The sequence below is a fragment of the Acidisoma silvae genome, from assembly GCF_020618775.1.
Taxonomy (GTDB): domain Bacteria; phylum Pseudomonadota; class Alphaproteobacteria; order Acetobacterales; family Acetobacteraceae; genus Acidisoma; species Acidisoma silvae.
In genome coordinates, this window is sequence record NZ_JAESVB010000024.1 from 1 (window position 1) to 47,947 (window position 47,947).

Genomic DNA, 47,947 nt, shown 5'->3' on the forward strand with positions numbered 1-47,947 from the left:
GGGTCGAAACCCTCAGGGTCCGACGCGGGATGGATTTCGGTCATGGCGGCGAGGAGACCCCCTCCCCGCGGGAAAGACAAGTCAGAAAAACAAGCTAGGCGCGATAATGGTGTTTATCACGCGTAACGTGCTCCAATAAACGACGCAGTAGAAACGGTTCCGTGCACATAATTCACTGCCCTACCCGACTGCGCCCAGAGGCCAGCACCGTCGACCGCAGCACCACCGCCCTCATCATCAAATGAGCCGCATAAGATCCCGCGCGCATCAGCGCGGGTTAGTCTTAGGCTTTTATATCAACAGGCCCGATCTCGGCCGTCCCCAGCTGCCCCTGGTCTCAGCCGCACGACGCTATCCCAAGCGCCAGATCCCCCCCCTGTGCAGCGGTTGTCGGCGCTGTAAAGTCCCCTCCGCTTCATGCTGGCGGCGTTGCCTGATTGTGGCCAGAGCCGCCACATGGCCGCCTGGAGCATGCTGAGGCTACACGAGTCGGGGTCGCTGAGCATGTATTTCCGTGTTGAGACTCGGCACTGATAGCGTGGACTTTACTGGGAGCCATCCACAGCAGGGGCATGGACTTTACTGGGATAAGGTGTGGACTCTTCTGGGAGGGCTGATTCTGGAAGACCAAAGGAATCAATGTTTTAGCCACAGTCGTCCCGTGGACTCTTCTGGTGACAGTACAAGTACAAAATACAAATAAACCAAACCAGTAGCTTGCCCCACAAAAGTCCACGGTGACATTCACCGCGTTATCCCCCAGTGTTCAGCCCATGGGAAAGGTTCACGACATTCTGGAAGCGAAGGGCAAGCAGGGAGCACTGCTGGCTGACTTCGAACGTGTCGTGGTTGAAGCGGCAGCACAGTATCTTGGGGATGAAGAAAACAGCATTGGTTTTCTTTATTCGGGTTGGTGTCAGGCGGCCCTGCCTCATCGGAAACTTCCCAATGACGCTGGTTGGCAAATCGAGAGCGAGCGTATGGCGCTTGTGGTCGAGCCGGGCATGCGCCCCACCCCTGGTGGCAAGCCTGAGGCTGTAGGCGTGCCTTACGGCAGCCGCGCCCGATTAATTATGATCTACCTGCAAAGTGAGGCAATCCGTACGAAATCTCGCGAAATCCTGCTTGGCCGCTCGCTGCGGGAATGGCTCATGAAAATGGGGATTCCAGTCGGTGGTAAAAGCCTCAAGGACGTGCGCGATCAGTGCGAGCGAATCAGTCGTTGCCGCCTCAGTTTGACCATCAGGCAGGGCAATCGCGTTGGTATGACGAATCAGAACCTTGTCGATACCGCGATGTTCCTGGAGGGCGCGGAGCCCGGACAGGGCAGTCTTTTCGTCGACACAGCGCGCCTGTCAGAGGGTTTTTACGAGCAGCTGCAGCGCCATCCGGTCCCGCTGCAAGACGCCGCCATTCGCGCAATTGCCAATAACTCCATGGCCTTAGACGTCTATGCCTGGCTTGCTTACCGGCTGCACTCGCTCGACAAACCCCGGCCGATCTCCTGGAAGGCTGTGAAGACCCAGTTCGGCGCCGGCTACGGTCGAATGGACCATTTCAAGATGAATTTCCGCCCAACCCTCGCGCTTGCTTTAGCGGTTTATCCTGATGCACGCGTGGAAGAAGACGAAAATGGCGCTGGCTTAGTGCTGCATCCTTCACGTCCGCCGGTGCCCAGCCGCCTCGTCGCGATCTCTGGCAAGTAAGTCCCCAGTAAAGTCCACGTTGAATTAGTGCCGCGAAAAAAGAGCCTCTCGGGTGCGAGACGGCTCTTTTTTTGTTTGGCTATTCGAAAAAAACCTAATGTTTTCAAGGGCCGTGACGGTGCTTCCCAGTAAAGTCCACATGGGTCACACTTATCTGCTGCGGCCTGTACCGGCCGACTCCCAGTAAAGTCCACGCCCCGGTAAGGGCCGTCAGCGATCCAGCGAGATGTGGAAATCTGACTTTGTGCGCGGCCCGGACTGATACTCTTCGTATAGCGCCTCTATGCGCTCGAGCAGAAAGCTGCCGAATTCCGGGGCCACCGCGCGGTCAATCGCCAGCGTGAAAACCTGACTGTTCTCAGTCACGATCGCAACGCGCTGGCCGTTCCGCGCGACCCAAGAACGAGGCTTGCTGCGTGGCATAACGCTCACGGCTCGAGTGAGATGTTGGAACAGCATTTCGAAACGCCGATCGGATGTTGCCGAAAGGAAGCGGTGGCTCTCAAGTAGAGGGTCAACTGGGCGCTCCCGCACTTTTTCCATATAGGCTTTGGACAACGCGACCCATCGGTCTCGACCCGCTGCCGGCGCAGGACCCACGGCTTCTACGATATCGGTCGGCAGTCGGCTCGCGACCGATATCAACCGCGAGAGAGTCGTCTTGTCGATCGAAAGCGCCTGCATGATCGTTTCTCGGTCATGGCCCGCTACCTCCAAGGACTGCGCGAAGCGGCTGCGCTCGATGAAGGACAGATCGGCACGGGCACTGTTTTCCTGCCCCTGGGCGATGACCAGGTCGCGGTCGCTCAGCGCTTTGACGATGGCGCGCACTGGACGGCCAAGCTCCGTCGCGGCGGCGAGACGACGATGCCCGAAAGCTACCTGATAGCGCCCCTTCTGCACTGGATGAGGCCGGACAAGAATGGGGCTGTCCTGCCCCTTCTCAGCGATGCTATCGCGCAGCGCCCGGTAGCTTTCATCCTGGGGTTCCATCCGATCAGCAACCGGTGAGCGGTCGATGGCCGCAGGGTCGAGCTCCACGATAGTCTCGCCAGTGGCGAGCGTGGCTTCGAGGGTGCGCGCTGCATCCGCACGGGCCGCAAGATCATCAATCGTGCGGGTCACAGCGCCAAAGGCCCCACGGCTGGAAAAGGCGCTTGAGGGTGCGCGGACCGGTGCTGCTGGTACAATGGTTCCGGTTTCGGAGGCGGCTATCCCCTCCCCTTCCGACAGTTTCTTTTCGGTCAGGCCGGTTAGCAGGTTCTTTCGTGCCATCAGGACCGCCCCCAGGTAGCGTGAATGAGATCTTCGATTTCACCATTGACCGCATCGAGCGATTCCATCGCGCGATCATACGTGGAGCTGGTGAATTGCCGCCGCTCCACCTCATACAAGGTTTGTTTCGTAATTCCGGCGTCTGAGATTGCGACGCTCTTGAGCATGGGATTGATCAGCACGTGCTGGCCGAAGAGCGAGCGCAAAAAGCCGACCATCTGGGTCTGCGGGCCATCGGAAGGTTCGTAGCGTGTGATGAGATAGCGCAGCCAATCGAACCCCATATTACCCCCTGCCCGCTTCAGATGGCCGAGCAGATCGCCCATCATCAAGAGGAATTGGCACATGGACATCACGTCCAGCATTTGCGGATGGACAGTGATGAGAACCGCAGTCGCGGTGCAAAGCGCGGACATGGTGAGATAACCAAGCTGCGGTGGGCAATCGATCACCACCACGTCGTAGTCGTCGGCAACGTCTTCCAGAGCAGTGTTGAGGCGCGCGAAAAATATGCTGTCCCCTGCCCCGCCACGGCGCAGCGCCATCTCACGCGGCGTGTCATATTCGAACTCCATCAGCTCGATATTGCCAGGCACGATGTCCAGGCCCGGAAAATTCGTGCGTTTGATGATCTCGCGCAGCGGCCGGCGCTGGTCATCATAGCGAATGGCGCCGTAGAGCGTTTCGTTCTCTCCTACGTCAAATTCCGGTTGAAATCCGTGTAGGGAAGAAAGGCTTGCTTGGGGATCGAGGTCAATTGCGAGCACGCGATGGCCACGCAAGGCCAAGTGCTGCGCGAGGTGCCCTGCAGTTGTTGTCTTCCCACTGCCGCCTTTAAAATTGACGACAGCCACAACCTGTAAGGCTTCGCCATTGCTGCGATGCGGGACATAGCGTTTGCTGGACCGTCCATTGGCATCGAGATAATGCCGCAGCGCCTGTATCTGTTCAGCGGTATAGGAGCGACGGCCCCCACCGGTCACAACAGGGTCCGGCCCTTTGCCTTCGAGGGAGAGGTTGCGAAGGTATCCGGGTTTGACGCCGAGCAGCTTGGCGGCTTCGCCGACGACAAAGCGACGGAGGGACTTTTGTGCGGCAGGGGGGAAAAGTTCCAGGCGATGGGCCTGAAGTTTTTCTGAGAGTTCCCGCGCGTGGTGACTGATGATAGTGTCAATGTCGTGAGACAGGACACGCTCTTGCATCGTCTGTTGGGCTGTTGCTTTTTTCATGACTTAAAATCGCACATGCGGTTTAAACTCGAAGTGTGAGTTTAAACGCATTTAACGAGCTAAGGTCCACGCTGCAATCATTTCCTTGGCTCACGAAAATTGCGAGGCGCTAGCTCATGAAAGTCGAGAGTTGACGGCCGACAACTAGTCCGAAATCGGACCTAATGGGCGCAGAGCGCGACTCCGATGCATCGCTTCCCCAGGAGTGGCGACGTGAATGTCGCAATAGTTCCAATTCGAATTGAGTTGACGGCCGTCAACTCAATCGGGATTTGAGCCAACTTGCCTTTTCTGTCCAACCGGTCTTAATCGAGAGGCCGCCTGCGAAGGTTTTCAAGGCCTGAGCGTTTATGAAGCGTAGCGTTTTTGTCGCCGACGCTTCTTTTGGATATGGTGCGAAACGGCTCGGGGGCATTTAACAGGTCGTCCAATTTCCCGCGCGTATTAGTGAACCATGCGCCAAATAATGCTGTCCGGCTCGGAGATCCTGATATCCTGGTCCAATCGTCGGCACGCCCGGGTCAATGGGGGATATGACCCAACCTACGAGTTCGTCATCAGGCAGAGTCGGCCACGCAGCAAGCAGCTTCTGCCGGTAGCTCCCGATATCGAAGTCAATTGTTCGACTGGGCGAATGCTGTCAGGGAAAAATGGTGTCCTGTTGGATTTCGTAAGGCGCGAAATTTCTGTAACCGCAGCAGATGATGCTGGTGAGCGCTGACGTTTCGAATTACCGACAATCCGACTGCCGTCACCCTCTGTTGTCGGACTGATGGGCCTGGCTACGAGACCGTCCAGCCATGGGTCGCGATCCTCCGGCCCGCATGAAGGCGATCCCTCAGTCGCGTCGAAGTATATCGTGTCTGTTGGCTGGTCTTCGTGGCTCGATGAGAGCTAAGTGAATATCAGAGCTCGGCGACGCGATCTGTATTGCACAGGGATAGTAACGCGGCGACCGCTTTTTTCGAAGCCGTTGAGCCGCGCCGCAGCTTAGCTACTCGGACAAGGCTTTTTCCCTGGCAGCGTTAGCCGGTAGCACAGCGCCGGTGTACTTTCATACGATGCCATGGAGGGGGGGCTCAAAGGGATCGCCGAATTCGAGATAGGTGTCGAGTGCGGCGTGGCTTTTGTGTCGGCCGAGCCGTTTGAGGCGGGATGGGGGGGTGCGAGGTCTTTACTGGTCGTCAGTGCGCCGCGTTTGAGACTATGTCCGCTAAGGAGTGCCGGATCAAAACCCGCTGTTTGTGCCCATGATTTGGCGATCCGGGCAATCGTGCCGAGATCGCGGGCGTCTGTCCCGATGACAAGACCAGCGCGCGCTGAAATCGGCAGACTTAGCGCGGGTCGGTGGCTGCCAGATTTGCCGGAACACCGCCCCGCCAGCAATGTCAGCCGCTGACTACCAGCGCCGCAGGGCCCGGACCCGCCATCGCAGCGATGCTGCCATAAAGGATCGCAACGATGACGGCCTAGCCCATGCGCTCGCCCTTGGACTGAGGGAGGGCGAGGTGCAGGTGACCCTTCCGGGTCTCCGGGTGCTCCATGCGGTTGGCTGAGAGCTTTGATCGCCGCAGGGCGCCGGCAAAACCACCCAGGAGCAGGGCGCGCTCACGGAGGCGACGAAATCATCCCCAATTTGTGCCATGATCGGGCCCAGGCTGGCGGCGGCGGTGGCCAGTTTCCGTGTAGGATCTGCTCCTTTGGCGCCGGCGTGACGCCGGATGCCAGCCACCGTCTTAGCGACGCGGGGCTTCTGCGGTCGGCACCGGCAGATCCGCGATGAAGGTATAGGTAGCGGATGGCGGCGCGGCGGAGGGTAAGGGGCTGACGCCCACCCCTTGGCCGCGTTCGGCCGCTAGGAAGGCGACGATATTGGCGGAACCTGTCGGCAGGCAGGGGAGGGCATGGGTCTCGCACCAGGCACACGAGGCGCGGACGCCCGCCCGGTAAGCGCGGCGGGTGTCGTCTGACTTCGCATGACAGGCATAGGCATAAGCCGCGTCACGAGCGGTTGCCAATGTGCCGTCAGCAAGGGGAACGGCGACACGCGCTGCGGCGTCGAACCGGAGGCCCACATCTTCGGAGACTGTCCTATGGAGGTCTGCCCAACCGTGACCTAACTTGCTGGCACCGGTGTCGTCAGGAAGGGCAGGGGGCTCTGACAGATCGAAAGGGCTCGGATCCTGGTCGATCGGCTGGTGATGCTGCATGGCGCGATGCGGGAGTTCCAGTGCGATTCAGAAGCTCAAAAAACGCGAAAAATGTGTGCAAGAGGAGGATATTTATCAAGCATATATTAAGGGAAACGCATTACCGTGCCTTAACATGGAAAAAGTTGTTCCTGCCTTAATTGGTGGCTTTCAACACGACCGCAGGACTGTCGCGCCTCAAAAGGATCAGATGTGCAGCAGAACGCTTCGTCTGGATGACCTGACAGCCAGTGGGGCTGCCCGCTAAATCGCCGGACGAGACTCACCCTTAACTAAGGGTTGGTTATATGGTCGGTTCTATGAGTGGTTCTTATCCTCGAGCCGAGGTTTTGCCTGGACCGGCACGCCGACGGCGTTGGTCTGTGGTGGAGAAGTTGGCGATGGTCGACGAGACCCGTGAGGCTGGCGCCACTGTCAGCATTGTCGCACGTCGGCGCGATGTTTCACCGAACCAGCTCTTCACATGGCGACGCCTGGCCGAACAAGGGGCACTGGCCGCGACGCAAGCCGAGGAAGAGGTTGTCCCGGCATCTGCTTTCCGAGCACAGCAGGATATGATCCGCGAGCTCCAGCGTCTTTTGGGCAAAAAGACCCTGGAAACCGAGATCTCGAAAGAGGCGCTTGAGGTCGCGACCGACTCAAAAAAACGGCCGTTGCGGCTACTGCCGCTGCCACGAGACAGTTCGCGATGACGGCCATCTGCGAGACGCTCGGGGTGGCGCGTTCGAATATCGCGCGCCGCGTCACGAAGGGCCCGTCCAAGCGCCGTGGGCGCCCAGTTTTGTCCGAAGAGCCGCTGCTGAGCGAGATCATGGCTGTGATCGCTGAGATGCCGTCCTAAGGCTATCCGCGGGTATGGGCTGTGCTGCGCCGTCGGTCTGAAGCCTAGGGTGACGCGCCTGCGAACTGCAAATGTGTCTGTCGAATCATGAAAAAGCACGGCCTTCTCCTGCAGAAACACGCAGGGGGCGGGGTTGAACGTCAGCATGATGGCCGGGTCGCAGTCGGGCAATCCAATCTCCGCTGGTGCTCCGATGGTTTTGAGATCGCCGCGACAATGCGGAACGTGTTCGTGTCGCTTTTGCTCTCGACTGCTGCGACCGAGAGGCCATGAGCCATGTCGCGACAACGGTGGGCATCAAAGGCGGCGATATCCGAGATCTAATTGTAGCGGCGGTCGAGCACTCTCACTGGCCTTACTGCGCTTCTCCACGAAAGCTACAATCTCGGGGGGCCTCTTTCGCCCCGGCAGGCGACTTTGTCGGCCGGCTGATGCAGGCGATGTCGTCTATCAGGGGCGACGCCATCTCGGGGAAGGCTGCGAGGTGCTCTTGCTCGATCGAGGTGGGGAAACGCTCGTGAAGAAGGTTTCTTTGGCTCAGGCTGCGCGTGCGTCCGGTTGGCGTATTGGCGACGCCGTGCGGATCGACGCGAGAGGTCGCCTAATTGATCATGCTCCGCACCTCGAACAGAACGCCGGGCGAGCGTAAATTCGATGCCTTAGATCTGATGAGCATGCCCATCAGCCGACTTGCTGCGGAGAATCCAGCAACCATCCGCACAATGAGCACTCCGCAGGGTCAAAGCCGACAGGCGTCAAAAGTGGGCTGGGATGGGCTTGCGGCCGGCGTCTCGAGCGCGCTGCTCAGCGGCTGTCAGCAAGGCTCGTTTCCGGGGCGAGCGATCTCCACCCTTGTTGCGCAGAGCTTCGACGGCGAGCTCGGTATCTTTGATCCCGAGCTCGCGTTTCTTAGCCCTTACTTCGGTCAACAGGTCGTCAAGAGACATCCGGATCATCGTGATGGCTATCCATAATGGGGCCGAGCAGGTCGAAATCGCCCTGTTCCTGCTCAATTCGCCTCTTTAGATAGGAAATATCTAGTTTGGGCGCGAGTCTAAACATGGCTTTTGCCTGTTCCAGGCGAGAGTGATCGGTATGGCTTCCGCGCACCTCATGCTGCGCTAAGCGATCCGCAATGAGGTCCTCGACGGCCGGAAGAGCAATTTCTCCGGCCGCATGCGCCCTAATCAACACCAGTCGGTCAGGATCCGACCGCCCGTCGAAAAGAGGACCAGAGACTTGTTCGACCCCATATTCGGGATAGCTGGGATGATAAAAGCCACCAGATAGGCGCCCTTGTCGCGTTTCTTCGACAAACCCCGCCGCTAGCAGGGCCGCTTTCAGATGGTCATCGCTCGCTGCAACAAAATCGAAATCCCCCGACATGAAAAGTCCATCGGTGTAGATCGCCGCTGCAGCGCCTCCCACGAGCACCGCCAAGGCGCCCCCAGTTGTCTGCTGGTAGCTGCTACATGCGGTAGCCAAAACATTCAAAAGCGACCGGTAATCGTCGGGAAGGGGCATCGAGTAAGCTCAGATCATTTCCAAATATCTTACTCGTGATATGTCGGCGTTTCGAGCCCGATCAACGTGGGCCGGTAGTGGTGGCCAAGAGAGCACCGGTACGAGATCGTCGGAGCTCCCTATTATTTTATATGACGTATGATATAGACTTATCAAACTAGCTTATTAGGCCTGCGCCCATCAGGTTGTGACCTCGATGCCCATCCGACTGGAGGATTGAGAGCTATGATAGGCAGCGCACCCAATATACCTATTTTGCCGATCACGAAGACCGGCAGTCCGCGCTGGTCGGCATGGGGGTCGTGGCGGCCGCTGTTGTCGCTATAAATGCCGGCGTAACGGAGTTTGTCGCCTGGCGGCTCCACTACGATACCGCCCTTGGGTCTCCTTGGCTTGCGAAGCTTTACGCACCCTGGGCCTGGACTCAATGGGCGCAGGCCCCATGGGCTGGCTCTGTCTCAAACACGTTCCAGCTCGCCGGTGCGGGTGTCCTGGCCCTCGTCGCTGGTGGCATTCTGATCGGGGTTCAAGTTGGTGGCTCGGCCCGCCGTCGACCGCAAAGGATCGAGGGTCTGCATGGCACGGCCCGGTGAATCACCACCGCAGAGGAAATGCGGGCGATCGGGTTCTTGCCAAAAGAAGGCGAGGCGGGGGCAGGCGTTTATATCGGCGCTTGGACACAATGGCGCGCTGTCACAGCCACCACCTGCTTCAACCGCGTCTGAGGCCAAGGCCGAAGTGCAAGCGTGGATGGCACGTGGCTATAGCGTCGACCTGGGGCTGATGCAGGTCAACAGCCGCAACCTGCCAAGCCTCGGTGTGACGGTTGGGCAGATGTTCGATCCTTGCACCAACATCCAGGTCGGCGCCGCGATTCTCGTAGCAGATTTTCTGTCGGCGTCTGCCAACCGATCCAATCCGCAAGAGGCCCTGAAAGCCGCGCTGTCAGTCTATAACACCGGCGACTTTGAGCGCGGATTCGCCAATGGCTACGTCGCCAAATACTACGGGCCGGGTGGGGCGATTGGCCATCGGCCTTTCGTCACCATCGCATCCGATCGTACCCATAGCGCGGCGCGGGCAAGTTTTGCCAATCCTTATACAGCCAGCCCGGCAGTCTACGCGCGGGAGACTGCCAATCAGTGAGCACGCGGAAAAGTCACAGCCGGCTTTGCCACGGGGAGGGGACCAATGTCTTACAGAAAACCAACTGAGATCATATCCGAGACGGACGAAGGGCAGATCACCAAGATCGAGACAATGCCCTACCTCTCGCGCAGCTTAGCGGATTTCGGAATTGAAGGCGTTTGGCTCGAGGTTGACGCCGAGACTGCCGAGCAAATGGGCGCTTTTGACGAAATTGCCGTCACTCTCGCAGACACGGAGGATGACCATGGCAACTGATTAAGCCAAAAAGGTTGCCGAGAGCCTAATAGAGCAATTGAAGCAAGGCGTAGCACCCTGGCAAAAGCCGTGGCAGCCGGGCGAACAATTCCTGCCTTACAACCCGACAACTGGAAAAGACTATCGTGGTGGCAATGTCATTTGGTTGATGGCGCAGGGGCATTCCGATCCGCGCTGGATGACCTACCGCCAGGCGTCAGCCGAGGGCGCCCAGGTGCGCAAGGGCGAACAGGGCACACAAATTCAATACTGGATTATCCGCGGCAGCGAGCGGGTTACGTTACCGATGAGAAAGGTACGCCAGTCCGAGGCGAGGATGGCAAGCTGCTGACCCGCGTTGTTGAATACGAGCGACCCCGCGTTAAAACCTTCACTGTGTTCAATGGCGAGCAGATTGACGGGCTTCCGCCGCTGCCCACGCGCATGATTGCGGAATGGGATCGGCACGCGCGGGCCGAGGAGATTTTGACGGAATCCGATGCCCGTATAGATCATCAGGCGGGTAACAGAGCCTATTACCAGCCATCAACAGATAAGATGGTTATGCCAGAACGGGGACAGTTTCCGGCGGCAGACGGATATTATGCCTCGGCGATACACGAGCTCCATTGGACTGGCGCGCCGAACCGGCTTGACCGCGATCTTGCGCACCCGTTTGGCAGTGAGGGCTACGCCCGTGAGGAACTTCGGGCAGAGATCGCTTCTCTGATCGTCGGGACGGAGATCGGTATCGGCCACGATCCAAGCCGACACGCTGCCTATGTCGGGAGCTGGATCAAAGCCCTTGAAAGCGATCCGCAGGAAATTTTTCGGGCGGCGGCCGAGGCTGAGAAGATCGCGGCCATGTTGCGCGGCTTCGAGCGCGCGCAGGAGCAGGGTGCCGAACCAGCACAGGATCAATCGTCACAAGAAAGCACCGACGCCGAGACTGTGGTTGTCCGGGCGCCGACCTTGGTTCGGGAGGAACACCCCATCATGCAAGCCAGCAGCGAGCGCACCTATCTTGTGGTGCCGTATGCGGAGAAGGACCAAGCCAAGGCCGCGGGCGCAAGATGGGACCGTGAGGCCAAAGCCTGGTTTGTGCCGGTTGGAACCGACCTTGCCCCGCTGAGCGGCTGGCTGCCGCCGCATGATGAGCTTCATGTCGTGCCGTTAGTTGATCCACGTGCAGAGTTCGCGGAGGCGCTTCGCGCTTCTGGGCTTGAGCTCAACGGCTTACCTGAAATGGACGGTCAGCTCCACCGGGTGCGCGTGGTCGGTGATACCGGCGCATAGCGTAGCGGGGCCTATGTCGGCCATTTGGACGGCCACCCGGCGGGCTATATTCAGAATTTCAAAACAGGCGTGCAGGAAAACTGGAAATCGGGCGCGCCCATGCAGGCGCTTGGCACTCAGGATCGAGCCAGGCTAGCCGCAGAGGCTGCGCAGAAGGCCCATATCCGCGCTGTCGAGCGCGAGACCGCCGCTCGGGCAGCGGCTCTTACGGTCGAAGCGGTATTGGCTGCCGCCCCGGCTGCATCCGCCATGTACCCCTATCTCTTCGCAAAGAATATTGAGCCGGGCGAGTTGCACCAGGGCGCATCTGGCCAGACCATTACTACCACCAAGAAATTCGGCCGGCCCAAAGAGGCGAACCTTGAGGGCAAGCTGATCGTTCCCATGCGCGATATCGATGGTCGCATAGGGAGCATCCAAACGATCGACGGCGAGGGGAGCAAATCCTTCCACAAAGGCGGTCGCGTCGAAGGAATGCATGTGATCGTTTGCGGTGAGCTAAAACCTGATGAGCCGATCATCATCGCCGAGGGCTATGCCACGGCCGCGACCTTAAGCGAGGCCGCAAGCCTCCCGGTCATCGCCGCGTTTAATGCCGGCAATATTGCGCCCGTCGCGTAACTCTATCGAGACCGCTACCCTGAGCGGAGCATCATTATTGCCGGAGACAACGACCACACGAAGAACGCCGACCAGAATGTCGGACGCCGAAAGAGCGAGGAGGCTGCTGTTCAGGTTGGGGGCTACACGCTGCTACCTGATTTCGCGCCCGATGATCGCGGGACGGACTGGAACGACTACCAGAAAACCAACAGAGATATTGCAACTCGTGAGGCCATCGGGTGCGGCCTACGGTCAATTGCAGCAAAGCAGATCGCGGTAGAAAGCGCGTTGCTCCGGCGAGAGCAGGATGCCGAGACTCAGGCGCATGAATTGGTTGAAGAACGACAGCAGCAGGCTCATGAGGATGAGGAAGTCGAGATCGCGCTGGTCGAACGGCAGCTTGAATCCGAACCGAACCAGGAATTGAGTTCTGGCCGATAGCAGACGGCGGGGAATGTGAAATCGGGCCAGACGGATGATGATGTTCTTGCAGTTGCGGCCCAGATACTAAATCGGCCTGATCTCATCGCCAGCGGCCGGTTGACAGTGCGTCACAGGCATGATTTTCCCTCCGTCGCGGAAGTCGTGCAGCCCGCTGCTTAGCTTCTTAATGCAGTTGGGTGGGGCGCTTCGCGGATGATGGCAAGGTCGCATGCATTGATTGGAGGCACCGCAGCGGTAGCGCTAGGTGCTTGCGGCATCGTGCCGCTTACTCCGATCATGTTGATTGCTGCCGTGGTAGGGAGTTTAGCGCCGGACATCGACCACCCTCACTCGAAGCTCGGCCGCATGTTTTTCTTTGTATCCTACCCATTGAATGCGATAGTCGGCCATCGCACAGCGACACATTCGATTCTTGCGCTTGCCTTGTGTGCGGCGATGATGCCTTTCGCGGAGCGCGCAGGATTCTCGAAGATAGGTTTTGGGTTTCTTGTTGGGTACACGTCGCACATCTTAGCGGATCTTCTAACCAAAGGAGGCTGCGCACTTCTATATCCTGTGAGCCGCGTCCGATATGGTTGTTGGCCAGCGATAAAGACTGGAAGCAAAAGTGAAGCGCTCCTGCTGGTCCCCATTTTGGGTTTGATTGTCGGCATTGCCTATCACATCAATCCCACATTCTTTCGCACGACAGATGTGCTGAGGGGCCTTTTCGAGGCGGGTGTGTTTTAGCCACGAATAGCCAGAGAATTGTCAAGGCTAGGTTGTGCCTCATGGGCTTCCTGCAGCTCATGCGCGACGCCGGACGCAAATACGGCATTACCTGCAATTGTTCTTCCAATTGCCCGGGCAGATCATCGAGCGATGGGGTCGTGAAGGTAAGAACGTTTGATATGGCGGCCTGCACTGGAGCGCCCATGCAACCCATTATCGTCCTGAGGAAACCTGCTGAAGCGACGCAGCTGATAATCCTGAAGTAAACAATCAGGGCAGCGTACCGTCCGTTAGGCGGCGAGTCCCTTCAAGCTTCGCCAGCCACAGCAGTCGTGTGCCTTTGTGCGGGGCAACTTCGATCTTGAGCAGTAGGGCCTAGGCTGAGGAGGCCAAAGGCCCGCCTCAGCGGATCTCCTTGACCCCAGGACTTACTTAAACAGCTTGCTTCAGGGTCGGGGACGCCTTGAAGCGAACGGTCTTGCCAGCCTTCACCTTGACGGGTTCGCCGGTACGGGGATTGAGCGCCTTCCGGGCCTTTGTCTTTTTGACCGTGAAGGTTCCAAAGGACGGAAGGGTAAAGCCACCTTCCTTCTTCAGCTGCGCGACGATAGCGTCGATGACGTCGGCGGCCGCGCGGTTGGCGGCCACACCGGTGGTCTCGAGGCTCTCCTGAATGACTTGAGCAATGAAGGCTTTCGACATGTATTTTTCCTAAGGTAACCGAGACGCCCTATAGTCATACTGCGATCAGATTTCAAATAGCTGCCTATATGGTCAGCGATGTCTTATGGGCTCACCGAAAACATTTGGTTCGCTGGTAGGTCTAGTCTTTGCCCCGGATAGTTTGTAACTCTTGCACCAATCAGCCAGTCGATGTTGAACTCAACGTAGTCGTGTATGAGACAGGAGTCCAAAGACGTAATGGCGACCTATCGCGAGATACAGAATCGGGTCCGCGTCAAAAGTGGTTTTGTGCCCAAGACATGTTGGATCGCTCATGTAAAATCAGACCTTGGTTTTGCCATGCGTCGCTCGACGAATCGCTTCGACCATCCCACGCGGGTCAACCCTTGTCCCGGGGATCGGCGTTCAGCCATTGAGGCAGCGCTCCGGCATTTTGGGATGGTCCAATAGGACAGAGGATCCTGCCGACCAAAGCGGCTGCGGGTACAGGATTCGGGCGTTTCCCCAAGGATCGGTCCGAAGGTTTAACAAAGTCTTCGGGCTCGAAGGAACAATTGGGTCCACGGCGGCAGTCCTGAAGCGGCCTGGTGCAGGCGTCTCCCTTGCATATGGAAAGCTATCGTCAGCGTCCAATTGCCCAAGGGCTACATCTGTCTAAATCCTCAAATAAGCAAAGCAGTAGAAATTCGATTGACTATCGAAGAATACTGGCCATTTGTTCGTTGAACAAAGCCCATCTCCAAGGAAATAACCAGTGCTTGCTCCCTTTCATGGCAGTGATCTCGGCCAGCTCGTATCCGACATCGTCTCAGCCTATGTCGCCAATCACACGGTCGACGCGGTGGAGGTCCCAGCCCTTGTCCGGGCCGTTCAGAATTCTTTTGCAACGCTCAGTGCAACCCCAGCTGAAGTGGAGGCCCAAGCGCCCCAACCGGCGGTCCCTATCAAAAAGAGCGTCTTTCCGGATTATATCGTTTGCCTGGAGGACGGTAAGAAACTCAAAATGCTCAAGAGGCATTTAAAGACGGCCTATAATATGGAGCCGGATGAGTATCGGGCAAAATGGGGGCTGCCGCCGAGCTATCCTATTGTCGCACCCAATTACGCTCTGCACCGGTCATCGCTCGCCAAGAAAAGTGGTTTGGGCACGACCCCGCGATTTATTGCAGATAACGGGGAATCCGGTACTCAGAAAATCAAATCAGGGCGCCGTGGTGCAAAGGCGTAACAGTGCCCCGTTATATAACCCGCGTTGCCGCATCAGCCGTTGGCGGCACCATCGCATGCACGGCAGCCTTGATGGCATTATCCGCAAGGCGAACCGGCAGTGTTTGGCCCGGCCTTAACTGTACGGCTCACTGGTTCAAGGGGGACCGGGCGGCAAAGGTAAGGACTCCGGACCTCAGCCATACCGCCGTCGGTTTCATGACTAACGTTGCCGCAACCATGTTCTGGGCCGCACTCTACGAAGGGGCCCTGGGCGCAGGACATCTCACAGAATGGAAATTTCCGATCGTGAGCGCCGCGCTTGGCCCCATTGCTGCAGCTGCCGACTATAGGGCGACACCGAAGCGGTTCACGCCAGGCTGGGAACTCGTCTTCACCAAGCGTGAGATGGCGTTGATCTACGGCGCACTCGCGATTGGCATGGCGTCCGGCTCGGCGGCCGTAAGACTAGCAGGCAAGTCACGATCAAAATTTCCGAAAGGCCTATAACCGCTGCAGCGCCACGTATCCGCGTCTCAGATCGGATATCTATTCTTCCGGCTCAGACGTGAACAGTATCGGGTAGCCGTTCCCGCGCGCGGCGTCGATGGCGCTCCCAACCTTCGCCTCGGCATTATCCTTGAAGCCGCTCATCGAGAATTACATTGTCTTTGCTAACGCCCTGTTGCGTGATGATCGGATCTGGTCGCCAAAATCTACTTGCCCATAACGGATACTCTAGCGATTAGATTGAAGAGTTTCAGAACCTGCAAAGTAATAAAGAGTGTCCGATCCACCCGGCGCATAATAAAGTTTGCCCGCCAGATTTACCCTTCCAACGGCCTGTACGGGGTAAGAAAGTCAAGACAAGCGTAAAGAAACCGACCGTGACCCATGGATGAGGAGTATGACGCATGACGGTTCACGTGACCCAACTCTATCGGTACCCGGTCAAGGGGCTCTCTGCACAGCCTGTGGCAACACTGGATCTGAGTGTGGCCAATGGTGTCGCTCATGACAGGACTTATGCGCTCGCCTTGGGAAGCACACGATTTGAGCGAGAGAAGGCAGAGCCCTTGGATAAGGGACATTTTCTCATGCTACGAGCAAACGAGATTTTGGCTCAATTACAAAGTCATTTCGACGAAACTCGCTCAACTCTGACGGTGTCCCAAAATGGTCAGGTCGTTTTGGAAGCCAGCCTTCAATCGGCAGACGGGCGATCCACTGTCGAAGCCTTTTTTACAGACTTCGTGGGTGCAGCTGCTCAGGGTAACATTCGCGTTGCCGAGGCGCCGAGCCATAAGTTTACCGATGTGAGTGTTGTCTCCCCCACGATGATGCGTGCCCTGTCTGTCATAAATCTATCGACCGTCCGGGAACTGGAAACGGTCGTCGGTCAGGAAATTCATCCACTGCGCTTCCGCGCGAACGTTTATATTGACGGTCTCGACGCACGCGCCGAGCTTGATTGGGTGGATCGCGATGTGATCATTGGCGCCACCCGCTTTCGTGGCGCGTTGCGCACGCGACGCTGCGCGGCCATTGACGTGAATCCAAGAACGGCGGTGCGCGACACTCATCTGCCTAAAGCGATCTTTCGTCATTTCGGCCATCCGGATCTTGGTGTATATTTAGAGATAGTGGAGAACGGGAATCTGGCGGTCGGGGACCAGGTCCATTTCCGGCATGGTATATTGCCATTTCACTCTGTCTAACAAATAAGCACCAGAAAATTAAGGGATAGAGTCCTTGAAATATCATAGTCTGGCTTTCGTATTGACCTTGGGCATTGTGGCAGTCGGTGCCGGGTCGGTGCAGGCGCAAACATCCCAGAGAACTCGAGGGACGGTGACCTCGGTCAAGGGGGATGTTGCGCAGGTTACAACTCACCAAGGTGCCATAATCTCGATCGATCTAACTACCGACACAAAATTCGCGGATGTCACCTACGCGAAGATAACGGACATCAAACCAGGAAGTTTTGTGGGCACCGCAGCAGTACCGCAGTCGGACGGAACTTTAAAAGCGCTCGAAGTTCACGTCTTCGCATCTGCTCTCCGGGGTTCTGGAGAGGGCAATCGCGCCTGGCAAGGCGATGGCCGGACAGGTTCGATGACCAACGGAACGGTCGGCGACTTGGTCGTAGCAAATGGCCGAACGATGACGGTCAGCTATCACGGTGGCCAGAAGAAAATCGTGGTACCCCCAGATGTGCCAATCGTCTTCATCGATAGCGCATCGCGCCTCGAGTTTGTGAAGGGACAACACATCATCGTCTTTGGTCATAAAGGCGGTGATGGGAATCTGACTGCCGACCGCATTCTCATCGGTCGCGACGGTCTTGTGCCGCCCATGTGACGAGAAAGAGCCCTTACTGGGGGCCCTTTTCCCAATTAGCGTTGGCAATCGGTCACATCAGCTTGTCCAAGGTCAGCGGCAAATCCCTAACGCGTTTGCCGGTTGCATTGAAAACGGCATTGGCAACGGCCGCAGCGGTGCCCGTTATGCCAATTTCACCGATGCCATGCGCCCCCATGGGCGTGTGTGGGTCTGGGATATCGTTCCAGATCACATCAATTTCGGGGACGTCCATATGCGCAGGCACATGATACTCGGCCAGGCTGGGGTTCATGATGCGGCCGTTCCGCTCATCGAACTGCGTCTCCTCCATCAGGGCGAGGCCGAGGCCCATGATGATGCCGCCACGGAACTGGCTGGCCGCCGTCTTGGCGTTCAGGATGCGCCCGCAGTCGAATGACCCGAGGAAACGACTGATGCGTGTCTCGCCGGTGACGGCATTGACACGCGCCTCACAGAACATGGCGCCATAGGAATGCATCGACCAGTTCTGCAGCTCCATCGGCGGCGGCGCATCTTCCTGGACGACAATCTCGTCCCGCCCCGCACGCCCCATAATGGATGCGTAGCTCTCGGACCTTGCGAGGTCCGCCAGCGCGACGAGGCCGCCATTGAAGCCACCGACTTCCTCGGGCCTGAGGCCGGCGAGCGGAGACGCGTTGCCCGCTAGGATCAGAAGTTGCGCGAACAAGGCGTGTTGCGCCGCGACGATGGCCGCGCCGATCGAGGCCGACTGCTGAGAGCCGCCAGCCAGAACGGCTCCGGGCATTTTTGAATCGCCGTAGCCAAAGGTCACCTGATCAAGGGGAAGTCCCAAGCGGTCGGCCGTAACCTGGGAATGCGCCGTCGCCGTGCCCATACCCATCTCGTGGGCCGCTATCTCCACACGGGCATGGCCATCTTTTCTGAGCGTGATCCGTGCGGCGCCACCTGGCATCCGGTAATAGGGATAGGTGCCGGTGGCACAGCCCATCCCAATTAGCCATTCGCCCTGCCGCACCGATCCCGGCTTGGCGTTCCGCTTTGCCCAGCCAAACCGCTGAGCACCCGTTCTCCAGGCTTCCACGATGTTCCGCGACGAGAAGGGCTTTCCTTCGGTCGGATGCTTGTCGGGCTCGTTCAGGATCCGAATCTCAACCGGGTCGATGCCAAGCTTGTCCGCCAGTTCATCCAAGGCGCATTCCAGGCCAAAGGTGCCGACAGCCTCGCCCGGCGCGCGCATGAAGGTATTGGCCAGCATATCCATTTGCGCGACTTCCACATGCAGCTTAAAGGCGTCAGCCGCATAAGCGCCCCGTGTCGCCAGGATGAACGGCTCCGGTAGGGCGTTCTGGTGTGACATAGCGACCACGCCCGTATGAATGATCGCCTTTAGGCGGCCGTCCTTGTCGGCACCCAGGGCGACGCGTTGCTCGGTCTGCGAACGCCCGCCGACCATCCGGTAGACGCCCTCCCGCGACAAGGTGATGCGAACGGGTCGACCGGCAAGCTTGGACGCCGCAGCGCCCAGCACCTGATGCTGCCAAAGGGTTTTGGATCCAAATCCGCCACCAACATAAGGTGAGGTGACATGAACCTGGCTCTCGTCGATGCCAAAGACCGAGCTGAGAGACCAAGCGGTATGAACGACGGCTTGGGACGCGTCATGGACAAGCAGGGCATCACCGTCCCAGGCGACCGTGGCGGCGTGGGGCTCGATCGCGTTGTGGCTGTGGCGAGGAGTGCTGTACTGCGCATCGATTGATACCGGCACCTGTGTCAGCGCCGCTTCTGCGTCTCCGATCTCGAGCTTGAGTGGGCCACCGCCGAACTCTCCTGTTTTGGTTCCCCGGCGCTTAGCCTCCTTGAAATTCGTAACCGAAGGTTCGGCTTTGAAGGTCGCGTGGACAAGCGACGAGGCAAAGTCCGCCTGCTCCTGGGTCTCAGCCAAAACCAGAGCGATCGGCTGGCCATTCCAGTGAACCCGGTCATCCTGCATGATCGGCAGATTGTCGCCGCCGGCGGCCTTTTCAGCGGTCATGAACAGGGGCATGGGCTTCATGCGCGGCGCGTTTTTATAGGTCATGACCAAAACCACGCCGGGAGCCGCTTCAGCGGCCGAGGTGTCCAAGGTCTCGATGCGGCCCTTGGCAATGGTGCTGAAGGCCAAGGCGGCATAGGTCAGCCCCTCCTTCACGAACTCGGCCGCGAAGGTCGCCTTGCCCTGCACCTTCAGCGGGCCGTCGATCCGGGAGACCGATGTGCCGACAAGGCCATGCTTGTGCCGGATCAAGGGGTCTGGATTATCGCCTTGCCCCCATTGATTGGCAGCCAGCCCAACGGCTGTTCCCGGATGACCGGCGTTGCTGACCGCGCTCATGACTGATCTCCCGCCAGGCTGGTCATCAAGGCCGCCACGGTACGGATGGCAAGCTCCACCTTGAAGCCGTTGCCGCTGAGTGGGGTTGCATGCGCGAGTTCCGCCTCTGCCGCTTTGCGGAATGTCGCTTCGGTCGCCGGTGCGCCGAGAAGGGCATTCTCCGCTTTTTTGGCGCGCCAAGGCTTCGGCGCCACGCCGCCGAATGCCAAGCGGACGCCCGTGACCTTGCCGTCTTCCACCGCCAGGATGGCAGCGACTGACACAAGGGCAAAGGCGTAGCTCGCCCGATCCCGAACTTTCCGGTAGGTCGACCTGCCTCCAACAAGGGGAGAAGGCAATTCGATCGCCGTAATCAGTTCACCGGGCAGCAGTACCGTCTCCTTCCCAGGGTCATTGTCTGGAAGGAGATGGAGATCGACCAGTGGTATTACGCGGGCGCCTGTAGGGCCTTGCAGATGAACCAGCGCGTCGAGCGCGGCTAGCGCCACGCACATGTCTGAAGGATGCGTCGCGACACAGGACGAAGACGCGCCGAGAATGGCATGATTGCGGTTGAAACCATCGATGGCGTCACAGCCCTGGCCAAGGCTCCGCTTATTACAGCGGGATCCCTCGGTGTCGTAGAAATAGGCGCAGCGAGTTCGCTGCAGAATATTTCCACCAACCGTTGCCATATTCCGGATTTGTGCCGAAGCACCTGCGACGATCGACCGCGTCAGCATGGGATAATGCGAAAGCACCAGACGATGCTCGGCTAGAGCCGTGTTTTTGGCGGCGGCACCGATCAGCAATCCACCATCGGCAGTGGGCGTGATCGCCGAAGAAAGACCAGTGACGTCGATAAGCGACGACGGCTGTTCAATGGTTTCGCGGAGAAGATCGACCAGATTGGTGCCGCCGCCGAGATACTTGGCCTGCGCCATTGCACCGAACTGGACTGCTGATGCCGTGTCGCTGGCACGAGAATAGGTGAAGGGGGTCATGCTGCGGCCTCCCTGCTATCCGTCCGGTCTCCCTGTATCGCATGAACCTCGGCAATGGCAGCCACGATGCCGTTATGGGCACCACACCGGCACAAATTGCCGCTCATGCGCTCACGGATTTCCTCTGGCGTCAGAGCGACGCCGTCGTCGTCGAAATCTTCCGTGATGACGCTCGGCACGCCGCGGTCAAATTCCGCGGCCATGCCAAGCGCGGAGCAAATCTGCCCTGGCGTGCAAAAGCCACACTGAAAGCCATCATGCTCGATAAAGGCCTTTTGCAAGGGGTGGAGACCGTTGTCTCCGGCCAGCCCCTCGACGGTCATGACATGCCGCCCTTCGCATTGGACTGCGAGCGTCAGACAGGAGAGGACGCGTTGGCCATCGACCAATACCGTGCAGGCGCCACAGGCACCCTGGTTGCAACCCTTCTTGGCGCCGAAGAGATGAAGGTCTTCACGCAGCAGGTCTAGAAGCGATACGCGGGGATCATGGGGCAATTCGGCCTCATTACCGTTAACCGTGATCGGCATGGTGCTACCTTTCAGCGTGTTCAAAGTGACGTTGCTTAACCCGGACGGGTGCGGTTGCGTTTGGAAGCGGCTCTTTGACCTCTAGCTGGTGTGTCTTGGCCGGATGCGAAGCTTTGGATGCACATCGTTCTTCATAATGGGCGACGACTTGGCTCAAAATCGACAAGGCAAGCGTTTGAGGATCGCGAGCCCCCGGAATTAGCCCGATCGGACCAAGGATCGAAGCGAGCTTTTCTTGTCCAACACCTTGAAGCCTCAGGTTTTCGATCCGGCGTTTATGGGTCGCTTGGCTTCCCATTGCGCCGATCAGCAAAAAATCCTGGTCCAGCGCTTGGATCAGAAGGTCACTCTCCCACGCGTGATCATGGAACAAAAAGACCGCCGCACTGAACGGATCACCAATGAGGTGGTCAGAACGACCTTGCCTTTGCAAAGGCTGAGCATTCACGCTCAGCAGGCCCGCTTCAGCGACGACAGCGTCATCCGGGCTGATGACGACGACGTCCGCGCCAAACGCCACAGCGAGACGCGCAAGACAGATCGTCTCCGCCCCGTGGCCCAGGATAACAAGGCGCAGGTCAGGCCGGTGAACAGCCCGGAAAGTCTCGCCGAGCCAGCCCGTCGTGGATTCAAGATCTGCTCCGAGGGCCACAGGTTCCGTTCGGCTGAGCTGCAAGGAAACAGTTTCTCGGCGTTCCAACCTGGAAATCGTTTCCGCTAGCACTGCGATTGGCGGGTTTGGCACGATGAGAATGTCCATCGCGCCCCCACATGGCAGACGGATATCGATGTAGGGGGAGCCCGTGCCAAACCGTATGGTCGAGGTTTCCACTGCCTTAATGGCCTCCAAAGCCTCGCGGATAGCGGCAGCTTCAACACATCCGCCCGACAAGGAACCCACCGACGCCCCCGTTGAGCTCACGGCTAGGTGTGTTCCGGGCGACCGGGCAGTATGACCGATCACATTGGTGATGGTCATGAGAGCCGTGCCCTCTCCGCGACCAGTGGCCTCGGAGAGGAAGCGCAGGATTTGAATAGTGTTCTTCAATGTGTTGCCATTCGAAGTGAAAGGCTCGCCATAACTATCTTTTGTACAGGCCTTTTTTGAAAAAACGAATGACCGGCCAATTCATTCTCTATTTGGCATATGGGTCTCTCATGCGCTGCGCCAAGAACGAGGTTTATCGATCATCTTGCGCATCAAAGGAGATGCCGAATACCCAAGCGACAATCTAGAATCGTTCTATGATCAGTGCGGGTGCTTTGTCCCCGCTGAAAATAAGGGGAAGCCCGCGCCGCTCATTTAGGACCCCGGTGCCGCTTTTGGTTCCGGTGATTGCCGCGCTTTGCTAATTTGCTGAGGCATTACCTGACCCTGGCGGGCGCTGAACTGGCCAATAAGGTAATTGGCCACGGCCGACAGTTCCTCGTCCGTATAGGCACCTGTAAAAGGATGCATGAACATCAGCCCCTTGTCGGTTTCGATCTGGCTGCCGTTGGTCAGCACCTGCACGACGTTGTTGCCCGTCACGTCACCTGTGCTGTGCGACCCGCCAAGTGCCGCCCAAGGCGACTGCCGTCCTGTTCCATTCGGGAGATGGCAGCCCGCACAGGCGCGGATGAAGATATGCTCACCCAAAGCCGCCGTCGTGAGAGGGGTGATAGTCGCGGGCACGACCTCAGGTCCGTCATCCCGCGCTGGAACGGTGCGAAGGTAGGTAACGATCGCCGAGATGTCTTCCGGCTTGAGATATTGCAGGCTATCTTCAACGGCCTCAGCCATCGGGCCGGACGCAGGTCCATGGCCAGGAGCCTGGCCGGTCGACAGAAACTCTTTGAGCGATGCGTCTGACCACGCGCCAATGCCGTGCACCGGGTCGCTGGTCAGATTGTAAGCGAGCCAACCCGCCTGGATGGCCCCTGCGAATTCCCGACTACTTTTCGCCTGCATGAAGTTGCGCGGCGTGTGGCATTCGGCGCAATGGCCAAGCGCCTCTACCAGATAGGCGCCTCTGTTCCATTCGGCTGATTTTGAAGAGTCCGGCTCAAACCGTGCATCCGGATTGTTGATGAGGTTCCAAAATACCATCAACCAACGCTGGTTGAACGGAAATCCAAAATTGTTGGGTTTCGTCGGCGCATGAACGGGAGGCAGGCTGAAAAGGTAGGCCTTGATCGCCCGCGCGTCGTCGTCGCTCATTTTGGTGTAGGAGGGATAAGGCATGGCCGGATACAGGTGCTGGCCTTCCCGGCCGATGCCACGATGAAGCACCCGGAGAAACTGCGCGTCGGTATATTGCCCGATGCCGGTATCCTTATCCGGCGTAATATTGGGCGAGTACAGGTCGCCAAACGGCAGTTGGAACTGGCGCCCACCAGCAAAGGGCGTGCCGCCGGGCGCTGTATGACAGGCTTCGCAATCCGCCGCGCGCGTCAGGTATTGGCCTTGCTGGACAAGGTCGGACGGTGACGCCGCCCAAGCGCCAAACGGCGAGGCTATCGTCAGCAATGAGGCGAGGAGGAAGAGTCTCATGACGACACCAGCTGGCCAGTGCCAAAGGGTATGCGGCGAAGCCGCTTTCCGGTGGCGGCACATATCGCGTTCGCCAGCGCCGGAGCCGCTGCGACCGTTCCGGTTTCCCCAATGCCGCCAATCTCACCCTCGGGGTTGTGGACGATATGCACCTCGACTTTCGGTGCCTCGTCGATGCGCAGGATCCGGTAATCGTGGAAGTTGCTCTGATCAACGCGGCCATTGGTCAGGGTAATCTCGCTGTAGAGCGCCATGCTGAGGCCGAAGATGAGGCCGCCCTGGACTTGCGCCGCCAAAGTGTCGGGGTTGACGACCGGGCCGCAATCAACCGCAACATCTGCTTTGATGAGTTGCACCTCATTGTCGCTGCCGACTTCGATCTCCAGCACCGTCGCCATATAGGTCTGGAAGGCAAATTGGAGCGCGATACCACGCCCTCGACCGGCGGGAAGTTTTTCGTTCCAATTCGACTTTTCGGCTGCAAGGTCCAGAACCGCCAACGCGCGGGGATTTTTCGTCAGAAGTTTCCGGCGAAAGGTTATGGGATCCTGTTTCGCGGCTGCCGCCAATTCATCCATGAAGCTTTCGATGACGAAGACATTGTGGGTGGGTCCCACGCCGCGCCACCAGAGCGCTTGGCTCCGACCGGACCCAGGCGACCTGATGCGCCGGGAACTCATAGGGCGTGTCCGCTGACCCCTCGACCGTGTCGGGGTCAAGCTTGCCACCCTCCGCCATCCCGGGCGGAGCCCATCTCGCCATGACCGATGACCCGGTGGTGCGGTGGGACCAGCCCGTCACATTGCCGGAGGCATCGAGACCTGCCGAGACCTTGTCATAATAGTAAGGCCGGTAGAGGTCGTGCTGAATGTCCTCCTCGCGCGTCCAGATAAGCTTGACCGGGTAAGGGACATGTTTGGCGATGCGCGCGGCCTGGGTCACGCTGTCGACATCGAGACGGCGCCCGAAAGCTCCGCCCATGAACTGATTGTAGACTTTGACGCTTTCCTGCGGCAGCCCGGTTTCCTTCGCGACCGTCATCTGGGCACGAACCGGCACCTGGGTGCCGACCCAAACGTCGGCGCCATCAGGACGAACGTGAATAGTGGTGTTGATGGGCTCCATTGGGGCATGAGCCAGGAAGGGGAGCTGGTAGACGGCATCCAGCTTCGTCGCCGCCCCCTTTATTGCCCCATCGGCATCGCCGAGCTTCTTCGCAATGAAACCGTCCTGCTCAGAATCCCGCGCAAGATGGGCGATCAGGCTTTGCGTGTCGGCATGGGCATTTGGACCGTCATCCCAGACGGGATTCGCCGCCTGCAGGCCTTTCATCGCGGCCCACATATGGTCGCCGATCACGGCAACGACGTCGTCTAGCTGGACCACATCGCGGACGCCAGTAACCGCCCGTGCGGCTTTCTCATCAATCCTGACCAGCTTGCCCCCCAGCACGGGGCTTGCAGCCACCGTGCCGATCTTCATGCCAGGAACCTGGATGTCCATGCCGTAGATGGACGTACCGTTGACCTTCGCCGGTGTGTCGATTCGGCGCGGCGAGGTGCCAATCAGTTTGAATTCTGACGCCGGTTTGAGCGCGACATGCGTCGGCAAGGGCTGCTTGGCGGCATCGTTTGCGAGGTCGCCATAGCTGAGGGTCTGCCCGGCCGGACCATGAACGGCGGCCCGTTCAGCCTTACAGGTCGAGGGATCGACCTGCCACTTTGCCGCAGCGGCGCCGATGAGCATCATGCGGGCGGCGGCTCCCGCCTCCCGCAGCGGCTTCCAACTCCCGCGAATGGAGGCAGAGCCACCAGTCGCCTGCTCGCCCAGAAGAGGGTCCGTGTAAAGCCTGAGGTTGGGCGGAGCCGCTTCGACCTCGATCTGGTCCATACCGACCTCGAGCTCCTCGGCGAGGAGTGTCGAGGCGCCAGTATAAATCCCCTGGCCGCACTCCGTATTGCGCATGATGAAGGTAATGACCCCCTTGGGGTCGATCCGGATGAAAGCATTTGGCTCGAAATCGCCGTCGAAATCCGGCGGCGGCATCGGGGTAGCGCGGGTCAAAAACTGGGCAGCGCTGGCCGTGGCGTTGAGGTGCAGCCCGATCAGGAGACCGCCTCCTGCCGCAAGGCTTGCCTTGAGCAGGCCACGGCGTGACAGCGTCTTGGGCGCCAACGCGTTCATCTCAGGCCTCCGCCGCTGCGTGAATGGCCGCCCGGATGCGGACATAGGTCGCACACCGGCAAATATTTCCAGCCATCGCCACGTCGATATCAGCGTCCGTCGGCTTTGGCGTCGCGTCGAGCAGCGCGGTCGCGGCCATGATCTGCCCAGACTGGCAATAGCCACACTGGACAACCTCATGATTGAGCCAGGCTCTCTGGATCTTGGCGCCGCTCGGCGTCTCGCCTACGGCCTCGATGGTCGTGATCGGCTGGCCAGCCACGCTCGATGCCGGAAGCAAGCAGGAGCGGACAGCATTGCCGCCCACATGGACCGTGCAGGCGCCGCATTGGGCAATTCCACAACCGAACTTCGTGCCTGTCATACCCAGGACATCGCGCAATACCCAAAGCAACGGCATGTCGGGCGGGACGTCAACCTGATGAGCCTGGCCGTTGATCAGAAGCTGAAACATGGCTGTTTGCCTCGATTTGGAGCGACCGTAGAAACAATCCGGTCTTTATAGGCTTCGACAAAATCAGCATGTGCCAAAATAAGGAATGACGCCAGACCACATAACATCTATCGGAATTTGAAATTTATTTGCGAATAGTTCTGAATCTCATCGACAGGCACAAAAATTTGGGAGTCTGCTTGTAGACACAGTGAAAGTCTCCAATGCCTCATCATGCTTTGTGGACAGCAGCTGACAGGGTTCCAGCGGCGGCAAGCAGAACCACAACAGTCCAAGGGGGCGCTTTCCAAACCGTGAGGAGTAGGAAACCAGCCGTCGCAAGCCCAACGTCTTCCGGCGTGACGACGGCATTGACCCACACTGGACTGTAGAGTGCAGCGCCAAGAATACCGACCACGGCCGCGTTTGCGCCGCGCATCACGTTTGTGTGGTTGGACGTGAGCGCAGCTTGTCCCAAAACGGCAACATTCCATGCACAAGGAGCAAGCCCGGCAAAAATATTGCGACAAGCGCGACAATTGCCCCGGCGATCCCATTGGGTTGATGAGTCGTGGCCGCGCCTAGATAAGCGGCAAATGTAAAGAGTGGGCCCGGCATAGCTTGAGCAAATCCATATTCGGTTAAAAAGGCATAGTTTGTCACCCAGCCGGATTCAACAACCGCAGAATGGAGCAAGGGTAGAACGACATGACCTTCATGAAAAACCAGCGCACCGGAACGGTAAAATGCGTCGAAGAAAGACAGCACCTGAATGTCATTCGCGGACGATAGAAATGGCACAATCACGAAACAGCAAAAAACAAACCAAGAGCGAGGCCACCGCCCTGCCGCGAAACCGGAAATTTCAGTTGACCTGCCGCGGGAGCCACACCGTCGCGACACAAGTAAGATCCGGCCAAGGCTCCACAGACTATGGCGGCTATTTGGCCGAAGGCACTGTCAAATGTGACAACAATTGCTATGGCCACCAGCGCAATCCCGGCACGGGTGCGGTCCGGCGTATCGCTGCGCGCCATGCCCCAGACAGCTTGTGCGACCACAGCAACTGCCACGAGGGGGATGCGGATAAAAACTTGGACTGCCTAGGAGGTAGTCTATGTATTCGTATAAAGACAGGCTTCAGGCAGCTGAGCTTTACATCAAGCTCGGCGCTCCCAGTCCCCTTGAATATCGACAGAGTCTTGGCATTAGAGTTAAAAAATAGTCCAAGTTTTTATCTGCATCCCCTATTTTAGCCTTCCCGGGTCAGCTCTCGGTTCTTTCGCATAAAGCGTGCAAGAAATTCCATCGCATCGAAGCCGATATTATTATTCTGTATAAGCTTTCGGGGCTGAGCGCGGGTGCTTTAGTGCGAAGCGCTTAAGGCGGCCCTTTGGAACAGAAATCCTGTTGCAGCATCTGAGAGAGTTAAAAAACAGGGATCGCAACCTGCACGCTTTATGCGGAAGAGCCCAGCTCTCAGTGAAACTCGACAACTATCGCGCCTATATTCCCAAGAGCCGAAAAATAGCATGTCTGTAGTGGACCGCCCGCAGCGTGAGTGCCATGAGTTTTGACTCAAATTTTCCAACGCTTAAGCAGATGATAATCGGACGTGAGAGGCCAGACTGGAGCAGACGCGCATCCAACGAATGGCATCCAAAATGGTGTCCGTTCTGAAGCCAACCGTTAGCGCGCTGCGGCGTTCGGAAACTGGTATTGTTGCACAAATGTCAGCTAAGAAGGCGCTGGTAAGGTCGAACTCAATATCGCAGGGCTCGGCTATCCGATAAGGTTTAATTTGATCTGATTCTTTGACTGCTTTGTCGGCCGCCGCGCGAATAAGCGATTGTGCAGCCTTGGGCGATAAAGCCCGCGCGGCCCGCTGACCTAAAGCATATTTCACACAGGCGAATTGGGCTGCGGGGAAAAGGCTACCGCAGGTACGCTCCGTCACATCATCACCCGAGAGCATGATGATGGGCACGCCCATGGCACCCGCATAGGCGCCATAGATCATGGCCTCCGACGCAGCTACCCCGTTTAATCGGATGGCCGCAAAGGCAAAGTCGCTCGTTGTATGCGCGAGAACGCCAAAATCGGCAGCGCCCGCATGGTAGCCGAGGCAGATGACACCAGAGTAAGTGTGGTCCAGGCCTGCAAACATGCCTGCGTGCTTAATATTACCACGGATCAGTTCAGCGCGCGGATCGAGCAGATCGGGCAGGATATTGGTCATAGGACCGTGGCTATCATTAACCAGAACTTCGGTCGCACCACCGGCGAAGGCACCCGCAATGGCGGCATTCGCCTCCATCGTCATCAGCCGGCGTGCTTCTTCGTATTCGACATTGCCCGGTCGCTGATGCTGCGGAATGACGACGCCAGCAACGCCCTCGATGTCGGCTGAAATGTAGATTTTCATGCATGCAATTCCAGAGCGATGGTGTCAGGACAAATGGCTACCGAGCATGCAGCACACAGCCACCCAACGGTTTGCGTCGCTGACGGTCTCTGCTGTGAAGCCAACCGTTAGGGCCGAACGGCGCTGAGCTAGGGGAATAGTTTCACAGAGGTCGGCTAGGACAGCACTCGTTAAGTCCAGTTCAAGTGTGCATGGCTCGGAGACCGTAAAGGGCTTGATGTGGGCTACCTGGCGAACCGCACGTTCGGCCGCATTTTGGATACGTGTCCGCGCCATTTGTGGAGAGAGCGCTTTCGCTGCCCGCTGCCCCAAGGCGGTTTTCACGGTGACGATTTCGGCGCCTGGAAACAAGGTGCCGCAGCTGCGCGCTGTCACGTCGTCACCGGACAGAAGAATAACCGGCACGCCCATGGCACCTGCATAAGCACCGAAAAGCATTGCTTCGGATGCGACGAGGCCATTCAACCGGACAGCGCTGAAATCCCTCGTGCTATAAGTATGGGCCAAGACACCATAGTCGGCCGCCACCGCGTGATAGCCGACGCACATCACGCCAGCGTAGGTATCATCAAGCCCTGCGAACATGCTGCCAGGCTTAATCTGGCCACGGATGAGTTCCGCCCGTTGATCCAGCAGATCTGGGATGAGATTGACCATCGGACCATGACTGTCATTGACCAACACTTCGCTCGCGCCGCCAGCAAAGGCACCAGCGATCGCCGCATTCGCCTCTTCCGTCATCAGGCGGCGGGAATCCTCGTATTCCAAATTTCCGGGCTGCCCCTGCTTTGGAACGACAACCCCGGCCACGCCCTCGATATCAACGGAAATGAAGATCTTCATGAGAGAACGTCCTCTTACGTCGTAGACGATTACAGAGCGAGCGAGGCTTCGTCGTTAAATCGCTGCCACATCGCGGCATAACCAGTGTGGCTAAAGCCGTAGCTTTTAGCTTCCAATCTTTCGATCCACCGCTCTGTCGCAAGCGTTGCCGTCTGCCAACTCCAGGCGACGTAGTCTTGCTTTAGCCTTTCGGACGCAGTCCGCGCAGATGCGGCTTCAGCATGAAATTGGCGCTCCAAAGCATCGAACTCATTTCGGATTTCTGGCTTGATAGCCTTGTAATGTGCCATTGCCCGGCGATGCAGACGTTCGTGCCGCCACCACAGGGTCTCGGCGGTATCGGTGCCGCTCGGCTGCAGGCCGACCTCCGGCAAAGGAATGCCAAAAAAGAGCGGCTTGAAGATCGACAGATCGGTAGCAGAGGTTCCTGTCATCCAAACGACGACGCTATCGGGCCGTGTCTCGGCGATCATGGCACCTGTCGCGTGCCAAAAGCGAGATGGTGTCGGGCCTGCGTGCATGCATACGCGCACAGAGCGCTCATCCATGGTGACGTCATAAGCGTCTTCATCGCCGACATCGCGCAACACGGCCGCCATGTCATGCATTGTGATCCGACCGCGCTTCCCGGCCAGAAGCCCCGCCGCACAGCTTTCACGCTCGTTCGCCCCGGCATCGTGTTCCTTCTTCGGATCGGCAAACATTGCGCGGAAATCCGCCTTCGGACCAATAGCGGGTAAGGACGAGAGATCCCAATCTGTCGTGATCTGATAGCGGTTCAAGATCGCCTCGGTGCTTTTCGCACGTCGTGCCGCCCAATGCTTGCCGGCGCAATTCACGACCCACGCCTCAGTCCTATCGGATATAAGAAAGCCACTGTCGAACCTGAAATTGCCCATCATCTGGACATTTCCGCCCTGGCCGTAGGCCTCGACATGTGCACCGATGACATTGACGGCTTCGAGTGCCGTCGCTCCGCGCTCCAGCCCCAGACGCAACAGGTCGAGAATAATGACGCCATCCTTCTCGGCGCTTTGGTTACTGAAAGCGGCCTCATTGCCGATGGCGACGCCGTGCTCGTTACAGCCGATTTCTCCTCCCCATGCCCAGAAAGAGCGGTCCAAAATCACTTCGTGCGTGTGACGCGCTTGGGGGATGGTCAGATGGCTGACGCGAACAGCCGCACCGGTGCCATAGTTTCGGGCGGGGAAATGCAGGATCTGCTGGGCCTCATTCACCTCCGTATCGGCGTTCTTCGCGAGGAGCATTGCGCCGTCGGCGGTTGTCTCGGGTAACGCGACGATCGTGTCACACATGGCGCGCTTTTCCTGTCTTGGCCCTATTGAAGCTGAGCGTTCATTGTCTCAGCCGCGAAGTGGCAGGCGGCCCAACGACCACCTGGCAGCGTCACGCGCGGCGGCGATGTCTCGCACATCCCTTGCGCGTCCGGACAACGGGTGCGGAACGGACAACCGGATGGAGGGTTGACCGGGCTAGGCGGTTCGCCGGCGAGCGGCGTCTCGTCGCTCTGCGCCAAGGTAGGGTCAGCGCGTGGGATGGAGGCCAGAAGCGCCCGCGTATAGGGATGGGCGGGTCGCGCGAAGACCTGTGAGGTCGGACCGTTCTCGACCATGGTGCCGAGATACATCACGCCCACCGTCTCGCACAGATATTCGATGACGCCGAGATCGTGCGAGATGAACAGCAAGGTCAGACCCAGATCTCGTCTCAGATCATCCAGCAAATTGAGCACCTGGGCGCGGACCGAGACGTCGAGGCCGGAGACTGCCTCATCCGCCACCAAAAGCTTCGGCCGCACCGATAACGCGCGCGCAATACCCACGCGCTGGCGCTGTCCGCCGGAAAGCTCTGACGGATAACGGCCGGCGGCGGACGACGGCAGACCGACCCGCTCCAACAGGCGCGCAACCTCATGCTCCACTTGATCGGCCGGCACGATACCGTGCAGGCGAAGCGGCTCGGCAATCGCCCGCCCAATGCGCATACGCGGGTTGAGCGAAGAATAGGGATCCTGGAAGACCATCTGCATCTGGCGACGCAAAGCGCGGCGGGTGGCAGGATCGACCTTGGTCACATCCTGCCCGTCAAACCGAATGGCGCCGTCGTCGACGGGGAGCAGACCAAGCACCAGGCGGCCGAGCGTCGTCTTGCCGCAACCGGACTCGCCCACCAGCCCGAAGCTTTCACCGCGTGCGACGGTAAAGGTCACGCCCTGCGCTGCCTGCACCCAGTGCTGTGGCTGGCCCATAAAGCCCGCGACCAGAGATCGGCGCAGTGGAAAGTATTTATCCAGTCCAATGACCGATAGAAGCGGTTGCTCAGCCATGGGGGACCTCCGCATGAGCGCGAGCGGGATGAAAACAAGCGAAGCCGCCACCACCTGCATCGGGCGTCCAGCCCGGTGCCACCGCCTCACAATCGGTCTGCCGGTTCGGGCAGCGGGCTGCGAAGCTACAGCCTGACGGGCGGTGCGCCGGATCGGGCGGCATCCCCGCAATGGGATGCAGCGGGTGACCGGCGCGTGAGCCACGCGGAATCGAGTTGAGCAGGGCGACGGTGTAAGGGTGGCGCGGATTCTCGAAGATGCGGCGGATAGGCGCTTCCTCTACGATACGGCCTGAATACATCACGGCCACGCGGTCACAGGTTTGCGCGACGACACCCAGATCATGCGTGACAAGGACCAGTGCCATCCCGAGGCGCGAACGGAGGTCGGACAGCAGGCGCAAAATCTGCGCCTGGATCGTCACGTCAAGCGCGGTCGTCGGCTCGTCAGCCAAAAGCAGGCGCGGGGAGGCAATCAGCGCAATGGCTATGGCGGCGCGTTGTCTTTGGCCGCCTGACAATTCGTGCGGATAGGACGCCGCGATGCGTGCGGGGTCCGGAAGACCGACAAGGCGCATAGCTTCCAGCATGCGGGCATGACGGTCTGCCGCAGACAACTGGCCGTGGTAGCGCAAGCCTTCGGCAATCTGGCGGCCGACGGTAAGGACAGGATTGAGGGCGGTCAGCGGGTCCTGAAACACCATGCCGATGCCGGCACCTCGGATCGATTGCAGCGCGCTTTCTTTGGCCTGGGCCAGGTCCACACCATCAAAGCGGACCGCCCCCCGGGTAATGCGCGCCTTGCCTGTCAGCAACCGGATGATGGCGCGGATCGTAGTGCTTTTACCACAGCCGGATTCGCCCACGATGCCGTAGCTCTCGCCGGCGCGGACGGTGAAGGAGACATCCTCGACCAGCGCCACAGTGTTGCTGCCTCGTGGAATGCCGATGCCGAGATGATCGACGGTCAGAAGATCAACCATGCTCAAGCGCGCCCCAGTTCTGGCCGCAAAGCATCGGCCAGCCCGTCACCCAGCAGGCTGAGTGAGACTGCGAGCAGCACGATGGCAAGGCCCGGAAACCCGCTGATCCAGGGTGCCTGGCTGACGAAACTATAGCCGTCCGCGATGATCAGCCCCCATTCAGGCAAGGGCGGTTGTGCGCCAAGACCGAGCCAGCCGAGCGAGCTGCCGAGGAAGATGTCCAGCACGGCGTCCGAGGTCGCGTAGACCGCGGCCTGGACGATGACATTGGGCAGGATGTGGTGGGCGAGGATCCGGGTATTCCCAAAGCCTAGCAGTCGCGCGGCCTGCACGTAATCCGCCTGTTTCACCACCAGAATTTCGGCGCGGGTGATGCGGGCGTAGCTGACCCAGCCGACCGCTGCGACCGCGATATACATGTTTTTGAGGCCGGGCCCGAGTACTGCCACGATAGCAATGACCGCGACAAAAAAGGGAAAGGCGACGGCGATATCGACCAGACGCATGGAAATGGCGTCGGTCAGTTTGCCGAAATAGCCGGCGACCAAGCCGACTGTGGTGCCGATGACGAAAGCAGGGACGACACAGAAGAGCGCGATTTGAAGATCCGTGCGGGTGCCATAGATGACGCGGGTGAACACGCCACGACCAAGGTTGTCTGTTCCGAACGGGAAGGCGAGGCTCGGCGGGTGCAATGAATGCATCAGGTCCATAGCTGTCGGGTCACCCGGCAGCAGCATGGGACCGAAGACTGCCACAAGCACCCAGCCCATCATCAGGCCAAGGCCCAGTTTAAGATTGCGCGGCCAATGCTTCATCCGATCTCGCTCCGCCGCACGCGAGGATCAAGCATGATCTGGCCAAGATCAGTGATGAGATAAATCAGCACGACGATGATGCCAAACATCAGCGTGACCATCTGAATGGTGGGGTAATCCCTTGTGCCGATCGAACTGATCATGAGTTGACCGAGGCCCGGCACGGCGAAGACGTTTTCAACCAGCACGGTATTGCCGACCAGGAAACCGATATTCAGGCCGAGAACATGGAGCGCGGGTAGTATCGCGACGCGGAGCGCATGGCTGAGCAGGACAGCACGGGCGGGCAGTCCCTTGGCGCGCGCGGTATCGATAAAGCCAGCACCGAGCGCTTCGCCAAGACTTGTGCGCAGGGCGCGCATCACCAAGGGCGCGACATTCAATGCGCAAGTCAATGCTGGCAAAAAGAGGTTATAGAGCCGCGCGCCCCAGGTATTGCCGTAGCCAGCAATCGGAAAAAGATGAAAGGTCACGGACAGCAGAAGAATGAGGATGAAACCAGTCCAATAGCTGGGTAGGCCAAGGCCTGCCGTTGCCACCACGCGCAGAACATGATCGGCACCGCGCCCTTGTTGGGTTGCGGCTAAAATGCCTGCTGGGATGGCAATGACGAGGGAGATAATGGTGCTGTAGAGGAGCAAGACTAGGGTCGGCACCATGCGGCCAAGTACAAGCTGTGCGACCGGTTGGCCATAGTAGTAAGAAATACCAAAATCGCCTTGTACCAGGCTTCTGAGATAAAGCAGATATTGCATACCGATACCGCGATCGAGCCCTAATCTGGCCCGGACCGCGGCCATCAGAACCGGCGTTGCATGAATGCCCAAAATGGCCCTTGCCGGGTCACCTGGAATAAGCCTCACAAGAAGAAAAACCGCGAGGGTTATGCCAAGCGCCACCGGGATCATGAGCAATAGACGACGGACGATATAAGTCAGCATGCTTGCTGCCCTGCGCTTGTAAAGCGGACCGCTTTATCGCGACTGGAACTCGTCATGCCCGCTTGCCGTCTAAGCGCGACAGCAAGCAGTTGAGCAAGGCCTTCTAAAAGCAACAACTTTCTCAGCTCTTCCAGACATCTTCCAACCAATAATTGCCGGTCGGAAGCACTCGGAAGCCATGCACGTTATCGCGCATCGCGGTGATGGCGGGTGTCCAATAAAGCCAAAGGTAGGGTGCATCCGCGAAGACCTGCCGCTGCATGTCCAGATAGATGCCGCGACGCTTGGCTTCATCAAGTTCGCCTAAGGCAGCAGTCGCCAATTGATCGACCTTCGGGTTGTTATAGAACGTCCAGACAGAGTCGCTACCTTCATCGCCCGCTCCAGCGAAGGCGACAAGTTCACAAGGATCGAAGATATCACTGGTCATATAGCCTTGCGCCATCTCGTACTGGCCGGCACTCGTCTGAGCGAAGACCGTATTACCTTCTTCAGGCTGAATGCTGATTTTGATACCGAGCGGAAGAAGCATTTGCTGTACGATCTGAGCGACCTGGGCAAAGATAGTATCGCCGCTATTGATGAGACATTTTACGGTGAAGCCAGTCGGCATACTGCTTGCCGCCATCAGCTCCTTGGCCTTAGCAAGATCGTAAGGGTAGGGCTTGTCCGTCACATCAGCCATAAACATTTTTGGAAGGAATGTCGTTGGCACTTCGCCATAGCCGAACAAAACCGCCTTGATGATAGCTTCCTTGTCGACGGCATAGTTGATGGCCTGCCTAATCTTCACATCCTGGAATACTGGCAGCTTTTCATTGAATTGGATCCAGTCGATGCGAGTATACGGCACGATTTGTATATCGAGGCCGGACGCATGCTTGAGCTTGTCCACTTGATTAAACGGCACCTGGGTGCCGATGTCGATTTCTCCCGACTGAGCCTTAAGCATGCGGACGTTGTCGTCTGCGACGATAGATAGAACCACACCATCCAAATAGGGGCGGTTGGGATCCCAGAAATGCGGATTCCGGCCGAATGTGACGCTGTCGCCCTTCTTCCACTCGGTGAGCAAGAACGGACCAGAGCCGATCGGCTTATCGGCAAATACATTCACGCCAACCTTGTTGAAATAGGCCTTTGGCACAATCGCTGCGCCGTGCAGCGAGGCAGCTGCTAAAAAGGGCGCCCAATCCTGCTGCAACTTGAAAATGATGGTATGCACATCCGGCGTTTCCATCGTCAGCTTCGGAAAGAGGGAGCCCCACGGCGAATCCTTGTCGTATACCGTTCTGCCGAAGGAGAAGGCCACATCTTCGGAGGTTACCGGCGTACCGTCAGAGAAGGTCGCTTTTGGATTGAGATGAAACGTATAGGTGCGCTTATCGTCCGATATATCCCAGCTGGTAGCTAGATCGGGCACGACGCCATCGCCAGACGGATTGGTGCGGACAAGCAACTGGAAGATAAGCAATTTTGCCCAGATCGACATGTTGTCGGATGGGACAACGGGCTCGAACGACACGACATCCGCGATCCGCGCCATTGTGAGGATGCCACCTCGTTTAGGAGTATCATCGGCGCGCGCTATTGGGCTGAGGCCTACACTTGCCAAAGTTGTCGCGGCTAAGCCAAGCGCAGAACTTTGTAGCAGTCGGCGACGGGAGAGTGCCATCGGTCGTGAGAAGCCATTGAAATACGTCATGGGCTTTGTCCTCGCAATGCAAAATGGGACGCCAGTGGTATGCGATGCAGATGCGTCGAAACAATTCTGTGGCCAATTCCGAACCGCGGAGAAGTTTCTGTCAAGAAAATTTGTTTTTGACAAAAATTTCATCACACTGATCGAGACTCAGGCAAAGAAAGAGAGATCGGGAATAAGGAAGACCAGCCATTTTTAGATCTTAGCGGAAAATTATGAGTAGAATCTAAGCACATCGTCGCAAGCCCGCGGTTTTGGTATTAATGAGTTGACCGTGCTCAATCGTTGAAATCAGGTGCCGGATATGTTTTCTACCTAGAAAGATGCTAGCGGCCATTTGAGACGGCCGTTCATTTATCTCTCGAGGAATGCCTTATGTCGGTGTCCACACTGACCGAGACCATCGGCCGAACCCTAGCGGAGCTCCGACTGAGCCGCGGCTGGACTTTGAAGAAGCTCAGTGAGGCGACGGGCGTCAGCGTCCCAGTGTTGTCTAAGATCGAAAACAATCAGACCGGCATTTCTTTTGAGACAGCGATGAAGATTATGGGGTCGCTTTCACTTTCTTTGGATGACCTCACGGCAGAGAAGCCTGAGCTTCCGCACATAAGCGGCCGGCGGGCGGTAAACCCTGCCGGATCCGCTTTAACGATCCCTTCAATGGGCCGCAGTTACGAATTATTTGCGACCGAACTTCGCCAAAAGCGAATGGTGCCGATGATCACGACCGTTAATAACCACAGCGCCGAAGAATGGGGCCCATTCAGCCGTCATGACGGCGAAGAATGGATGTATGTGTTGGACGGCAGCATCGAGTTACACACTGAGTTGTATGCGCCCCTGGTGATGAAACAAGGAGATAGCGTGTACATTGACTCAGGCATGGGTCATGCAATGGTCGCGCTCAGCGAGTTACCAGCGCGCGTTCTTTCGGTTTATGCTGGTGCAGGCGAGCCCTTTGGCACGCCGAACTCTGACAAATAGTTTGATGTGTTGCTTTGCAGCGCTTTTTGCCCATTCCCGCTTGTCCAAAAGATTTAGCGAAGGAAGTATTCGACTCCCAATTTCTATAACTCGTCTCGGAATCAGGTATTAAGACTGTTGCAAGGTGTCAAGTCTTGCTCGCTGGGGTCTAGTGGGAAGAAGCCCTATTGGATAGATGGACGTTAACCAGAGCTATCAGCAAGCCATTTCTATGACTACGTTCTTTCAGCGGAATGCTACGCCATCCGCCTGTTTCTGGGCATGATCGGACAAGCTTACGAATTGCGGCGTGTGGACGTTCATCCGGGTCGCGAACATCGGGAACCTCCTTTCCTGGCGATCAATCCGGCCGGCGAAATTCCCGTGATCGAGGATGGGGATTTCCGGATCGCCGATCAGGGCGCCATTCTCACCTATCTGGCGTGCACCTATGACGGCAGCGGGCAATGGTGCGCCGATGATGCGCAGACGCTGAGCCGCATCGTTTATTGGCTGAGCTTCGCCAGCGGCCCCTTGGCGGCCCTGCGGCGCTTGCGGGACCGGGATCTTTTCGCGATCCCGGGGAATGACGCGGCTTTGCAGGAGACGGCGAGCCAGGCGCTGCTCCTGCTGGAAGACAGCCTGTCCGCGATCGAGATCGCGGGCGGCGGCTGGTTTGCGGGTGGCAAGCCGAGCATCGCGGACGTCGCTATCTTTCCCGCCGTAGCCCTCTGCACGGAAGCGGGCTTTACTTTCGAGACAATGCCTGCCGTGTGGCGCTGGACAGAACGTTTCAAGCGTCTGCCGAATTTCTCGGTTATGCCTGGTATCTTGCCCGTTCTAATTATAACGGACGTTGGTGGTGTTCAGGGTTGATTAAATAAAAATTATCAAATTGGTTGCTTTCGAGGCATCTCATATTCAGTCAGCTTAGGAATTGCTCCTCAGATGTTCCCGACCTCCATTTGGTGAAAGTCGTATTTAGCATAAAGGTAATGGCGAGGATGTTAACGATTCAATGTAGAAACAATATAGAGGTGTCACCCTCTGCAAATTAGAAATGTCACTGCCTTTCGGTTCTGAGCGTCCGGAGCAATACCAATTCTGCAAAACTCTCAGAGTTTTGTTGCCTTAAGATTGTCAGCGAAAGTGTAGTATTTTGTTATTGCCAAACCTCAGTGTCTCTGCTGATCGCGCGTGCGAATAGAGCTATCTCAGGTAGGAAACCCAGTTCGGATGTTGGGATATAGGATACTGAGTATTCAAGCGGACTGATACTGGGGCGCTCAGACAAAACCTTCATGGTCTTCGCTTCGATCCCTTCTTTGAACAGACCAGGCGGCAACAGGCTTACGCCCACCCCCTTGCGAACAAGGGAAGCGACAACGCTGACATTCCCGCAATAGCTGATACGTCGTGGCCGCACCCCGGCGTTCCGGAACCAGTTCTGCATGACGGAAGACACGCTGGCATCGTCAGGCGATGCAATGATGGGGACATCCACCAGATCCGACGGTTCGATCGTGTTGTCACTTGCCATCAAATTCGGATGAGACATCCAACTCAGCGGGTAGGAACCGAGAGATTGAGTGATCGCCTCGGGCAGCACGACAGGACCAGGAAGAAGTGCGATGTCTACACGTCGCGCTGCGAGTTTTTTGACGAGACGAGCGGAGAGATCTACATCCAATTCAACACTGATGGCCGGATATCGGTTGCCGACGCGTTCCAGCAATTTGTCCAGCCACGTGAGGGCGATGACCTCACTCACGCCCACGCGCATGGTGCCGCTGACACCCAGATCCTGGGCCGCTGCAGCTTTCAGCGCCGCAAAGTCAGCGACCATACGTTCAGCAACCTGAAGGCAGCGCCGGCCGCTTAATGTCAAGACCACCTGTGCTTTTTCTCGCCGAAACAGGGCAGAGCCTAGTTCCTGCTCCAATTCATTGATGCGCCGCGTGATCGCAGGTTGCGTCAGCCGAAGATGCCGGGCAGCCGCGCTGAAGCTTCCCAAACGGGTGATCCACAGAAGGGTTTCCAGGCTACGAATGTTCACGGCATACCATAACAAAGACGCATGACCATCCATGAACCGATTTTTCTTGTCAATGAGAATAATATTGACGCAAGATACAGACGCTAGACGCGATATTTCGAATATAGTTAAATATATCAAATTCAATTACAGTACATTCAACGCGCTTCTAAAACATTAAGAGCATAATATTTAGTTTTAACGTGAATGCCGCCGTCTTTCGGCAGGCCTTTTCAAATCTAAAAAGGGTCGGCGATGAAACCTTCCGCGCGTGATCTCATGAATGTCGATCGCATGGCGGCTCAGATGGATGCCCGTGGCGTCGATGCCGTTGTCGCCCGCGCAGGGATCAATCTGGCCTATCTGGCGGGCTTCGCTTTCCCGGGAACCCTTGCCCGCCATGTCGATCTCGTCGACTCACCGCGCGCGGTCTATCTTGTCTGGCCGCGAACCGGTGAGCCTAGGATTATTGCGAACACCATCGCTGCCCCTCTCGCCCAACGGGACTCATGGATCGAGGCCTTCGATCTTTATGAAGGCTATCGAGAGAAGCCGGTCGAGGCCTTGATTAAGACCCTGACTGCGATGGGTCTGCGCAGCGCCACTGTTGCTTTCGAGACCGAGTATACCAATGCCGCGGACTGGGAGAGCCTGCGCACACAACTGCCGCGTATGCAGATGGTCGACTCATCAGAGCTTATGGAGCAGGTGCGTGCAATCAAGACCCCGGCCGAGATTGCGCGCTTACGCGAAGGGGCGCGCGTGCTCGACCACGCTTTCCTGAAGCATTTTGCGACCGCGCGGCCCGGCATGCGAGAGCGGGACCTTCATGGTGCCATCGTGGCGGAATGCATCGCGGGCGGCTCAGAATTCACCCATGGCATTCTGAATTCATCGCGCAATACCCTGCCTTATGGCGGCGAGAGCGATTTTGTGTTTCAGGCCGGTGATGCCATCCGGACCGATTACGTGGCTTACTTCAAAGGCTATCCGGGCCATCAGTCGCGCTGCGCCGTCATTGGTCAGCCGACTCCTGAGCAGACCCGCGACTATCACGTGATCCGCGACATCTATCGCGCGGTGAATGAGCAGCTGTTGCCGGGACGTACCGCCGGAGAGATTTATCAGTTTGCCAAGGATCAGTTTGCGGCGGCGGGCACGTCCTATTCCAGCATCATAGCGGGCCACAGTGTCGGTTGTTGGTGGCATCAGCAGGAACCTGTTATCGCGCGCGGCAATCCGAGACGTCTGGAGAGTGGCATGGTGATTGCCATGGAACCCTTCGTGAACCACTGGCATATACAGGACATGTTGTTGATCACGGATCACGGGCCGGAACTGCTATCTCCTGACTTCAATACGGATGAGATCTTCGCCTGCGGCTGATCAACCGTCCAACCCCATTACCAAATAAACCGCTTCTTAGCCCCAGGGAGAGACATCGCCATGAATGATCTTTGTGACTTCAGCCTTCCGCGCCGCCGCTTGCTCAAGGCAGCGGGTGTATCACTGGCGGCGTCAGGCCTGTTTGCCGGCGGCAGCCGATCGGCGCGAGCGGAGACGACATGGAAAGCTGTACAAAAGCGCGGCGTGCTGAATATCGCGACAGAGATGCAATTCGCGCCATGGGACATGATCGCGGATGGCAAATATGCCGGCGCGAACCGCGAACTGATTGACGCCGTTGGGGCAAAGTTGAAAATCAAAGTGACGTATAATGATATTCCCTGGGATGGCATTCTGCCGGGCGTCGAAGCCGGGCGCTTTGATCTTTGCATCGCACCGGTGATGGCAACGAAGGAGCGTCTCACGCACTACGCCTTTACCAACCCGATCGGCGCGGCAACCGCCGCACTCGTGAAAAAGGCCAATGACACAAGCATCAAGACGGCGCGCGATATCTCTGGTAAGATCGTCGGCGTGCAGAAAGGGTCTCATGTGGTCATGGATCTCCAGTCTTTTTCGGCAACACTCCCGAAGCCGGTCGAAATCCACGAATATCTAGATAACAGTCAGGCCTATGCCGATCTTGCATCGGGCCGGTTGGATGCCGTGGCCAATTCCTCACCCAGCCTCGCCTACCTCGCGCAGAAACGCCCGGAGACCTTTGCCCTGGTCTCGCCGCCGTTCGGGAAACCCACTTACCTGTGCTGGGTTGCACGGCATGACGATACGGCCTTGATTGAGGCCATTAACGGAGCGCTGCATGCGATCACCGAAGATGGTCAGATCGCCGCGATCCAGAAAAAATGGTTTGGTGTCGTGACCCCGCTGCCGCAGTCACTTCCCACGCCCGTTATCTGAGCATGTAGCATTCTAAGACAACAGGGAAGACCTTCAGGCCGCACATGCAGTTTGGCGTTATAATCGATGCATTTCCCTATCTGCTGCAGGCATCGATCGCGACGATCGGTTATACGGCTAGCGGCATCGTTGTAGGTGCCGCGTTGGCGATTGTCGTTTGCGCCGCCCGCTTCGCAAATTCCATCCTATTTCAGCGTGCGGCGCTCGCCTATGTCAGCTTCTGCCGTGGCGTGCCGCTTCTTGTCATGCTGATGCTGATTTTCTATCTGCTGCCGCTCATCGGAATCCTTGTGCCTGCATCCGTGAGCGCCGTGCTTGCACTGGGGCTTTGCACCAGTGGCTATCTGGCAGAGATGCTGCGCGGTTCGCTTACGGCCATTCCACGAGGACAGGCCGAGGCAGCGCAGGCCTTCGGGATGACCGGAATCGACACCTGGCGGCGCGTTCTGCTTCCGCAAGCCATCCGAACATGCTTGCCGCAGGTCATTGGTGAATTCATCGCGCTCATGAAAGCCTCTTCCCTGATTTCTGTCATCGGCATATCGGAACTAACGCGGGTGAGCATGAATATCGCGGCCGATACCTACCGGCCGCTGGAAGCCTATATCGGCGCGGGCATTTTCTATCTTGCGATCAATCTCTGCCTTGCTGGTTTGGGAACTCTGGCTGAGCGACATTTCAGCCGGGGCATCATCGCATGAACATGCTCCAGACCCTGTGGCATTATGCGCCGCTTTTATTGAGCGGTGCTGGCGTCACCTTATGGACCTGGCTGCTTGGTTCAGTGCTCGGGCTCGCGATTGGCGCGAGCGTAGCTTTGCTGCGGCGTTTGCCTGTCCGCCCGTTGCAATGGGTCTTGCGCATTTATATCGAGATCATCCGCGGCACACCGTTTCTGCTGCAACTGTTTCTGCTTTATTCCGGTGGGCCTTCCATTGGCATTCGTCTGTCTGCTTTGACAGCTGGTGTCGTCTGTTTGGGCGTTCATGCTGGGGCCTATTTTGCCGAAGTATTCCGCGCAGGGTTTGAGGGGCTGCCCAAGGGTCAGATCGAAGCAGCGTCCAGCTTTGGCATGACATCTTTCCAGATTCTCTATCGTATCAGCCTGCCAACCATGCTGGTTGCGATCTTCCCTTCCATCGTCTCGATACTGATCAGCTTGTCCAAAGAGACGGTGATACTTTCCATTATCACGGTGCCAAATCTCATGTACCAGGTCCAAAGCATGACGGTTGAAACCTATTCCGCATTCTCCGGCATCGCCGCTTTGGCCGTCTTCTACTGGGTTTTCGTGGAATGCGTCGCCCGGTTCAGTGCCTTGATCGAATATCGGCTCACTCTTTTCGCGCGCCGTGACAGCGCCGAGGTACGTGCATGAACAAGGTTCCGAAAATAGCAATCCGCGATGTATGTAAACGCTTCGGAACACTGACCGTACTAGATGGCGTCAGCTTGGACGTTCATCAGTCCGAAGTGGTCTGTTTGATCGGTGCCAGTGGTTCGGGCAAAAGCACGCTCTTGCGCTGCATCAATTTTCTTGAAGCCTATGATGCCGGGGAAATTCGCATCGACGGTCACCTCATGGGGTATGTCGATGCTGCGCAAAAGCAAAGACGGCCGATGTCCGATCGCATGCTGCGGCAGGCGCGGCGCGATATTGGATTTGTCTTCCAGCAGTTCAATCTCTGGCCGCATATGTCCGTCATTCAGAATGTGATGGAACCATTATTGCGGGTGAGGGGATTGTCGGCCGAGGTCGCCGTCAAACGCGGGGAGGTCGCGCTTGATAGGGTGGGTCTTACAGACAAACGGAATAGCTATCCATTACGACTGTCCGGCGGCCAGCAACAACGCGTGGCAATCGCGCGGGCGCTCGCGATGGAGCCGAGCCTCATGCTGTTCGATGAGCCGACCTCTTCACTGGATCCGGAATTGGTCGGCGAAGTCTTGCAGGTGATGAAAGGGCTTGCCGCTGAGGGCATGACAATGGTGGTCGTAACCCATGAAATGGGATTTGCGGCTCACGTTGCGGATCGTGTCGCCTTTCTGGATCGCGGCCGGATTATTGACGTTGGTCCATCGCAGCAGGTGCTTCATGAAAGCAAGGAAGCCCGCGTGCAACAGTTCCTGCAAACCTATCATGATCGGACAAATTTTTAGGCTGAGCACAGTTGCTTTTGGCCAATGGTCCTTTGGTTCACAGATGACAACGGCAAAGCACTCGTACACCGGGTTATCGGTGGTCTCTCAGAAGCAATCGTCCGGCGTCCACACCCGCCTACGGTCAATTTGCGCCCAGGCCGCGCATGGAGATTGAAGGTGGCAAACTTGTCTATATTGGCGCCGGAGCGATTGCCAATATCTACCACCGTTCTTGCCAGCTAAGAGCCCGGAACCGCCAGAACGCATTCACCAGTCATATGAAGTGCGGCTTGGCTATGATCCCAAGGGTCGATGATGCAACCGATCAGCGGTGGATCATGCTGCATCATCAAGTGAAACCCCCTCGTCATGACATTGGGGCCGTCTGAGCTTTGGTGACGACGAGTAAGATCGGCCCGGGCTCGATGAACCGAACGGCATGTCTGACGGGAACGTCTTACATCCTCGGTTCCCTTGGATAAGCGCTTAGGGAGACAGGCGAGTGTCTGCCTATCGCCTGTTTTCATGTCATGCAAAGCCCGCAACGGCGTGCGGAACATAGGGCGCTTCAAGCGCCTCCACTTCCGCATAAGTCAATTCGAGATCAACGGCCGCTACGGCATCCGCCAGATGATGCGGCTTGGTGGCGCCCACGATCGGCGACGTTATCGCCGACTTGCCCAGCAGCCAAGCGAGCGCGACCTGCGCGCGGGGAACCCCCCGGCTCTCAGCGATTGTGCGTACGGCGTCCACAACGCGACGGTCTGCATCGCCCGCCTTGGCGTAAAGCGATTTGCCAAACTCGTCTGTCTCGGAACGCGCGCTGGCTTCGTCCCAATCCCGCGTCAGACGTCCGCGCGCGAGCGGGCTCCAGGGAATGACGCCGATATGTTCCTGTTTGCAGAGCGGCAGCATTTCACGCTCCTCCTCACGGTAGAGGAGATTCAGGTAGTTCTGCATGGTGACGAATTTTGTCCAGCCGTGGCGCTCGGCGATGGCAAGTGCCTGCGCGAATTGCCAAGCATACATAGATGAGGCACCGATATAGCGCGCCTTTCCAGCCTTCACGATGTCGTGCAAGGCTTCAAGCGTTTCTTCAATCGGTGTCGTGTAATCCCAACGATGGATCTGATAAAGGTCGATATAATCGGTGCCCAGGCGGCGTAGGCTTGCGTCGACCTCACTCATGATGGCGCGGCGGGAGAGGCCGCCACCGTTCGGCCCGGGTCGCATGCGGCCATGCACCTTCGTCGCGATGACGACCTCATCTCGTGTCGCGAAGTCTTTAAAAGCACGCCCAACTATTTCCTCGCTGGTTCCGTCTGAATAGACATTCGCGGTGTCGAAGAAGTTGATGCCCGCTTCCAAGGCCTGGCGTATGAAGGGACGGCTTTCTTCTTCGGGTAAGGTCCAAGGATGGTTGCCGCGTTCGGGAATACCGTAACTCATGCAGCCAAGGCAAATTCGGGAAACATCGAGGCCAGTGCCACCCAGTTTCGTGTATTTCATATGCGGCTTTTCCTGTGATGAGAGAATGTGGCGGCCAACCCATGAGTTGACCGCGATGCGCGGGCAAGCCTTGTTAAGCCTTGGGAAAATCCGCCGCCAAGGCAGTGTCTTTCTCGCCTTGGATTTCATCCAGCCGAGCCTTGAGTTGCTTCGTGACGTTCTCAAAGCCAATGGCGCCGAGCACGAGATGGCGCGGCGGATTGGCTTGCTGAGTCAGGCGAATCATAATGTCGCTCGCACGGCCCGGGTCACCGGCCTGGGTGCCGCTGATATCCTTTATGCCGCTCATCCGCTCGCCTGCGGTCTTTGCATAGTCAGTGATTTTGGTGATGGTCTGACGCAGCGAGCGCCCCGCCCAATCGGTGCGAAAAGGTCCAGGCTCGACGCAGGTGACGTGAATCCCCAGCGGCTTTACTTCGGCCAGAAGAGAGTCGGACCAGCCTTCGATCGCGTGTTTGGAGGCCGCGTAATAGCCGGAGCCGGGGAACCCCATAAGGCCTGCGACTGAGGTGACATTAATGATATGGCCGCTGTGCTGCGCGCGCATCATGGGCAGAACTGCACGGGTCAAGGCAAATAGCCCGAAGACATTTGTGTCGAACTGAGCGCGTATTTCCGCGTCATCACCCTCTTCGACGGAGCTTTGATAGCCGTAGCCGGCATTGTTCACCAAGACGTCAATGCGGCCGAATTGAGACTTTGCGCGGGAGATCACGGTATCAATATCGGCCGCTTTCGTGATGTCGAGCGCCAGCGCGAGCACAAATGATTTGTCATAACCAGCCGAGATAAGGTCGGCAATCTGATCCGTGTTGCGCGCCGTGACGATGACGCGCCATCCCTTTTTGATAACCCGTAACGCCAATTCCCGGCCGAAACCGGTTGAGCAACCGGTGATAAGCCAAACTGGGCTTTGTGCTTCTGCCATGAGACATCTCCGTTTCTTTGGAGGGAAGGGGCACAGGAACGTCCCCAAGCCTGCCGGAACCAATCTATCGCTTACTCGTCTATTATATTAGTAGGGCAATCATGCATGCGTTTATGGTAAAATATCATAAATTGGAATTGTGGTCATGACCCGCGAGGATCTGGGGGATATTCTTAACCTAGTCGCGATTGTGGAGGCTGGCAGCTTTACCAAGGCTGCGGCCAAGCTCGGCGTCTCTCAGTCCACGCTCAGCCACAGCATGCGCAGGCTGGAGCAGCGTCTGGGCATTCTGCTTCTGTCGCGAACGACGCGCAGCGTGGCGCCAACACCCGCCGGCGAGCGGCTCATGGAGATCGTGCGCCCCGCCTTCACGGACATCGCGGCGCGGTTGGCAGATGTGCGGGCATCGCGGGAAAAGCCGGCCGGGACCATCCGGATTACCGCTTCGGAACATGCAGCTCATACGCTGCTGCTACCCGCGATTGCGCCCTTCGTCGCTGAATATCCCGATATCAACGTGGAACTGGTCATCGATTCCCAACTGACGGATATCGTTGCCGAGCGCTTCGACGCCGGTGTCAGACTTGGCGAGTTGCTGGCGAAGGACATGATCGCCATTAAAATCGGTCCCGCGCTCAAGATGGCGGCAATTGCTTCGCCCACCTATTTCGAACAACATTCCATACCGCTATCGCCGCGCGAATTGGCTGGGCAATCCTGTATCAATCTGCGCATGAGCGCCGGGTCACTCTATGCCTGGGAATTCTCGAAGGCCGGGCAGCGGCTTCGGGTGCGAGTGGGTGGTAATATCGTGCTCAATCGCGTACCGTTGATCTTGAACGCGGCACTGGAAGGCTGCGGCATTGCCTTTGTGTTTGAGGATCAGGTGCAGGCCCATCTTCAAGACGGCAGCCTGATTCGGATTTTGGAAGACTGGTGCGAGCCATTCGACGGCTACCATCTCTACTATCCCAACCAGGGCCAGCCGTCCTTGGCATTTTCGCTCTTCGTCGATGCACTTAGACAGTCGGGCGAAGAGAAGGCTGTCGACATTACCTGGTGATTACACTGCTGTCGCCCGCCAGTAAATCTAGCGTTCTTAATAATTTGCAAGTAATTGAAATTGCTGTTTTCAAAAACTGTGCCATTTTGGAGTGACGAGCCAAACCGTAAGCGGCGCAAGCGCGAAGGCTCTCAAAGTGACCCGATACCAAGTCTTGAGCAATCCAACCGACAACCATGGGATTGATTGAGGCGCGCAAGCCCTTAACCGTCATCATCCCTCCCTGGCTGTCAATATTCCTTAAAAGGCTTTTCCTCAAAGTGTGGGGTCATTCTCATTCCGTGCGCAAAAGAGGCCGTCGTTTCGCGCGCAAGGCGGTGAGAGGCTTTTAATAAAACCTTATTTGCATGTTGCGTACAGCAATCGGACGAACTTGCCAGCTCTGACTCCGAATTGTTCAATCGCCACGCGTTGCAGAGCTCCGATACCCTGTTGCAGTGCCCACCGTTT

46 protein-coding genes and 3 pseudogenes are annotated in these 47,947 nt (G+C 57.8%); 22 read left to right on the forward strand and 27 right to left on the reverse strand.

Annotation, left to right across the window (positions count from 1 at the left end; genetic code table 11):
• The first annotated feature begins 773 nt into the window (after positions 1-773).
• Complete coding sequence (locus ASILVAE211_RS23225) at positions 774-1,706, forward strand: replication protein RepA (RefSeq protein WP_227323751.1); 933 nt, start codon at positions 774-776, stop codon at positions 1,704-1,706.
• A gap of 210 nt (positions 1,707-1,916) precedes the next feature.
• Here the strand turns inward: ASILVAE211_RS23225 and repB are convergent, their stop codons facing one another.
• From repB to ASILVAE211_RS23240, 3 genes are all read right to left on the reverse strand, one after another.
• Positions 1,917-2,981, reverse strand: a complete 1,065-nt coding sequence (repB, locus tag ASILVAE211_RS23230) for a plasmid partitioning protein RepB (protein ID WP_227323752.1) — start codon at positions 2,979-2,981, stop codon at positions 1,917-1,919.
• A complete protein-coding gene (gene repA, locus ASILVAE211_RS23235; RefSeq protein ID WP_227323753.1) occupies positions 2,981-4,210 on the reverse strand; it encodes a plasmid partitioning protein RepA in 1,230 nt (409 codons plus the stop codon). The genes repB and repA overlap by 1 nt, the downstream gene beginning before the upstream one ends.
• Positions 4,211-5,946: 1,736 nt before the next feature.
• Positions 5,947-6,228, reverse strand: a complete 282-nt coding sequence (locus tag ASILVAE211_RS23240) for a hypothetical protein (protein ID WP_227323754.1) — start codon at positions 6,226-6,228, stop codon at positions 5,947-5,949.
• 491 nt (positions 6,229-6,719) lie between these two features.
• On the opposite strand from ASILVAE211_RS23240, the pseudogene ASILVAE211_RS23245 reads away from it, so the two are divergent.
• The 3 genes and pseudogenes from ASILVAE211_RS23245 to ASILVAE211_RS23250 all read left to right on the forward strand — a co-directional run.
• Positions 6,720-7,605 (forward strand): annotated as a pseudogene (locus ASILVAE211_RS23245) (transposase); the annotation flags it as partial.
• Between the two features lie 38 nt (positions 7,606-7,643).
• Entirely contained in the window at positions 7,644-7,910 is a 267-nt protein-coding gene (locus tag ASILVAE211_RS26575; protein ID WP_406566096.1) for a hypothetical protein, read from the forward strand.
• Positions 7,867-8,235, forward strand: a complete 369-nt coding sequence (locus tag ASILVAE211_RS23250; RefSeq protein ID WP_227323755.1) for a hypothetical protein — start codon at positions 7,867-7,869, stop codon at positions 8,233-8,235. The genes ASILVAE211_RS26575 and ASILVAE211_RS23250 overlap by 44 nt, the downstream gene beginning before the upstream one ends.
• On the opposite strand, the gene ASILVAE211_RS23255 is transcribed toward ASILVAE211_RS23250, so the two are convergent.
• On the reverse strand, positions 8,198-8,785 hold the full coding sequence (locus ASILVAE211_RS23255; RefSeq protein WP_227323756.1) for a hypothetical protein: 588 nt from the start codon (positions 8,783-8,785) through the stop codon (positions 8,198-8,200). The two genes, ASILVAE211_RS23250 and ASILVAE211_RS23255, sit on opposite strands and share 38 nt — an antisense overlap.
• Before the next feature lie 750 nt (positions 8,786-9,535).
• On the opposite strand from ASILVAE211_RS23255, the gene ASILVAE211_RS23260 reads away from it, so the two are divergent.
• From ASILVAE211_RS23260 to ASILVAE211_RS23285, 6 genes and pseudogenes are all read left to right on the forward strand, one after another.
• Positions 9,536-9,931, forward strand: a complete 396-nt coding sequence (locus tag ASILVAE211_RS23260) for a transglycosylase SLT domain-containing protein (protein WP_227323757.1) — start codon at positions 9,536-9,538, stop codon at positions 9,929-9,931.
• Between the two features lie 45 nt (positions 9,932-9,976).
• Positions 9,977-10,189 carry a hypothetical protein gene (locus ASILVAE211_RS23265; RefSeq protein ID WP_227323758.1) on the forward strand — a complete coding sequence of 71 codons (213 nt, stop codon included), beginning with the start codon at positions 9,977-9,979 and terminating at the stop codon, positions 10,187-10,189.
• Between the two features lie 19 nt (positions 10,190-10,208).
• Positions 10,209-10,520: pseudogene (locus ASILVAE211_RS23270) on the forward strand (ArdC-like ssDNA-binding domain-containing protein); the annotation flags it as partial.
• A 44-nt stretch (positions 10,521-10,564) separates the two neighbouring features.
• The gene (locus ASILVAE211_RS23275) at positions 10,565-11,464 is read left to right on the forward strand and encodes a zincin-like metallopeptidase domain-containing protein (protein ID WP_227323759.1); all 900 of its coding nucleotides are present in this window, start codon (positions 10,565-10,567) and stop codon (positions 11,462-11,464) included.
• 24 nt (positions 11,465-11,488) lie between these two features.
• Positions 11,489-12,085, forward strand: a complete 597-nt coding sequence (locus tag ASILVAE211_RS23280) for a hypothetical protein (RefSeq protein ID WP_227323760.1) — start codon at positions 11,489-11,491, stop codon at positions 12,083-12,085.
• A gap of 618 nt (positions 12,086-12,703) precedes the next feature.
• Complete coding sequence (locus ASILVAE211_RS23285; RefSeq protein WP_227323761.1) at positions 12,704-13,240, forward strand: metal-dependent hydrolase; 537 nt, start codon at positions 12,704-12,706, stop codon at positions 13,238-13,240.
• Between the two features lie 414 nt (positions 13,241-13,654).
• Here ASILVAE211_RS23285 and ASILVAE211_RS23290 read toward each other — a convergent pair whose 3' ends face one another.
• Positions 13,655-13,924: an HU family DNA-binding protein gene (locus tag ASILVAE211_RS23290; protein ID WP_227323762.1), complete on the reverse strand. Its 270-nt coding sequence runs from the start codon at positions 13,922-13,924 to the stop codon at positions 13,655-13,657.
• A 736-nt stretch (positions 13,925-14,660) separates the two neighbouring features.
• Here ASILVAE211_RS23290 and ASILVAE211_RS23295 point away from each other — a divergent pair.
• From ASILVAE211_RS23295 to ASILVAE211_RS23305, 3 genes are all read left to right on the forward strand, one after another.
• A complete protein-coding gene (locus ASILVAE211_RS23295; protein ID WP_227323763.1) occupies positions 14,661-15,134 on the forward strand; it encodes a MucR family transcriptional regulator in 474 nt (157 codons plus the stop codon).
• 892 nt (positions 15,135-16,026) lie between these two features.
• Positions 16,027-16,830, forward strand: coding sequence for an MOSC domain-containing protein (locus tag ASILVAE211_RS23300; protein ID WP_227323764.1), 804 nt, complete (start codon positions 16,027-16,029; stop codon positions 16,828-16,830).
• 34 nt (positions 16,831-16,864) lie between these two features.
• The gene (locus tag ASILVAE211_RS23305) at positions 16,865-17,473 is read left to right on the forward strand and encodes a DUF5666 domain-containing protein (RefSeq protein WP_227323765.1); all 609 of its coding nucleotides are present in this window, start codon (positions 16,865-16,867) and stop codon (positions 17,471-17,473) included.
• Positions 17,474-17,525: 52 nt separating this feature from the next.
• Here ASILVAE211_RS23305 and ASILVAE211_RS23310 read toward each other — a convergent pair whose 3' ends face one another.
• From ASILVAE211_RS23310 to ASILVAE211_RS23390, 17 genes are all read right to left on the reverse strand, one after another.
• The gene (locus tag ASILVAE211_RS23310) at positions 17,526-19,832 is read right to left on the reverse strand and encodes a xanthine dehydrogenase family protein molybdopterin-binding subunit (protein WP_227323766.1); all 2,307 of its coding nucleotides are present in this window, start codon (positions 19,830-19,832) and stop codon (positions 17,526-17,528) included.
• The gene (locus ASILVAE211_RS23315) at positions 19,829-20,815 is read right to left on the reverse strand and encodes an FAD binding domain-containing protein (RefSeq protein ID WP_227323767.1); all 987 of its coding nucleotides are present in this window, start codon (positions 20,813-20,815) and stop codon (positions 19,829-19,831) included. Before ASILVAE211_RS23315 ends, ASILVAE211_RS23310 begins: the two co-directional genes overlap by 4 nt.
• Entirely contained in the window at positions 20,812-21,345 is a 534-nt protein-coding gene (locus ASILVAE211_RS23320; RefSeq protein ID WP_227323768.1) for a (2Fe-2S)-binding protein, read from the reverse strand. Before ASILVAE211_RS23320 ends, ASILVAE211_RS23315 begins: the two co-directional genes overlap by 4 nt.
• Positions 21,346-21,349: 4 nt before the next feature.
• Entirely contained in the window at positions 21,350-22,393 is a 1,044-nt protein-coding gene (locus ASILVAE211_RS23325) for an XdhC family protein (RefSeq protein WP_227323769.1), read from the reverse strand.
• Positions 22,394-22,648: 255 nt separating this feature from the next.
• The gene (locus tag ASILVAE211_RS23330) at positions 22,649-23,878 is read right to left on the reverse strand and encodes a c-type cytochrome (protein WP_227323770.1); all 1,230 of its coding nucleotides are present in this window, start codon (positions 23,876-23,878) and stop codon (positions 22,649-22,651) included.
• Positions 23,875-24,456, reverse strand: a complete 582-nt coding sequence (locus tag ASILVAE211_RS23335; RefSeq protein ID WP_264479078.1) for a molybdopterin cofactor-binding domain-containing protein — start codon at positions 24,454-24,456, stop codon at positions 23,875-23,877. Before ASILVAE211_RS23335 ends, ASILVAE211_RS23330 begins: the two co-directional genes overlap by 4 nt.
• Entirely contained in the window at positions 24,449-26,053 is a 1,605-nt protein-coding gene (locus ASILVAE211_RS23340) for a xanthine dehydrogenase family protein molybdopterin-binding subunit (RefSeq protein ID WP_264479079.1), read from the reverse strand. The genes ASILVAE211_RS23335 and ASILVAE211_RS23340 overlap by 8 nt, the downstream gene beginning before the upstream one ends.
• Positions 26,054-26,063: 10 nt before the next feature.
• The gene (locus tag ASILVAE211_RS23345) at positions 26,064-26,516 is read right to left on the reverse strand and encodes a (2Fe-2S)-binding protein (protein ID WP_227323771.1); all 453 of its coding nucleotides are present in this window, start codon (positions 26,514-26,516) and stop codon (positions 26,064-26,066) included.
• A gap of 417 nt (positions 26,517-26,933) precedes the next feature.
• Complete coding sequence (locus ASILVAE211_RS23350; RefSeq protein WP_227323772.1) at positions 26,934-27,263, reverse strand: chromate transporter; 330 nt, start codon at positions 27,261-27,263, stop codon at positions 26,934-26,936.
• Positions 27,264-28,089: 826 nt separating this feature from the next.
• The gene (locus ASILVAE211_RS23355) at positions 28,090-28,920 is read right to left on the reverse strand and encodes a M55 family metallopeptidase (protein ID WP_227323773.1); all 831 of its coding nucleotides are present in this window, start codon (positions 28,918-28,920) and stop codon (positions 28,090-28,092) included.
• A 24-nt stretch (positions 28,921-28,944) separates the two neighbouring features.
• Complete coding sequence (locus ASILVAE211_RS23360) at positions 28,945-29,763, reverse strand: M55 family metallopeptidase (protein ID WP_227323774.1); 819 nt, start codon at positions 29,761-29,763, stop codon at positions 28,945-28,947.
• 29 nt (positions 29,764-29,792) lie between these two features.
• Positions 29,793-31,079, reverse strand: a complete 1,287-nt coding sequence (locus tag ASILVAE211_RS23365; protein WP_227323775.1) for a C69 family dipeptidase — start codon at positions 31,077-31,079, stop codon at positions 29,793-29,795.
• A 23-nt stretch (positions 31,080-31,102) separates the two neighbouring features.
• Positions 31,103-32,110 (reverse strand): ABC transporter ATP-binding protein, encoded by a 1,008-nt coding sequence (locus tag ASILVAE211_RS23370; protein ID WP_227323776.1) that lies wholly within the window; start codon positions 32,108-32,110, stop codon positions 31,103-31,105.
• Positions 32,103-33,092, reverse strand: coding sequence for an ABC transporter ATP-binding protein (locus tag ASILVAE211_RS23375; RefSeq protein ID WP_227323777.1), 990 nt, complete (start codon positions 33,090-33,092; stop codon positions 32,103-32,105). The genes ASILVAE211_RS23370 and ASILVAE211_RS23375 overlap by 8 nt, the downstream gene beginning before the upstream one ends.
• 2 nt (positions 33,093-33,094) lie before the next feature.
• Complete coding sequence (locus tag ASILVAE211_RS23380; RefSeq protein ID WP_227323778.1) at positions 33,095-33,910, reverse strand: ABC transporter permease; 816 nt, start codon at positions 33,908-33,910, stop codon at positions 33,095-33,097.
• Entirely contained in the window at positions 33,907-34,851 is a 945-nt protein-coding gene (locus tag ASILVAE211_RS23385; protein ID WP_227323779.1) for an ABC transporter permease, read from the reverse strand. Before ASILVAE211_RS23385 ends, ASILVAE211_RS23380 begins: the two co-directional genes overlap by 4 nt.
• 121 nt (positions 34,852-34,972) lie before the next feature.
• The gene (locus ASILVAE211_RS23390; RefSeq protein ID WP_227323780.1) at positions 34,973-36,556 is read right to left on the reverse strand and encodes an ABC transporter substrate-binding protein; all 1,584 of its coding nucleotides are present in this window, start codon (positions 36,554-36,556) and stop codon (positions 34,973-34,975) included.
• Positions 36,557-36,928: 372 nt separating this feature from the next.
• Here ASILVAE211_RS23390 and ASILVAE211_RS23395 point away from each other — a divergent pair, with 372 nt between their 5' ends.
• The 3 genes and pseudogenes from ASILVAE211_RS23395 (at position 36,929) to ASILVAE211_RS26210 (ending at position 38,392) form a co-directional block, all read left to right on the forward strand.
• Complete coding sequence (locus tag ASILVAE211_RS23395; RefSeq protein ID WP_227323781.1) at positions 36,929-37,537, forward strand: helix-turn-helix domain-containing protein; 609 nt, start codon at positions 36,929-36,931, stop codon at positions 37,535-37,537.
• Positions 37,538-37,753: 216 nt separating this feature from the next.
• Positions 37,754-37,966, forward strand: a pseudogene (locus tag ASILVAE211_RS26205) (glutathione S-transferase N-terminal domain-containing protein); the annotation flags it as partial.
• A gap of 147 nt (positions 37,967-38,113) precedes the next feature.
• Entirely contained in the window at positions 38,114-38,392 is a 279-nt protein-coding gene (locus tag ASILVAE211_RS26210; RefSeq protein WP_264479082.1) for a glutathione S-transferase C-terminal domain-containing protein, read from the forward strand.
• Positions 38,393-38,678: 286 nt separating this feature from the next.
• Here the strand turns inward: ASILVAE211_RS26210 and ASILVAE211_RS23405 are convergent, their stop codons facing one another.
• A complete protein-coding gene (locus ASILVAE211_RS23405) occupies positions 38,679-39,605 on the reverse strand; it encodes a LysR family transcriptional regulator (protein ID WP_227323782.1) in 927 nt (308 codons plus the stop codon).
• A 201-nt stretch (positions 39,606-39,806) separates the two neighbouring features.
• Here ASILVAE211_RS23405 and ASILVAE211_RS23410 point away from each other — a divergent pair, with 201 nt between their 5' ends.
• From ASILVAE211_RS23410 to ASILVAE211_RS23430, 5 genes are read left to right on the forward strand one after another with little or no spacing between them, the layout of a single operon-like run.
• Positions 39,807-40,937: a M24 family metallopeptidase gene (locus ASILVAE211_RS23410; RefSeq protein WP_227323783.1), complete on the forward strand. Its 1,131-nt coding sequence runs from the start codon at positions 39,807-39,809 to the stop codon at positions 40,935-40,937.
• A gap of 60 nt (positions 40,938-40,997) precedes the next feature.
• Positions 40,998-41,855, forward strand: a complete 858-nt coding sequence (locus tag ASILVAE211_RS23415; RefSeq protein WP_227323784.1) for a transporter substrate-binding domain-containing protein — start codon at positions 40,998-41,000, stop codon at positions 41,853-41,855.
• Between the two features lie 44 nt (positions 41,856-41,899).
• Positions 41,900-42,556, forward strand: a complete 657-nt coding sequence (locus ASILVAE211_RS23420; RefSeq protein WP_227323785.1) for an amino acid ABC transporter permease — start codon at positions 41,900-41,902, stop codon at positions 42,554-42,556.
• Positions 42,553-43,233 (forward strand): amino acid ABC transporter permease, encoded by a 681-nt coding sequence (locus ASILVAE211_RS23425; protein ID WP_227323786.1) that lies wholly within the window; start codon positions 42,553-42,555, stop codon positions 43,231-43,233. Before ASILVAE211_RS23420 ends, ASILVAE211_RS23425 begins: the two co-directional genes overlap by 4 nt.
• Entirely contained in the window at positions 43,230-44,015 is a 786-nt protein-coding gene (locus tag ASILVAE211_RS23430; protein WP_227323787.1) for an amino acid ABC transporter ATP-binding protein, read from the forward strand. Before ASILVAE211_RS23425 ends, ASILVAE211_RS23430 begins: the two co-directional genes overlap by 4 nt.
• Positions 44,016-44,525: 510 nt before the next feature.
• Here ASILVAE211_RS23430 and ASILVAE211_RS23435 read toward each other — a convergent pair.
• Positions 44,526-45,506: an aldo/keto reductase gene (locus ASILVAE211_RS23435; RefSeq protein ID WP_227323795.1), complete on the reverse strand. Its 981-nt coding sequence runs from the start codon at positions 45,504-45,506 to the stop codon at positions 44,526-44,528.
• A 73-nt stretch (positions 45,507-45,579) separates the two neighbouring features.
• Positions 45,580-46,434, reverse strand: a complete 855-nt coding sequence (locus tag ASILVAE211_RS23440; protein WP_227323788.1) for an oxidoreductase — start codon at positions 46,432-46,434, stop codon at positions 45,580-45,582.
• Between the two features lie 145 nt (positions 46,435-46,579).
• Between ASILVAE211_RS23440 and ASILVAE211_RS23445 the strand changes: the two genes are divergently transcribed.
• Positions 46,580-47,497 carry a LysR family transcriptional regulator gene (locus ASILVAE211_RS23445; RefSeq protein WP_227323789.1) on the forward strand — a complete coding sequence of 306 codons (918 nt, stop codon included), beginning with the start codon at positions 46,580-46,582 and terminating at the stop codon, positions 47,495-47,497.
• Here the strand turns inward: ASILVAE211_RS23445 and ASILVAE211_RS23450 are convergent.
• Both ASILVAE211_RS23450 and ASILVAE211_RS23455 read right to left on the reverse strand, forming a co-directional pair.
• Positions 47,487-47,711 carry a hypothetical protein gene (locus ASILVAE211_RS23450; protein WP_227323790.1) on the reverse strand — a complete coding sequence of 75 codons (225 nt, stop codon included), beginning with the start codon at positions 47,709-47,711 and terminating at the stop codon, positions 47,487-47,489. The genes ASILVAE211_RS23445 and ASILVAE211_RS23450 overlap by 11 nt on opposite strands.
• Before the next feature lie 16 nt (positions 47,712-47,727).
• The coding region (locus ASILVAE211_RS23455) for a hypothetical protein (RefSeq protein WP_227323791.1) at positions 47,728-47,947 on the reverse strand (220 nt) is incomplete at its 5' end.

What these genes read in the sequence shown, in the direction of transcription:
- ASILVAE211_RS23385 (WP_227323779.1), bottom strand. Translation starts at nt 34,851, where the DNA reads ATGCTGACTTATATCGTCCGTCGTCTATTGCTCATGATCCCGGTGGCG.
- ASILVAE211_RS23375 (WP_227323777.1), bottom strand. Translation starts at nt 33,092, where the DNA reads ATGGTTGATCTTCTGACCGTCGATCATCTCGGCATCGGCATTCCACGA.
- ASILVAE211_RS23260 (WP_227323757.1), top strand. Translation starts at nt 9,536, where the DNA reads ATGGCACGTGGCTATAGCGTCGACCTGGGGCTGATGCAGGTCAACAGC.
- ASILVAE211_RS23370 (WP_227323776.1), bottom strand. Translation starts at nt 32,110, where the DNA reads ATGGCTGAGCAACCGCTTCTATCGGTCATTGGACTGGATAAATACTTT.
- ASILVAE211_RS23320 (WP_227323768.1), bottom strand. Translation starts at nt 21,345, where the DNA reads ATGCCGATCACGGTTAACGGTAATGAGGCCGAATTGCCCCATGATCCC.
- ASILVAE211_RS23415 (WP_227323784.1), top strand. Translation starts at nt 40,998, where the DNA reads ATGAATGATCTTTGTGACTTCAGCCTTCCGCGCCGCCGCTTGCTCAAG.
- ASILVAE211_RS23450 (WP_227323790.1), bottom strand. Translation starts at nt 47,711, where the DNA reads ATGACGGTTAAGGGCTTGCGCGCCTCAATCAATCCCATGGTTGTCGGT.
- ASILVAE211_RS23425 (WP_227323786.1), top strand. Translation starts at nt 42,553, where the DNA reads ATGAACATGCTCCAGACCCTGTGGCATTATGCGCCGCTTTTATTGAGC.
- ASILVAE211_RS23365 (WP_227323775.1), bottom strand. Translation starts at nt 31,079, where the DNA reads ATGTGTGACACGATCGTCGCGTTACCCGAGACAACCGCCGACGGCGCA.
- ASILVAE211_RS23440 (WP_227323788.1), bottom strand. Translation starts at nt 46,434, where the DNA reads ATGGCAGAAGCACAAAGCCCAGTTTGGCTTATCACCGGTTGCTCAACC.
- ASILVAE211_RS23315 (WP_227323767.1), bottom strand. Translation starts at nt 20,815, where the DNA reads ATGACCCCCTTCACCTATTCTCGTGCCAGCGACACGGCATCAGCAGTC.
- ASILVAE211_RS23345 (WP_227323771.1), bottom strand. Translation starts at nt 26,516, where the DNA reads ATGTTTCAGCTTCTGATCAACGGCCAGGCTCATCAGGTTGACGTCCCG.
- repB (WP_227323752.1), bottom strand. Translation starts at nt 2,981, where the DNA reads ATGGCACGAAAGAACCTGCTAACCGGCCTGACCGAAAAGAAACTGTCG.
- ASILVAE211_RS23380 (WP_227323778.1), bottom strand. Translation starts at nt 33,910, where the DNA reads ATGAAGCATTGGCCGCGCAATCTTAAACTGGGCCTTGGCCTGATGATG.
- ASILVAE211_RS23420 (WP_227323785.1), top strand. Translation starts at nt 41,900, where the DNA reads ATGCAGTTTGGCGTTATAATCGATGCATTTCCCTATCTGCTGCAGGCA.
- ASILVAE211_RS23445 (WP_227323789.1), top strand. Translation starts at nt 46,580, where the DNA reads ATGACCCGCGAGGATCTGGGGGATATTCTTAACCTAGTCGCGATTGTG.
- ASILVAE211_RS23225 (WP_227323751.1), top strand. Translation starts at nt 774, where the DNA reads ATGGGAAAGGTTCACGACATTCTGGAAGCGAAGGGCAAGCAGGGAGCA.
- ASILVAE211_RS23265 (WP_227323758.1), top strand. Translation starts at nt 9,977, where the DNA reads ATGTCTTACAGAAAACCAACTGAGATCATATCCGAGACGGACGAAGGG.
- ASILVAE211_RS23360 (WP_227323774.1), bottom strand. Translation starts at nt 29,763, where the DNA reads ATGAAGATCTTCATTTCCGTTGATATCGAGGGCGTGGCCGGGGTTGTC.
- ASILVAE211_RS23310 (WP_227323766.1), bottom strand. Translation starts at nt 19,832, where the DNA reads ATGAGCGCGGTCAGCAACGCCGGTCATCCGGGAACAGCCGTTGGGCTG.
- ASILVAE211_RS23330 (WP_227323770.1), bottom strand. Translation starts at nt 23,878, where the DNA reads ATGAGACTCTTCCTCCTCGCCTCATTGCTGACGATAGCCTCGCCGTTT.
- repA (WP_227323753.1), bottom strand. Translation starts at nt 4,210, where the DNA reads ATGAAAAAAGCAACAGCCCAACAGACGATGCAAGAGCGTGTCCTGTCT.
- ASILVAE211_RS23300 (WP_227323764.1), top strand. Translation starts at nt 16,027, where the DNA reads ATGACGGTTCACGTGACCCAACTCTATCGGTACCCGGTCAAGGGGCTC.
- ASILVAE211_RS23410 (WP_227323783.1), top strand. Translation starts at nt 39,807, where the DNA reads ATGAAACCTTCCGCGCGTGATCTCATGAATGTCGATCGCATGGCGGCT.
- ASILVAE211_RS23435 (WP_227323795.1), bottom strand. Translation starts at nt 45,506, where the DNA reads ATGAAATACACGAAACTGGGTGGCACTGGCCTCGATGTTTCCCGAATT.
- ASILVAE211_RS23290 (WP_227323762.1), bottom strand. Translation starts at nt 13,924, where the DNA reads ATGTCGAAAGCCTTCATTGCTCAAGTCATTCAGGAGAGCCTCGAGACC.
- ASILVAE211_RS23285 (WP_227323761.1), top strand. Translation starts at nt 12,704, where the DNA reads ATGATGGCAAGGTCGCATGCATTGATTGGAGGCACCGCAGCGGTAGCG.
- ASILVAE211_RS23405 (WP_227323782.1), bottom strand. Translation starts at nt 39,605, where the DNA reads ATGGATGGTCATGCGTCTTTGTTATGGTATGCCGTGAACATTCGTAGC.
- ASILVAE211_RS23390 (WP_227323780.1), bottom strand. Translation starts at nt 36,556, where the DNA reads ATGACGTATTTCAATGGCTTCTCACGACCGATGGCACTCTCCCGTCGC.
- ASILVAE211_RS23355 (WP_227323773.1), bottom strand. Translation starts at nt 28,920, where the DNA reads ATGAAAATCTACATTTCAGCCGACATCGAGGGCGTTGCTGGCGTCGTC.
- ASILVAE211_RS23255 (WP_227323756.1), bottom strand. Translation starts at nt 8,785, where the DNA reads ATGCCCCTTCCCGACGATTACCGGTCGCTTTTGAATGTTTTGGCTACC.
- ASILVAE211_RS23430 (WP_227323787.1), top strand. Translation starts at nt 43,230, where the DNA reads ATGAACAAGGTTCCGAAAATAGCAATCCGCGATGTATGTAAACGCTTC.
- ASILVAE211_RS23395 (WP_227323781.1), top strand. Translation starts at nt 36,929, where the DNA reads ATGTCGGTGTCCACACTGACCGAGACCATCGGCCGAACCCTAGCGGAG.
- ASILVAE211_RS23335 (WP_264479078.1), bottom strand. Translation starts at nt 24,456, where the DNA reads ATGGATGAATTGGCGGCAGCCGCGAAACAGGATCCCATAACCTTTCGC.